This is a genomic window from Streptomyces sp. HUAS MG56, from assembly GCF_058673395.1.
Genome location: NZ_CM178722.1, coordinates 3,735,669 through 3,792,382, shown reverse-complemented (window position 1 = coordinate 3,792,382; position 56,714 = coordinate 3,735,669). Strand labels below are relative to the sequence as shown.

The following is a 56,714-nucleotide window of genomic DNA, read 5'->3' as shown; positions in this document are numbered from 1 at the left end:
GCTGAACAGCGCGGCGGCCGTTCCACCGACCGGTGCGCACCCCGCGTCCCCGCGAGGTCCACCCCCAACTCCGGTCCGGTGGAACGGCCGCCGCCTTCCCCCCCTCGGTATGGCTTGCGGAATCCACGCGCTCCAACTGTGAAGCTCTCGTGGAGGAAAGTTGAGCATATGCGCTCGACCGGCCGCAATACCGCGGATGTTCGAACTCCGTTTGTGGTAAAGGGGGCCGGTGCGGTCTCAGCCCCGTCCGACGTACGGCATCGCCGTCGCCAGCACCGTCGCGAACTGCACGTTCGCCTCCAGCGGCAGCTCGGCCATGTGCCGCACCGTGCGCGCCACGTCGGCCACGTCCATCACCGGCTCCGGCACCGTCTCGCCGTTCGCCTGCAGCGCGCCGACCCGCATCCGGGCCGTCATGTCGGTCGCCGCGTTGCCGATGTCGATCTGCCCGACCGCGATCCGGTACGGCCGCCCGTCCAGCGACAGCGACTTGGTCAGCCCGGTCAGCGCGTGCTTGGTCGCCGTGTAGGCCACCGAGTGCGGGCGGGGCGTGTGCGCGGAGATCGAGCCGTTGTTGATGATCCGGCCGCCCTGCGGGTCCTGCTCCTTCATCCGCCGGTACGCCGCCTGCGCGCACAGGAACGCCCCGGTGAGGTTGGTGTCCACGACGTGCCGCCAGGCGTCGTGGGGGAGTTCCTCGACCGGGACCCCGCCGGGCCCGAAGGTCCCCGCGTTGTTGAACAGCAGGTCCACCCGCCCGAACCGCGCCACGGTCGCCGCGAACAGCGCGTCCACGTCCTCGGGCCGGGAGACGTCGGTGCGCACGGCGAGCGCGCCGCCCTGCGGGACCAGCGCCGCCGTCTCCTCCAGCGTCCCGGTGCGCCGGCCGGCCAGCGCCACCGACCAGCCGGCCCGCAGCAGCTCCACCGCGACGGCCCGCCCGATACCGGAACCGGCGCCGGTCACCACCGCGATCTTCGATTGCCTGTCAGTCATGGCTCCGCAGCGTAGGCGGGAAGTCCGCCATGCGGAACGCCATGTCCGCCATACGGCTATCCGGCGCCGGTGCGGTGTCCGTATCGCCAGGACCCCCGGGCCCACCCTCCGTTCCGTCGGCCCGGCCGGCTCCGCCCTCGCTCATGTGTGCCCCGGCAGTGTGTGCGAGCTGAGAGCATGGGTGCCGGTTGTCTCGCAGAGGGAGGGAAACATGCGCGAGCGCACGGCACCGGCCGCATCGCGGACCGGGCACCCGGCACCGCTTTCGGCCGCCGCCCGCCGCACCGGCCTGCTCGTCACCTTCATCCTGGGCGGCCTCACCGCGACACCCCCGCTGGCGATGGACATGTACCTGCCCTCGCTGCCCGAGGTCACCACGTCCCTGCACGCCCCCGCCGCCACCGTCCAGCTCACGCTCACCGCGTGCCTGGCCGGCATGGCGCTCGGGCAGCTGGTCGTCGGCCCGATGAGCGACCGCTGGGGACGCCGCCGGCCGCTGCTCACCGGCCTCGCCGTCTACGTCCTCGCGACCGCCCTGTGCGGGTTCGCACCGAACGTCGAGACGCTGGTCGCCTTCCGCCTCGCCCAGGGCCTCGCGGGCGCCGCCGGGATCGTCATCGCCCGGGCCGTCGTACGCGACCTGTACGACGGCGTCGCCATGGCCCGGTTCTTCTCCACCCTGATGCTCATCTCCGGGGTCGCCCCGATCGTGGCCCCGCTGATCGGCGGGCAGATCCTCCGGGTGACCGACTGGCGGGGCGTGTTCGTCCTGCTCACCGTCGTGGGCACACTGCTCGCCGCGCTCGTCTGGCTGCGGCTGCCCGAGACGCTCCCGCCCGAGGAACGGCACGACGGGGGAGCGGCAGAAGCCCTGCGCGCCATGCGGGCACTCCTCACCGACCTGCCCTTCACCGGCTACATGCTGGCCGGCGGCTTCGCCTTCGCCGCGCTGTTCGCCTACATCTCCGCGTCCCCCTACGTCGTCCAGGAGATCTACGGCGCCTCCCCGCAGACCTTCAGCCTGCTGTTCGGCCTCAACTCGGTGGGTCTGGTGGCCGCCGGACAGCTCAACGGCAAGGTGCTGGTCGGCCGGGTCGCCCTGGAGAAGGTGCTGGGCGCGGGCCTCGCGGTGATCATTCTCGCCGCGACGGCGCTGCTGCTGATGGCGACGGGCGCCTTCAGCGACGTCGGCCTCGCCCCGATCGCCACGGCCCTCTTCGTCCTGATGTCGGCGATGGGCGTCACGCTCCCCAACGCCCAGTCCCTCGCCCTGCTGCGCACCCGGCACGCCGCCGGCTCCGCCTCCGCGCTGCTCGGCACCACCTCCTTCCTCGTCGGCGCGGTCGCCTCCCCGCTCGTCGGCGTCGCCGGAGAACGCACCGCCGTACCCATGGCGCTCGTCCAACTGGCCGGAGCACTGGTCGCGGCGGCCTGCTTCGTGGGAATGTGCCGTCCCTGGGACACACGGGGGAACACCCGTACGGGGTCGGAGGGAGACGAGCACTGAGCGCACCGAGACTGCGCGTCGACACGCCGGAACGGGCCGGGCTCGACCCGGCCGCCGTCGAGCACCTGATCGGCGAGCTGCACGCCCTCACCCACGGGGACCGCCCCTGGGCGCCCGGCGCCGTCGCCCTCGCCGGCCGCGGACCCGTGATCGCCGTCGCCGCGGCCGCGGGCTGGGCGGTGCGGTACGCCGGCCACGACGCCGAGACCGACACCGGCATCGAACTGCCGCCCGAGGCCCGGGTCCCGGCGACCGTCGACACGCCCTTCGATCTGGCCTCCCTCACCAAGCTGTTCACCTCGGTGGCGGCCGTGCAGCAGATCGAGCGCGGCACCCTCGGCATGGACGCCCGCGTCGGCGACTACCTGCCCGACTTCCACGCCGCGGCCGCCCACGGCATCACCGTCCGCCAACTCCTCACGCACACCTCGGGGCTGCGCCCCGAACTCCCGCTGTACGACTGCCCGGACGACACCGCCCGCCGCTCGCTGCTGCGGGCCGAGGCCCCGACGGGCGAGCCGGGCACCTACCTCTACTCGGACCTGAACATGCTCCTGCTCCAGTCCGTGCTGGAGCGCATCACCGGCCGCACCCTGAACGTCCTGATCGAGGACGGCATCACGCGCCCGCTCGGCATGACGGCGACCCGCTTCGGCCCCTGCCCGGGCGCGGCGGCCACCGAGGACCAGCGGCGGCCGTGGGCCAAGGCGGAGCGGGGGATGCTGCGGGGCCTGGTCCACGACGAGAACGCCTGGGCGCTCGGCGGCGTCGCCGGCCACGCGGGCCTCTTCTCGACCGCCCCCGACCTGGCGGTCTTCTGCCGCACCCTGCTCGCCGGGGGCTCCTACGGCCCCGCCCGCATCCTCGGCCCCGACTTCGTCGAACTGCTGCTGACCCCGCCCGGACTGGGCTTCGCCGTCGACCAGTCCTGGTTCATGGGCGAACTGGCGGGCGCCGGAGCGGCGGGCCACACGGGTTTCACCGGTACATCGCTGGTCCTGGACCCGGCGACGGACACGTTCCTGGTGCTCCTGGCGAACACGGTCCACCCGAGGCGCCGGCCACCGGACAGCGGGCCCCGGGCCGCGCTGGCGACACGGCTGGCGAGCGCGGTCATCTGAGCACCGCCGTAGGTTCCGCGGTCGGCCGGCGCCGTAGAATCGCCGGGTGAACGCCCCCGTACCACCGGCCGAAGCCCTGCGCCGAAGCCTCGCCGAACTGCTCGACGGACTCCCGCCCCGGCAGGCCGCCGCGGCCGTCGACCGGCTCATCGCCAACTACCGGGGCGACACCCCCACCTCCGCCCCGATCCTGCGCGACCGCGCCGACGTCGCCGCCTACGCCGCCTACCGGATGCCCGCCACCTTCGAGGCCGTCCGCTCCGCGCTGGCGGCGTTCGCCGACGCCGCCCCCGACTGGACGCCCGGCAGCCATGTCGACGTCGGCGGCGGCACCGGCGCCGCGACCTGGGCCGTCACCGCGACCTGGCCCGGCGAGCGCGCCGTCACCGTGCTGGACTGGGCCGAGCCCGCCCTCGCCCTCGGTCGCGAGCTCGCCGCCGCCAACCCGGCCCTGCGGGGCGCCCGTTGGCAGCGCGCCCGGATCGGCGCGGACCTCGCCCTGGACGACACCGACCTCGTCACGGTGTCGTACGTCCTCAACGAACTCGCCGAGCCCGACCGCGCCGCCCTCGTCGACGCCGCTGCCGCCGCCGCGCAGGCCGTGGTGATCGTGGAGGCCGGCACCCCGGCCGGCTACGCCCGCGTCATCGAGGCCCGCGACCGCCTGATCCGGGCCGGGCTGCGCGTCGTCGCCCCCTGCCCGCACAGCGCCGCCTGCCCCATCGAGCCCGGCCGGGACTGGTGCCACTTCTCCGCCCGGGTGAGCCGCTCCTCCCTGCACCGCCAGGTCAAGGGCGGCACCCTGCCGTACGAGGACGAGAAGTTCTCCTACGTCGCCGCGAGCCGCCTGCCCGCGCAGCCGGCCCCCGCCCGGATCGTCCGGCGCCCCCAGATCCGCAAGGGGCAGGTGCTGCTCGATCTCTGCGAGGCCGAGGGGAGGCTGGACCGTACGACGGTGACCAAGCGGCACGGTGACCTGTACAAGGCGGCGCGGGACGCGGAGTGGGGGGACCCCTGGCCGCCCGCGGATCCGGACGAGTGAGGGGCGCTTGTTAGCGTCGGTCCCATGGCCAAGAACCCCGCCCCCGACGCCAGCCGTCGCAGCGAGAAGTCCCGTCGGGCGATCTACGCCGCCGCCCTCGCCCTGGTCGGCGACGTCGGGTACCCGAAGACCACCGTCGAGGGGATCGCCGCCCGGGCCGGGGTCGGCAAGCAGACGATCTACCGCTGGTGGCCGTCCAAGGCCGCCGTGCTGCTGGAGGCGTTCCTCGACCTCTCGATGCAGGCGGCACAGGAAGCGGGGCAGGCGCCGTACGTCATCCCGGACACCGGCGACCTCGCCGCCGACCTCAAGACCGTGCTGCGGATCACGGTGGACCAGATGGCCGACCCGCGCTTCGAGGTGCCCGCCCGGGCGCTGGCCGCCGAGGGCCTGGTGAACGAGCCGCTGGGCCGCGAGTTCGTCGCCAAGCTGCTCGAACCCCAGCTCCAGCTGTACGTCGACCGGCTGCGGGCCGCGCAGGCCACCGGGGCGGTACGGGCCGACGTCGATCCCCGTATCGCCCTGGAGCTGTTCGTCTCGCCCCTGGCCCAGCGCTGGCTCCAGCACACCGGCCCGATCACCCACGCCTACACGGACACCCTCGTCGACTACGCCCTGTACGGCCTGAGTCCCCGCTGATCCGTGTGAGGCGCGTCTCGTCCGGTTCCTCCGGATCCGCCCCGCGGCCCCCCGAAGCGGAGGAGGATGGGACGATAAGGCATGCTGTCCGCACACCAGCGAGGCACACCAGCGAGGCGATCTGCGAGGCGAGGGGATAGATGAGCGCGACGTTCGGCGGCCGGTCCGGCCGGCAGGGCAGGCTCTCCCAGTGGTTGCGCGGACGCCGGCCGAAGGAGGCCGCCGACGGCGGCGGCCGTGAGGCCCTGCTGCTCGCCGCTGCCAGAGCGGGCCTGCCGCTCGCCCCCGCCGCGCACCCCGCCCCCGGCTACCGCTGTTCCTGCGACCGCGTCGGCTGTCCCACCCCGGCCCGGCACCCGGTGTCGTTCGCCTGGCAGACGCAGTCCACCACCGACCGCGCCCAGATCGAGCGCTGGGTCCGCCACCAGCCGCAGGCCAACTTCATCACCGCCACCGGCATGACCCACGACGTCCTGGACGTGCCCCTGCGGGCCGGCCGGGAGGCGCTGGAGCGGCTGCTCGGATCCGGCGTCGAGGTCGGCCCGGTCGCCGAGAGCGACGACGGCCGCATGCTGTTCTTCACGCTCACCCGCGGCACCCCCGAGGACGAGGACGAGTGGTGGCCGTGCGAGCTGGACTGCCACCCCGAGACCATGGACGAGCACCCCGGCCTGCGCTGGCACTGCCGGGGGTCGTACGTGCTCGTGCCGCCCGCCCGGCTGCCCGGCGACGACCAGCGGGTGCACTGGACACGCGGCCCGGAGCACCCGCTCCCGGACCCGCTCAGCCTGCTGGAGACCCTCACCGACGCCTGCGCCCGGTACGCGGGCGCCGAGCACCAGGCCACCGTCTGGCCGCTGCGGCACTGAGCCGCTCGGCCACCGGTCCTCCGGTCGCTATCCGCCCTGCGCCGACGTCAGCCCCGGCACCCGTCCCAGCAGGGACACCGCGCCGCTGCCCGCCGGGTCCAGGGCGACCTCGTTGGACATGAACTCCAGCGTCAGGGACTGGTTCACCTCGCCCTGGGTCAGCGCCTGCACGTCCTTGTTGTCGGGCGGCATCGTGGTGCCCGCGGCGGCCGTCCGCTTCTCGTAGTGGCGCGAGGAGAAGAACACCAGCGCCCCGCCGTCCGCCGTGCGCAGCGCCAGCGGCTGGTAGTCGCCGCTCGTGAGCGGCTTGTCGATGAACTGCGTGACCAGACCCGGCTTGCGGGCCCGCTGGGCGCGGTTCGCCCGCTCGACGCTCGTGTACGCGCCGTCGGCGAAGGTCTTCCCGCCCTTCTGGAGGTACGCCGCGAAGTCCGCGCTCAACGCTTCGGGCGCGACGGCGAGTTGGGCCGAGCCGGCCGGTACGGCCTCGGCCCAGCCGTCCTTGTCCGTCGTGAACCGCGGTACGGCGCCCGGCGCGACCAGTGTCAGGTACGCCACCTGCCAGCGCTCGTTCAGACCGCTGCGGGTGAACACCAGCAGCCAGCGCGCGTCGCCCGCCTTGTTGCCCCGGGCGTCGGCGAGGAACCAGCGCGGCCAGCCCGCCTTCTCGGGAATGGTGATCTTCACGTCCGACAGCTTCAGCGGCACGTGGTCCGCGTTGCCCGAGGGGCTGTTGACGTGCCCGGCCTTCAGCCGCGCGGCGTCGATGTCGCCGAACGGGCCGGTGACGTAGGGCGCGTCCAGGGAGCTGTCGTAGGCCTTGTCGGCCTTGTTGTACGCGGTCGTGAACGCGGCGACCGCCTTGGCGGCCTCGGCGCGGGTGGCGGCGGGCAGCACCTCGCGCTCCCCGTGCACCACCACGCACCCGCTCGCCGTCAGTGACAGTGCGGTCAGCGAGGCCGCCGTGAGTGCGCCCCGGCGCACCGCCGCGCGTGCGTCGCCGGCACGCCTGCGGAGCCTGCGCGGGCTGCGATCCCTGCTCATCGGGTCCCTTCACCTTCCCCTTCCCGGAGGCGAACCCTACCGGGGCGAGGAACACCGTGAGTGCCGGGACCGGGTACAGCGGCCACACCGTGACCTGGCCGAGCCGCGTCACGACCCCGTGGGCCGCGATGTTTCAATTCCCGGGTGACTGACTACGACATACTCCGCGTCTTCTGCGGACCGGACGGCGGCCACGGCAACGCACTCGGTGTCGTCCGCGACGGCTCGGTGCTGCCCGAGCGCGGCGACCGGCAGAAGCTGGCGGCCGAGCTCGGCTTCAGCGAGACCGTGTTCGTGGACGACCCCGAGCGCGGTGTCATCGACATCTACACCCCCACCCTGCGGCTGCCCTTCGCCGGTCACCCCTGCGTCGGCACCGCCTGGCTGCTCGACGTGCCCGAACTCGTCACCCCCGCCGGAGTCGTCGGGGCCCGGCTGGACGGCGAGTTCAGCTGGATCGAGGCCCGCGCCGAGTGGGCCCCGCCGCGCACCCTGCGCCAGTACGCGACCGCGGCCGAGGTGGACGCCCTGGACGTGCCGCCGCCGGGGGAGTGGCTCTACGCCTGGGCCTGGCAGGACGAGGCCGCCGGCCGGATCCGCGCCCGCGCCTTCCCCGGGCGCGGTGACGGCATCGACGAGGACGAGGCGACGGGCGCGGCGGCTCTTCTCCTCACCGACCGGCTGGGCCGCGCCCTCAACATCACCCAGGGCAAGGGCTCCCAGATCCTCACCGCCCCGCAGCCGCACGGCTGGGTGGAGATCGGCGGCCGGGTGTTCCTGGAGCGCTAGGGGGGTGTCGTTTGGATCATCCCGGCGTCGTGGGCCCTGGCACGCTAGGCGCTCAGCGGGAACTCGTCCCCGAGTGCCCTGAACACCGCGGTGTTCAGGGCGAAAGCCCGCCTGCACTCCGCCACGACCCGCTGCCGCTCCAGGTCGTCGACCTGTACGGCGTCCAGCAGCTCGCGGTAACTCCGCTTGAACGCGGCCGGGTTGGCGACCGCCTCGAAGACGTAGAAGCGCACCCCGTCACCCTTCTTCGCGAAGCCCCACGTCTTCTCGGCCCTGTCCCGGATGATCTGGCCCCCGGACAGGTCGCCCAGGTAGCGGGTGTAGTGGTGGGCGACATAGCCGCCGGGCCAGCGCTCGGCGCACTCGCGCACCCGGGCCGCGTACTCCTGCGTGGCGGGCAGGGCGCTCAGGCCTGCCCGCCACCCCGGCCCCCGCAGATGCGCCAGGTCCCGCTCCAGCGCGGCCAGCCGGAACAGCTCGGGCCGCACGAACGGCCCCGCCACCGGGTCCGCCGCCAGTCGCCCGGCGCCGCGCTCCAGGGCCTCGTACACGAACCACAGCTGCTCGGTGTAGCGCGCGAAGGCGGCCACGCCCAGCCTGCCGGCGAGCAGGTCGCTCATGAAGGTCGAGGTCTCCGCCTCCAGGTGCTGCGCGTGGGAGGCGGTCCGGATGAGTGCCGAGAAGGAGTCCATGAGCCCGTCCCTGGATGGTCCGCGGAGCTTTGCCGACACCTTGTCGGTAAAAGTCTACAAGACAAAGCCCACCCCGGCACGGAGTGGGCAAGTCGGTGATCAGGGAAGAGTCAGGATCTCCGCGCCCGAGTCCGTCACCACCAGCGTGTGCTCGAACTGGGCCGTCCGCTTGCGGTCCTTCGTCACGACCGTCCAGCCGTCGTCCCACAGGTCGTACTCGTACGTGCCCAGCGTCAGCATCGGCTCGATCGTGAACGTCATGCCGGGCTGCATGACCGTCGTCGCGTGCGGGCTGTCGTAGTGCGGGATGATCAGGCCGGAGTGGAACGACGAGTTGATCCCGTGTCCGGTGAAGTCACGGACGACGCCGTAGCCGAAGCGCTTGGCGTAGGACTCGATGACCCGGCCGATGACGTTGATCTGGCGGCCCGGCCGGACCGCCTTGATCGCGCGGTTCAGGGCCTCGCGGGTCCGCTCCACCAGCAGCCGCGACTCCTCGTCCACGTCCCCGACCAGGTACGTGGCGTTGTTGTCGCCGTGCACCCCGCCGATGTACGCCGTCACGTCCAGGTTGACGATGTCACCGTCGTTCAGGACCGTCGAGTCCGGGATGCCGTGGCAGATGACCTCGTTGACCGACGTGCACAGCGACTTGGGGAAACCGCGGTAGCCGAGCGTGGACGGGTAGGCGCCGTGGTCGCACATGTAGTCGTGGGCGACCTTGTCCAGCTGGTCCGTGGTGACCCCGGGCGCGATGATCTTCGCGGCCTCCTCCATCGCCTGCGCGGCGATGCGGCCGGCGATCCGCATCGCCTCGATGATCTCGGGGGTCTGCACCTCCGGCCCGGTGTACGGCGCCGGCGCGGGCTTGCCGACGTACGCGGGGCGGCGGATGTTTCCGGGGACCGAACGGGTGGGGGACAGCTCCCCTGGTACGAGCAGCGACTGGCCAGACATGCCAGCGAGTCTATCGAGCGGAGATGGGGGAACATGTCCGTGGCGAGAGGAGCTGTCCATGCCCCTGTTCAAGAAGCGCACCGTCGGCAAGCCGGGCGAGTGGTTCTACTGCCTGGAACACAAGAAGGTCGAGGAAGGGCCGGAGTGCCCGGGCAAGGACCGCTTCGGGCCCTACGCCTCGCCCGAGGAGGCCCGGCGGGCGATGGAGACCGCCGCCGAGCGCAACCTCCAGTGGGAGAACGACCCGCGCTGGCACGACGCGACCGCGCGGGGGAACACCGACGAGGAGTGATCAGCTCACGGCCTGTCCGGCGGCGGCGCGCCGCTCGCGCATGCGCACGGAGTGCTCGTTGGTCCGGGCGTCGTACGTCATGAGCCCCGGCAGGCACAGGGCGAGCAGCCCCATGGCCCCCGCGCAGGCCAGACCGCCGGAGACGACCGAGGTCCGCACGCCCGCCCAGGCGGCGAGAGAGCCCGCGCGGACCTGGCCGAGCTGCGGGCCGACCGAGTAGGACAGCAGCTCGATCCCGGCGAGCCGGCCGCGCAGCTCGTCGGGGATCGTCTGGTTCCACAGGGCGGCCCGGAAGATCCCGGAGACCATGTCGAAGCCGCCGCCGACGGTCAGGAACAGCAGCACCAGCCAGACGTTCCCGCACGCGCCCGCCGCCGCGACGGCGAGACCCCAGCCGGCGGCCGACACCACGACCAGCAGCCCGTGCCGGTGCACCCGGGAGGTCCAGCCGCCGGTCAGGCTCACCAGCAGGGAGCCGGCCGGGAGGGCGGCGTACATCAGCCCGAGCGACCAGTCGGCGTGCAGCTCGTCGGCGAGGAACGGCAGGACCGCGAGCGGCATGGCCAGGAACATCGCCGCGAGGTCGACGGCGTAGGTGCCGAGGAGCTCCTTGCGGCTCCACGCGTACCGGGCGCCCTCCAGGACGGCGTTCAGCGAGGGCTTCGAGGCCTCGTGGGCGGCGGGGGACGGGGCGATCCGCACGATGTACAGCAGTGACACGGCGAAGGTCAGCACGTCGGCGGCGTACGCCCAGCCGAGGCCCGCGTAGGCGACGACCACGCCCGCGACCGCCGGTCCGGCGACTCCGCCGACCGTCCAGCGCAGCGAGTTCAGCGAGGCGGCGGCGGGCAGGTCGGCGTGGGCCACGAGCCGGGGCCAGAGCGAGTCCAGCGCCGGGCGCTGGACCGACCCCAGGGCGGCGGAGAGCGCCGCGACGGCGTACAGCGGCCAGAGCGCGGGGTGCGGGAGCAGGGCGTCGACCAGCAGCGCCGCACTCAGCAGCCCCTGCCCGGCCTCCGTCCACACGATCAGCTTCCGCTTGTCCAGGGCGTCGGCGAGGGCGCCGCCGTAGAGCCCGCAGACGATGAGCGGCAGCAGCTCCACGGCACCGATCGCGCCCACCGCCGCCGCGGAACCGGTGAGGTCCTTCAGCTGGACGGGCAGCGCGACGAAGGTCAGAAAGCTGCCGAAGTTGCTGATCAGCCCTGATTTCCACAGCCGCCGGAAGTCCGCGGAGGCCTTCCAGGGGGACAGGTCGGGCAGGAGGTCACGGAGAAGGTCGCGGGGCACAAGGGGTCATGCTCGGTCGGCCGCGCACTGCGGGCAACCGGATTTCCGGGCGCGGGCCACGAAAGCGCAGGTCACCGGCGCGCGGTCACCAAGGGGCCGGCGGCGGTGCCGTCAGGATCTCCGCCAGCCTCGACAACCGGTCACGAAAACCCCGCTGAACCCGCGCGGAGCCCGCGCTGTTCTCGCCGGCCCCCGCGCTCACCAGGTGCTGCACCGAGTCCAGGTCCAGCTCCGCCCCCTGCGGTACCGCCAGCGACTCGTGGGCCATCGCGGCCAGCTCGCCCCCGCCCGCGCCGAGCGCCAGCACCGTCACCCCGGCCCGCCGGGCCGCGTGCACCCGCTCCAGCAGCGGCGCGGGCTCCTCGGGCGCCACGACCAGCAGGGTCTCGCCCCGCCCCGCCGCCTCGATGCGGCCCGGTCCGACGGCCAGATGCGGCGGGTCCGAGGGGCGCACCCGGTGCCGTACGAGCGTCGGCGCCAGCTCCGGCGTACCCGACCACGCGGCCTCGTCCACCAGATGCGCCGCCAGATGCCACGGCTCGTACTCCGGCGTGCCGACCAGCAGCAGCCCGCCCCCGTGCGCCACCACCGACCCGCGCAGCGCCCCCGCGAACCTCCGGGTGGCCCCCAGCCACTCCGTCCCGGCGAGCACTTCCCGCAGCAACGCGACCCGTACGGCGTCCATGCGACCGCATCCTGCCGCAACCGGCCACTCGTGACCCGGAGTTCACCCGGAATTCGCCCGCCTCGGGGACAAGCAGCGGTCACCGCGCGACCCGTACGACCCAGCCGAGCCCGAGGAGCGCCCATGAGCGACGTCACCGTCCCCTTCCGCGCCGGACACGACGGCTACGCCAGTTTCCGGATCCCGGCGATCGTGGCCACCGGCGCCGGCACGCTGCTCGCCCTCTGCGAGGGACGCCACGACTCCGCCGCCGACCACGGCCGCATCGACATCGTGCTCAAGCGCTCCACCGACGGCGGCCGCACCTGGGGCCCCCTCGTCGTCGCCGCGAGCAACGGCACCGGCCTCGCCGGCAACCCCGCCCCCGTCGTCCTCGACACCGGCCGCGTCCTGCTCGTGCACGTCCGCGCCGCCGCCCGGGCCACCGAGGACGCCGTCATGCGCGGCCGGGTCCCGGACGCCGACGGGCGCCGGGTGTGGGTGCAGCGCAGCGACGACGAGGGTCTGACCTGGTCCGCGCCCACCGACATCACCGCGCAGGTCAGGCGGCCCGGCTGGCGCTGGTACGCCACCACCCCCGGGCACGCCCTCCAGCTCGGCGGCGGGCGCGTGGTCGTCCCCGCCAACCACTCCGTGCCGCCCACCGGCACCGACACCGGGGCCGAGCCGCGGTACTACTGCGGCCACTGCCTGCTCAGCGACGACGGGGGCGAGAGCTGGTACCTCGGGTACGTCGACGAGAACACCGACGGGTACATCAACGCGAACGAGACCACGGCCGCCGAACTCCCCGACGGACGCGTCTACTTCAACACCCGCAACATCCCCGGCGCCGGGCCGGCCCCCGGCACCCGCGCCGACGCCCACTCCACCGACGGCGGCCGCACCCTCGCCCTGCCCTTCCGGCCCCAGGCCGGGCTCGCCGGACCGGTCTGCCAGGGCTCCGTCCTCCAGCTCCGCGACCCCGACCTGCTCCTCTACGCCGGCCCGGCCGACCCCGCCGCCCGCGCCCTGATGACCCTGCGCGCCTCCGCCGACGGCGGCACCACCTGGCGCCCGGCGTTCACCGCCGACGGGCTGCCCGCCGCCTACGGCGACCTGGTCCGCGTCGACGCCGGCACGGTCGGACTCCTCTACGAGACCGGCGACTTCGGCCCTTACGAGCGGGTCGCGTTCCGCCGGGTCCCGCTGCACCGCCTCACCTGACCAGGTGCCGTGTCCGCCACGGACGTAGAGTCGGGCGCATGACCTCTACCGACAGCGCACAGACCCCTGCCAAGGCCCCCGCCAAGGACCCCTGGGACCTGCCCGACGTCTCCGGGTACGTCGTCGGCGTCCTCGGCGGCACCGGCCCGCAGGGCAAGGGCCTCGCCTACCGGCTCGCCCGGGCCGGCCAGAAGGTGATCATCGGCTCGCGGTCCGCCGAGCGGGCACAGGCCGCCGCCGACGAACTCGGCCACGGGGTCGAGGGCGCCGACAACGCCGAGACCGCGCGCCGCAGCGACATCGTGATCGTCGCCGTACCGTGGGACGGCCACGGCGACACGCTGGCCGCCCTGCGCGCGGACCTGTCCGGCAAGCTCGTCGTGGACTGCGTCAACCCGCTCGGCTTCGACAAGAAGGGCGCCTACGCCCTCAAGCCCGAGGAGGGCAGCGCCGCCGAGCAGGCCGCCGCCCTGCTGCCGGACTCCCGGGTCACCGCCGCCTTCCACCACCTGTCGGCCGTCCTGCTCCAGGACCCGGAGATCGACGAGATCGACACCGACGTGATGGTGCTGGGCGAGCAGCGGGCCGACGTGGAGATCGTGCAGGCCCTCGCGGGGCGCATCCCCGGTATGCGCGGCGTCTTCGCCGGGCGGCTGCGCAATGCCCACCAGGTCGAGTCGCTCGTCGCGAACCTGATCTCCGTCAACCGCCGCTACAAGGCACACGCCGGGCTGCGCGTCACCGACGTGTGAGCCGCGCGGGGCGATGGGGGACACTGGTCGGCGAAGCAGTTCCGAGCAGTGTCCCCGACCGGATCCGACAGGAGCCACCCCGCCATGCCCCGCATCGCCCTCTACCCCCTCGTCGTCTGCGTCCTCGCCGTGGCCGCCGCCGTCGTCTCCTTCGTCCAGGGCAGCTGGCTGGGGATCGTCTGGGTGCTGCTGGCGGGCCTGTCGTCCAACATGAGCTGGTACTACGTCAAGCGCGCCCGGAACGCCGCCGGGCCCGGCGAGTCCGTCACCGGCTGATCGTGCAGATCTCCGGGGTGCCGCGCCAGAAGCGGTACAGCTCCTGGCCGCAGTAGCGGGAGTAGTCGTCGACGCCGAGGAAGCGCAGGACCGCGTCGATCGCGTCGAAGAACACGCTGTTGACCGACGGCACCCACAGCAGCGCGAACACGAACAGCAGGCCGAACTGCGCGTACGGCGCCAGCTGCCGCTTGATCCGGTACGACAGCCACGGCTCGATCACGCCGTAGCCGTCCAGGCCCGGCACCGGCAGGAGGTTCAGGATCGACGCGGTCACCTGGAGCAGCACCAGGAACGCCAGCGCGAACCGGAAGTCCGCGGGCACTCCGTCCAGCGCGTGCAGCCAGAACGGCGCGCTGCACACCGCGGCGAACAGCACGTTCGTCAGCGGGCCCGCCGCCGAGATCAGGCTGTGCTTCCAGCGGCCCCGGATCCGGCCGCGCTCGATGAACACCGCGCCGCCGGGCAGCCCGATCCCGCCCATGACCAGGAAGACCACCGGGAGCACGATGCTCAGCAGCGCGTGCGTGTACTTCAGCGGGTTCAGCGTGAGGTAGCCCTTCGCGCCCACCGTGATGTCCCCGCCGTGCAGCGCCGTGCGCGCGTGCGCGTACTCGTGCAGACACAGGGAGACGACCCAGGCCGCCGTCACGAACAGGAACACCGCGACGCCCGGCTGCGCCGCGTACCCGCTCCAGGTGGCCCAGCCGGTCACCGCCGTCACGGCCATGATCCCGACGAACACGGGACTGACCCGGCGGTCACTGGAGCGGGTGGTGGCGGTGGTCATCTGGGGGCTCCTGTGTGCGGGGACCGTCGGAAAGGCGACCGTACCGGCCGTGCGGTCGTGGGGGAAACGTCTCGCGCAGGCCGTCCGGTTCCTGGAAGGGTGGGGGGATGGTCCCCCCGACGACGCGTCCGACGGCCGTCCTGACCGAACCTGAGCCTCCAGGGACAATGGACCCCGTGCGCTATCGGCTTCTCGGCACCACCCAGGCACTCCGTCCCGACGGTACGACCGTCCCGGTCGGCGGGGCGCGGCTGCGCGCCCTGCTGAGTGCGCTCGCGCTCAGGGCGGGGCGGACCGTGCCCGTGGGCGTGCTCGTGGACGAGGTGTGGGGCGCCGACCCGCCCGCCGACGCCGCCGGCGCGCTCCAGGCGCTGGTCGGCCGGCTGCGCCGTACCCTCGGCGCGGCCGCCGTCGCCTCCGCCGAGGGCGGCTACCGGCTCACCGCCGCCTTTGACGATGTCGACCTCAACCGGTTCGAGCGGCTGACCGGCGACGGGCTCGCCGCGCTCGCCGACGGCGACCCGGCCAAGGCCGCCGCGGTCCTGGACGACGCGCTCGCCCTGTGGCACGGCCCCGCCCTCGCCGACCTGCCCGACCACTCCGCCGAGGCGGCCCGCTGGGAGACGCGCCGGCTGGACGCGCTGCGCGCCCGGCACACCGCCGCCCTCGCCCTCGGCCGGGCCGAGCAGTCGCTGCCCGAGCTGACCGCGCTGTGCGACGAGCACCCGCTGGACGAGCCGCTCCAGGCGCTGCGGCTGCGCGCCCTGCGCGACACCGGCCGCCCCGCCCGGGCGCTCGCCGCCTACGAGGACGTACGACGGCTGCTCGCGGACCGGCTCGGCGTCGGCCCCGGACCCGAACTGCGCGCCCTGCACGCCGAGTTGCTGACGGCCGAGGCGCAGGAACCCCCGAAGCCGCAGCAGGCGCGGCCCGCCGTGGGCAACCTGCCCGCCCGGCTCACCTCCTTCGTGGGCCGGGAAACCGACATCGACGCCATCGGCGCCGATCTCGCGCGGGCCCGGCTGGTCACCCTGCTCGGGCCCGGCGGCGCCGGCAAGACCCGGCTGTCCCAGGAGGCCGCCGAGGCGGTACGGCACACCGTCCGCGACGGCGTGTGGCTGGCCGAGCTGGCCCCCGTGGACGACCCCGGGGCCGTGCCGCAGGCCGTGGTCACCGCGATCGGCGCCCGCGAGACCGTGCTGCACGGCGCCGGCGTCGAGAACATGCGCGCGGTCGCCGACCGGCACGACGAACCCCTCGAACGGCTCCTGGAGCACTGCGCCCGGCGCCGGATGCTGATCGTCCTCGACAACTGCGAGCACGTCGTGGAGGCCGCGGCCGAGCTGGTCGCCCGGCTGCTGGAGCGCTGCCCGGGGCTGGTCGTCCTCGCCACCAGCCGTGAACCCCTCGGTGTACCGGGGGAGTTGGTGCGCCCGGTGGAGCCGCTGCCGGAACCGGTCGCGCTGCGGCTGCTCGCCGAGCGGGGCGCGGCGGCCCGGCCCGGCTTCCGCACCGGGGACGATCCGGAGGCCTGCGCGGAGATCTGCCGGCGGCTCGACGGGCTGCCCCTCGCGATCGAGCTGGCCGCGGCCCGGCTGCGCATGCTGACGCCCCGCCAGATAGCGGAGCGGCTGGACGACCGCTTCCGCCTGCTCACCTCCGGCAGCCGGACCGTGCTGCCCCGCCAGCAGACCCTGCGGGCCGTCGTGGACTGGTCCTGGGACCTGCTGGACGCGGACGAACGCGCCGTCCTCGCCCGGCTGTCGGTGTTCGCGGGCGGCTGCGACCTGGCCGCCGCCGAGGCCGTGTGCGGCCCCGTCGCACTCGACGCGCTCGGCTCCCTGGTGGACAAGTCCCTGGTGGTGGCCGCTCCGTCGGGCGACGGCGGGATGCGCTACCGCCTCCTGGAGACCGTCGCCGAGTACGCCGCCGAACGGCTGGACGAGACCGGTGGCCGCGGCGGCGCCGATCACGCGCATCTGACGTACTACCGCGAACTCGCCCGCACCACGGACCCGTTGCTGCGCGGCTCCGAACAGCGCACCGCCATCGAGCGGTTCCAGCTGGAGTACGAGAACCTGCGCACCGCCCTGCGGCACGCCGTCGCCCTCGGCGACGAGCAGGAGGCGCTGTGCCTGGTGCTGTCCCTGCTGTGGTTCTGGCAGATGCGCGACCAGCGCCTGGAGACCCGCACCTGGTGCGTGGAGGTGATGCGGCTCGGCCCCGACCCGTTCGCCGCACCGGTCCGCCCGGCCCGCCCGGTGTGGCAGAGCTGCACCGACGCCCCGCCCCCGTACACCGGAGAGGTGCTCGCCGAGGCCCGGCGCGGCGTCCATCTGGCCCATCTCGCGTGCATGGAGACCGAGTTGGAGGCCTGGCAGACGCCCGAGGCGCAGGAAAAGCTGAGAGCCGTCACCGAGGTCTACGAGCCCGGCCTGCCGCAGACCTGCCGGGCCCCGGGGATGCTGTGGTTCTTCGCCGAGATGCTGACCGGCGGCATGGACCGGCTGCGCACGATCATGGACGCCACGGTGGAGACGTGCCGGAGCACCCCCGGCTACGAGTGGGAGCTGGCCGGTGCCCTCCAGATGCGCGCCGGCCTGCTCGCCAACCGCACCTCCTGGGCGGGCGACGCCTCCCGCGACGCCGACGAGGCGCTGGAGATCTACCGCCGCATCGGTGACGCGTGGGGCACCGCCGAGGCGCTGTCCGCGCGGGGCGAGGCCCATGAGCGCAAGGGGGCCTACGAGGCCGCGGCCGACGACTACCAGGCCGCCATCGCGTACGCCGAGCGCCTCGGCGCCCGCGCCCAGATGGCCGTCCTGGGCGCCCGGTTCGGCAGCGTGCTCATGGAGCAGGGCGAACTGGAGCGCGGCGAGAAGATGCTCCGCGACGTCATCGCCAGCCAGGACGGCTCCTTCAACGAGGCGATGCCCGCCGCCCGGCTCTTCCTCGCCTGCTGGCTCGGCGTGTACGGCCGCACCGGCGAGGCGCGCGAGCAACTCCGGCTGCTCCGCGAGGAGTTCAAGATCGCGCACTTCGTGGTCTTCGACGTGATGATCCTCGTTCAGGAGGCCTGGCTGGACGCCCTCGACCGGCTGCCGGAGCAGGCCCTGGACCGGGTCCGGCAGGCGCTGCGGCTCGCCCAGGACCCGCTGTCCGAGGCCATCAGCCCGCACCTGCCGTCCGTCTGTCTGGCCGTCGCCGCGATGGCCCTGGCCGAGCGCGGTGAGGAGGGTGCCCTGGCCGGGGCCCGCTGTCTGGGCGCCGCCGACGCCATCCTGCCGCCCGGGCACGTCCGCTCCGGCATGGAGCGCCAGGCGCAGGACCTGACCGTGGCCCGCATCCGCGAACGGCTCGACGCCGCCGGATACGCGGCGGCGTACGCCGAGGGCGGTGGCCTCTCCCTCGCGGAGGCCACCGCCCTGTTCTGACCCACGGCGGACGTCAGGTCTTCGTGCGGAACTTGTGGATCGCGACCGGTGCCATCACCACGGTGATCGCCACCGACCAGCCCACCGTCATCCACACGGAGTGGGCGACCGGACCGCCGTTCATGAGGCCGCGGGCCGAGTCGGCGAGCGTCGACAGCGGGTTGTAGTCGGTGAAGTGCCGCAGCCAGCCCGGCATCGACCGGGGCGGGGCGAAGATGGACGACCCGAACTGCAGCGGGAACAGCACCAGGAAGCCCATCGCCTGCACGGACTGCGCGTTCTTCAGGACGACACCGAGGGTGAGGAACACCCACATGATCGAGGTGGCGAACAGCGCGGACAGCCCCACGGTCGCGAGCAGCCCGGGCCAGCTGCTGATGTGGAAACCGACCAGGACCGCGACGACCATCAGGATGGCCGTGGCGAACAGCATCCGCGCCAGCTCCACGGCGATCTTCGCGAACAGCACGGAGCCGCGCCCGATCGGCAGCGAGCGGAACCGGTCCATGACCCCGCTGTTGAAGTCCTGGCTGAACCCGGTGCCGACGCCCTGCGACAGGGTCATGCTCATCATCGCGATCATGCCGGGGATGACGTACTGCACGTAATGCCCCTGGCCGCCGCCGAGCGCCTGCCCGATCGAGCCGCCGAAGACGTACACGAACAGCAGCGTGAAGACGATCGGCATGAGCAGTGCGTCGAACATCGACTCCGGGTCCTGGCGGATCCAGAGCAGATTGCGCCGGACGAGCGCGCCGGTGTGCCGCAGATGCCCGCGCAGCGGGATCCGGCCGTCGGCCTCGGCGACGGTGGTGGTGATCGAGCTCATGCGGCGATCTCCTGACGGGTGTCGGCGGGCGTGGCGTCCTTCTCCGGCGCACCGGCACGGTGGCCGGTGAGGGACAGGAACACCTCGTCCAGGCTGGGCAGTTCGGTGGTGATGGAGGAGATGGTGATGCCGCGCGCGGTGACCGCGCCGACCACCGCGGTCAGCTGCTCGTCGCTGAGGATCGGCACCAGCAGCGTCCCGGACTCGGAGTCGACGGTGGTGGCGGCGAGCCCGGTGATGCCCAGCTCGTCCAGCATGTCGGCGAGCGGGCGCAGCTGCAGCGGATCGACGGGCCGCACGCGCAGGGTGCGGCCGCCGACCTTGGCCTTCAGCTGCTCGATCCCGCCGGTGGCGATGACCTTGCCGCGGTCCACCACGGTCAGCTCGGAGGCGAGCTGCTCGGCCTCCTCCATGTACTGGGTGGTGAGCAGCACGGTGACGCCGTCGCCGACCATGGCCTTCACCTCGTCCCACACCTCGTTGCGGGTGCGGGGGTCGAGCCCGGTGGTCGGCTCGTCGAGATACAGCACGGCGGGCCGCCCGATCATGGATGCGGCGAGGTCCAGCCGCCGCCGCATGCCGCCGGAGTACGTACTGGCGGGCCGCTTGGCCGCCTCGGTGAGGGAGAACCGCTCCAGCAGCGCGTCCGCGCGGGCGCGGGCGTCCTTGCGGGAGAGATCGAGCAGCCGCCCGATCATGTACAGGTTCTCCCAGCCGGGCAGCTTCTCGTCGACGGAGGCGTACTGCCCGGTCAGCCCTATGACCCGGCGCAGCTGCCGGGGCTGGCGCAGGACGTCGTACCCGGCCACGGTGGCCTGTCCGGCGTCGGGAGTGATCAGGGTGGACAGGATCCGTACGAGGGTCGTCTTGCCGGCGCCGTTCGGTCCGAGGACGCCCATCACGGTGCCCTCGCGCACGTCCAGGTCGACGCCGTCCAGCGCCTTGGTCTCGCCGTAGTGCTTGACCAGTCCCCGCACCGTCACCGCACGGCCCGCGCCGACGGGGTTGTCATCGATTCGCGTCATGCCACAGACGGTGCCAGGCCCCACCGACAAACGACCGACAAGCCGCCGACGGCCACCGACAGCGGGCCGGCGCGTCCCTCATACAGGGGCAGCCCGCCGACGGGGGAAGATCGGCGGGCTGCCCGGGGTGTTTCCGCAGTGGCTCAGTGGCAACGCCTAGTGGACGGAGTGCTCCTCCTGCGGGAACGTTCCGCCGACGACGTCCTCCGCGTAGGCCTTCGCCGCGCTCGTCATGACCTCACGCAGGTCGGCGTACTTCTTGACGAACTTGGGGACCCGGCCGGAGGTCAGGCCCAGCATGTCCGTCCAGACCAGGACCTGCGCGTCGCACTCCGGTCCCGCGCCGATGCCGACCGTCGGGATGTGCAGCACGCGCGTCACCTCGGCCGCCAGCTCCGCCGGGACCAGCTCCAGGACCACCGCGAAGGCGCCCGCGTCCTGTACGGCCTTGGCGTCGCGGAGCAGCTGCTGCGCCGCCTCCTCGCCGCGCCCCTGCACGCGGTAGCCCATCGCGTTCACGGACTGCGGGGTCAGCCCGATGTGCGCGCACACCGGGATGCCGGCCTCCACCAGCAGGCGGATCTGCTCGTGCGAGCGCTCGCCGCCCTCCAGCTTGACCGCGCCGGCCCCGGCCTCCTTGACCAGCCGGGTCGCCGAGCGCAGCGCCTGCACCGGACCCTCCTGGTACGAGCCGAACGGCAGGTCGGCCACGATCAGCGCGCGCTGCGTGCCGCGCACCACGGCGGCCGACAGCATGGTCATCTCGTCCAGCGTGACGGGCACGGTCGTCTCGTACCCGAGGTGGCAGTTGCCCGCCGAGTCGCCGACCAGGATCACCGGGATCCCGGCCTCGTCGAAGACGGAGGCGGTCATCGCGTCGTAGGCGGTGAGCATGGGCCACTTCTCGCCGCGTTCCTTGGCGAGGGCGATGTCGCGAACGGTGATACGGCGTGTGCCCTTGCCCCCGTACAGCGCCTTGCTGCCGTCGGAGGGCTTCGTCGGGGCAGCCGAAAGCTGCGTCATTGCAACGGCTCCTTCAGTCATCTCGAGGCGCCCGTACGGCGTCCCCGGATCGCCTCCATGGTGGCACTTCGTGCCGGGCAGGGCCAGAGGGGCCCGCCGTGATCCCGTCATGTAAGGGCTTGGTAAAGGAATTAGATACGAGACCGTTCCGTATCGAAATGAACGTAGTCTCGAACACATGACAAGTCCCGTCCCTGCCTCCCGAATACCGGAAGCGGTGCACCGGCGCCGATGGGCGATCCTCGGCGTCCTGATGCTGAGCCTGCTCATCGTGGTGCTCGACAACTCGATCCTGAACGTCGCCATCAAGACCATCTCCACCCCGGCGCCCGTCGGCCTCGGTGCCAGCCAGGGGCAGATCGAGTGGGCGATCAACGCCTACACCCTCGTCTTCGCCGGCCTGCTGTTCACGGCCGGTCTCGTCGGCGACCGCCTCGGTCGCAAGAAGGTGCTGATCGGCGGCATCGCCGTGTTCGGCATCGGCTCCGCGCTGGCCGCCGAGTCCGGCTCCCCGGCCCAGCTGATCGCGTTCCGCGCGCTGATGGCCCTCGGTGCCGCCTTCGTCATGCCCGCCACCCTCGCCGTCCTGATGAACGTCTTCGAGCGCGAGGAGCAGCCCAAGGCCATCGGCATCTGGGCCGGCGGCGTCGGCCTCGCCATCGCCATCGGCCCGATCACCGGCGGCGCCCTCCTCGACCACTTCTGGTGGGGCTCGGTCTTCTTCGTCAACGTGCCGATCGTGATCGTCGCGCTGGTCCTGATGGCCTGGCTGGTGCCCGACTCCCGCGACCCCAGCCCGGGCCGCCTCGACCCGATCGGCGTGGTCCTGTCCGTCGTCGGCCTCGTCCTGCTGGTCTACGGCATCATCAAGGGCGGCGAGCTGGCCGACTTCACCGACCCGAAGGTGCTGGCGACGGCCGGCGCGGGCGTCGTCGTGCTCATCGCCTTCGTGCTCTTCGAGAAGCGCAGCGACCATCCGTCGCTCGACGTCACCTACTTCAAGAACAAGGTCTTCTCGGCCGCCATGGCCGCCATCGCGCTGGTCTTCTTCGCGCTGATGGGCGTCACCTTCTTCTCGGTCTTCTACACCCAGAGCGTGCGCGGGTACTCGCCGCTGGAGTCCGGTGTGCTGATGCTGCCGCTGGCCGCCGCGCAGATGATCTTCGCGCCGCGCGCCCGGCTGGTGGTCGACCGGTTCGGCAACCGGGCCACCACCACCGCGGGCCTGGTGCTGATCGCCGCGACGCTCGCCGCGTTCGCCACCTTCGAGGCCGACACCCCGATCTGGCTGCTGGAGGTGATCTTCTTCCTCATGGGCACCGGCATGGCGCACATCATGACGCCGACCTCGGTCGTCATCATGCAGGCCCTGCCGCGCGAGAAGGCCGGCTCGGCCTCGGCGCTGAGCAACACCTTCCGCCAGGTCGGCGGCGCGCTCGGCATCGCCGTGCTCGGCTCGGTGCTCGCCACGTCGTACCGCACCGGCGTCGAGGGCAAGCTCGGCCCGCTGCCGCCCGCCCTGCGCGAGAAGGCCGGCGAGTCCATCGAGGCCACCCTCGGCATCGCGAGCAGGCTCGGACCGCAGGGCAAGGCCCTCGTCACGCCCGCCAACGACGCGTTCCTGCACGCGATGCACGTGACCGCCCTGTGCGGTACGGGCGTCGCGCTGATCGGCGCCGTGGTGACCGTCCTGTTCCTGCCGGGCAGGCCGACGGCCGGTCAAGAGGGCGACAAGGAGCCGGAGTTGGTCGTGGCGGCGGACTGAGCAGCGGCCGCGGACCGCGTACGGATCGATACATGCACGGGGGAAGGAGGCGGCTGCGGGACGATTCCCGCAGCGCAGTGAGAGGACGGGAACCACGTGAGCCTTGCCGACACCGGTACCGGCGCCGACCGCGACACCGAGGGCCCGCTGCGACCCTGCGGACCCGTACGGGGCAGGCCCCGCAGCGAGGCCGTCGAGCGCGCCATCCTCGACAGCGTGATGAAGCTCCTGGAGGACGGCGTCCCCCTCGCCGAGCTCTCCATCGAGCGCGTCGCCCGCACGGCCGGGGTCGGCAAGGCCACCATCTACCGCCGCTGGAACGGCAAGGACGAGCTGTTCATCGACGTCGTGCGGGCCGCCGAGCCCCCCGACCCCGAACTCCCCGGCACCAGCCTGCGCGACGACCTCGTCGCCCTGCTGGAGTCCCTGCGGCAGCGCGGCCTCGCCACCCGCTCCTCGGCGATCCTGCACAACGTGTACGCCCAGATGAAGTCCAGCCCCAAGATCTGGTCCGCGTACCACGCCGGCGTCGTCGCCCCCCGCCGCGAGCTCGTCCTCCAGGTGCTGCGCCGGGGGCGGGAGAGCGGCGAACTCCGGCCGGACATCGACCTGGAGCTGGCGGGCGACCTGTTCGTCGGCCCCATGCTCGTCCGCACCACCCTGCGCCCCGACGGCGAGCTGCCCGAGGGCCTCGCGGAGGAGATCGTCGACACGGTCCTCGAAGGCCTACGTCCCGTCAGGTCGACAGCCTCGTAGCATCCATGTGCGCGTTTCGTCACAGACCCCGCCCGTCCCGGGGGTGAACGGAACTCGCGGCCCCGACCCGTTCGTCCTCGACTTCCGTACGGCCGTCACGGGACGGCGGGAACAGGGCCGATCATCCCCTAGGGTCGACACAGCGCGGGGGAACGACGGCGTGCACGGCAGTGAGGCAGACGGTATGGCGCAGCAGGCGTATGTTTCGGAGACGGCGGGCGGCGGCTCGGGGCCGAAGCGACCCGGATCCCGGCTCCGACGCCTGTTCACCGGCTGGCGCGGCGACCCGCGCGTCTGGCGCCGGGGCATCGTCCTCGCACTCCTCGCGCTCCTGCTGGCCCTGGTGATGCTGCTGCACTCGCACATCCCCAACCAGGTGGGCAACCTCGGCAGCCTCACGGAGACCTTCCTGCCCTGGCTGGGCCTCGCCATCCCGCTGCTGCTGCTCTGCACCGTGCTCCGCAGGTCGGCGACGGCCCTGCTCGCGGTCCTCCTCCCGGTGATCGTGTGGCTGAACCTCTTCGGCGGGCTGATCGTCGACCGGACCGGGCCGGGCGGCAACCTGATGGTGGCCACGCACAACGTCAACGCCCAGAACCCCGACCCCACCGGGACCGCCACCGCCGTCGCCGCCTCCGGCGCCGACGTGCTCGCCCTGGAGGAGGTCCCGAACACCGCCGTACCCGTCTACGAGAAGGCGCTCGCGCCGACGTACAAGTACCACGCGGTCGTCGGCACGGTCGGGCTGTGGAGCAAGTACCCGATGTCCGACGTCCAGGCCGTCGACATCAAGCTCGGCTGGAAGCGGGCGATGCGCGCCACCGTGACGACGCCCGAGGGCCCGATCGCGGTGTACGTCGCCCACATGCCCTCGGTCCGGGTGAAGGTGGAGGCCGGCTTCACCGCGCGGCAGCGCGACACGAGCGCCGACGCGCTGGGCGAGGCCATCGCCGGTGAGCCGCTGAAGCGTGTGATCCTGCTCGGCGATCTGAACGGTACGATGAACGACCGTTCGCTCAACGCGGTCACCGCCCAGATGCGCTCCACGCAGGGCGCGGCGGGCAGCGGATTCGGGTTCAGCTGGCCGGCGGCGTTCCCGATGGCCCGGATCGACCAGATCATGGTCAAGGGCATCCAGCCCACGAGCTCCTGGACCCTGCCGCGCACGGGCAGCGACCACCTTCCGGTGGCCGCCCGTGTGAAGCTGGACACGTCGTCGTAACCCGCCGGAATACCGGGCCTGAGAGACTTTGTTCCGTAGCTGAACTTAGACTGTACGGAACCCCTCTCCCCTGAAAGGCAAAGGCCCTTCATGCCCCTGGCCCTGCTCGCTCTGGCCGTCGGCGCGTTCGGAATCGGTACGACCGAGTTCGTGATGATGGGCCTGCTGCCCGACGTCGCGGACGACCTGCACATCTCCATCCCCTCGGCCGGACACCTGGTCTCGGCGTACGCGCTCGGCGTCGTGATCGGTGCCCCGCTGCTCGCCGCCGTGACGGCCCGGATGTCCCGCCGCACGGTGCTGATCGCCCTGATGGGACTGTTCGTCGTGGGCAACGCCCTGTCGGCGTTCGCCCCGGGCGACGACTCACTCCTCGCGGCCCGCTTCCTCAGCGGCCTGCCGCACGGCGCCTTCTTCGGCGTCGGCGCGGTCGTCGCGACCTCGATGGTCGCCCCGGAGCGCAAGGCCCGCTCCGTGTCGCTGATGTTCCTCGGCCTGACCGTCGCCAACATCGCGGGCGTCCCGGCGGCCACGCTGATGGGCCAGCACCTCGGCTGGCGGGCGGCCTTCCTGGGCGTGAGCGTGATCGGCCTCGCGGCCATCGCCGCGCTCGCCCTGCTGATCCCGCGGGACGGCGGCCACGCCGCCCCGCAGACGGGCCTGCGCGGCGAACTGGCGGCGCTGAGGTCCCTGCCGGTCTGGCTCGCCCTCGGTACGACGGTGGCGGGCTTCGGCGCGCTCTTCGCGGCGTACAGCTACGTCACCCCGATGCTGACGCGGTCGGCCGGTTTCGCCGAGTCGAACGTGACCCTGCTCCTGGCCCTGTTCGGGGTGGGCGCGACGGCGGGCAACCTGCTGGGCGGCCGGCTGGCGGACCACTCCCTGCGCGGCACGCTCTTCGGCGGCCTGGCGTCGCTGGGCGCGGTGCTGGCGCTGTTCCCGCTGCTGATGCGGGCGGAGTGGAGCGCGGCCCTCGCGGTGACCCTGCTGGGCGTGGCGGCGTTCATCACCGGTTCCCCGCTCCAGCTGATGGTCATGGAGAAGGCCTCGGCGGCCCCGTCCCTGGCCTCCTCGGCCAACCAGGCGGCCTTCAACCTGGCCAACGCCGGCGGTGCCTGGATCGGCGGCCTGGCCATCGCGGCCGGCTTCGGCGTCACGTCCCCGGCACCGGCCGGCGCGGCCCTGGCCGTCCTGGGGCTGGGCGTGGCGAGCGTGGCGTACGCGGTGGACCGGCGCCGGGCGACTCCGTCGGCGGGGCGGATCGTCACCTCCCACGTGCCCGACGAGCCGGCGGCGCTGCACCACTGACTGAGGCCCCGGCCCGCCTGCCCGTCCCGGGACGGGCAGGCGGGCCGACGGTCAGCGCCGGCGCGTGCTGTGCAGCACGCGTGAGCTGCCGCCACAGGTCGCCGCCACCGGACGGAATTTGCAGCTGAAGTCCAGAGGGATGTCCAGGGCCAGGAAGTTCTTCCCGCTCCCCGTCCGTGCGCGCAGCCGGATCCGGTGCCGGGCCACCGGCACCGTCTCGGGAATCCGAAGCGTCCACGTCTGCTGCCACGGCCCGGCCGGCAGCCTCGGGTCACCGGGCAGTCTCGCCCCTATGCGCGCCAGCAGATCGGGCAGCCGGTAGCTGCGGTCCAGCATCTTCACCGGACCGAACTTCATGATCACATTGCAGGTGACCCGGGTCAGGTCGACGGTTTCCTTGAGGCGACCGCTCATCTCCCAACGGACCTGCCGCCCGAGCCATGGCAATGCCGGGGTCAACGTGATGTCGAGGATGTCCAGGACGTAGGTGTCGTCGCTCGTGTCCTCCACCAGGCGCATGCTCATCTCGCCCACCCTGCGGTGTCGTGGATACGAAGGGTGCCTCCCCGCCCGCCGGACAGCGGGCGGGGAGGCCGGGACGACCACTGCGCCGTGCCGCTTGCGCCGAGTTGCCGTGCGCGCCCTTTCGCACCCGTTCGGGGTGGGGTTACGCCGGGGAAGGAAGCCGGCGGCCACGCCACGGGGGTAGCGCCCGCAGGGGGCGTTCGGGTGACTGGCACCAGGAAGGGTCGGCTGGCGAGGGCAGGGACGGCCGCCCGTACGACAGGCTGAGGTACCTGGCGTCCGGCTCGGCGGGGTGTGGACGGCGCGGGGTTGTCGGACAATGCCGGGGACGGAGTCCCCGGCCCGATTGCGGCGGGCCGGGGTTCCGCATCACGGGGTCGGCGCCGGACTAGTCCCAGTCCCCGCCGTGGCCGTGGTGCCGGACCACCCGGAAGCTGGCCAGCACGCCGTCCTTGACCCTGACCCCCTCGGGCGGGCACGCGCGCACGCCGAAGCTGTCGCTGTGGGGGCCGACGGTGGCGATCGGAGCGCCGTTGTCGCAGACCGCTCCACGGAACACCTCAACGGTCTTGTGGCTGTCGTTGCGGATGTTCAGGGTCTTGGCGCCCAGGCCGCTGACGACGGTGATGCAGTCGCCCGGGTGCGCGGAGTAGGACCGTTCGTTGATCATGATGCGGCCCTCCCTGTGCTCCCTGCGCTCACCGCCCCGGCGGCCCTCGTTGCCCTTGCCCTCGTTGCCCTTGCCCCAGTTGTCGTTGTTGTTGTTCTGGTTGTTGTTGCTGCTGCCGCTCCCGCCGAAGGGGGCGGCGACAGCGGCAGCCGGGGCCTCCTGCGGGGCGGAGGCGGCGGAGGCATAGGTGATGCCGGTGACGGCAAGACCCGCGGCGCCTGCGACGGCGCCGGCCATCATGGTGGAACGGGCGAGCTTCATCGTGGTGCTCCTGTCTCGTCTCTCGGAGATGCCGACCGTCGGCCGGTTCGAGATCAAAAGTACTGAGATCTGACATCTCGGCAATTTCAGGAGAGTGACACCAAGGCGCCAATCGGGGTATTTGTGGGGTCAAATGCCGCGTTTTCGAGCGAGCGGCGGGAGGTCAAATCGCCATAGAAAAGGTGGGATTGAAATACTATTAGCCCTTCAGGGTGATCTCCTGGCTCCCTCTCACCCGTCGTCAGAACGTGTCGGTGCGTACGTGATACGGCGAGTCGTGCTAAACGGCCCCGCTCGGAAGGCTCGTGCACCGGAAAACAGAGAAGGGGGCGTGAGGTCCGTCAGGACCCCACGCCCCCGCCGCTCAGCGGAGCGTCAGTGCTTCTTCGCGGCCTTCGCGTACGACTGCACGTAGCCGTCGGCCGGAGAGCCGACGCCCGTCACGTCGTCGTAGCCCTTCGTCGCGGACAGCGAGCTGTCCTTGCCGAGGCTGCGGACCGAGTACAGCAGGCCGCCCTTGGCGTCCAGGCCGTTGGCGAAGTCCACGCGGGCGACCGCCAGGCCGGAGCCCGTCGGGTTGTCCGTGACGTCGTGGAAGACGCCCTTCTTGCCGTAGCCGGCGTAGATCGTCGGGTTGGCGAAGCCGATCGCCCTGCCGCCCTGCGCCTCCTGGGCCAGGGCCTGGATGGCCGCGATGGTCGGCGCGGCCAGCGACGTGCCGCCGATGCGGTACTCGCTGTACTGCTGCGACCCGTCCGGGAAGGTCTGGGTCTGGCCGACCAGGAAGCCGGTGTTCGGGTCGGCGATGGCCGCGATGTCCGGGACGACGCGGTTGGCCGTGGTGCCGTTCGCCTTCGCGAGCGCGTCCGGGACGACGCCCTTCTGGTAGTACGGCTGGGCCACCGTCTTGCTGGTGCCGCCGCCCGCGCCCGAGGTGAAGGCGCCGGGGAAGTTCGTCCAGCTCTTGCCGTCGGCCGACAGGGTCGCCTTCTCGGTGCCCCAGCCGGTCTCCCACTGGTACGTGTCGCCCTTGCCGACGGCCAGGGACGTACCGCCGACCGCGGTCACCCAGGCGGAGTTGGCCGGGGTGTCGACCTGCTTCGTGCCGGTGTTGGCGACCTCGTCGCCGTTGTCACCGGAGGAGAAGTAGAAGCCGATGCCCTGCACCGCGCCCAGCTGGAAGACCTGGTCGTAGGCGGCCGCGAGGTCCGGGGTCTGGCTGGCCTCGACGTCGCCCCAGGAGTTGGAGACGATGTCGGCGAGGTGGTTGTCGACCACCTTGCTGAGCGCGCCGAGCAGGTCGTCGTCGTAGCAGGAGGCCGCACCGACGTACGTGACGTCGGCGTTCGGGGCCACGGCGTGCACGGCCTCGACGTCGAGGGTCTCCTCGCCGTACCAGCCGGCCGCCTTGCACTCGGTGGTCCTGGTCCAGCTGCCCGGCAGAGACTGGTGCAGCTGGCTGGTCTTCCAGGCCTGGTCGCCGTTCTTCGCCGCGTACGTGCCGGCGTCGTAGGCGATGGTCGGCGAGGCGTAGGCGTCGGTGATGGCGACGCGGACACCCTTGCCGGTGTACGTGCCGGCGCCGTAGGCGGCGCGCAGCTGCTTGCCCGTGTAGCCCTTGATGGCGTACGGGATCTTCTGGCCGTACGCGTCCGGCAGCGTGCTCGCGATCTTCGAGCCGTAGTACGACGAGAACGGCCCGGCGTTCTTGAACACGGCGTCCGGCGCCGGCAGCGTGTCGTCGTGGTTCGCCATGTGCGGGGCGTTGTCCAGGCCGGTGACGGTCAGGACGGCGCCCTGGAGGCCGGCCGGGACCGAGGCGGCCTGCGCGGGGGCACGGTAGGTCTTCGTGCCCTTGGTGTAGTTGTGCAGCTGGGTGCCGAACGCCTTCTCGGCGGCGGCCACGTCACCGGAGACGGCGACGTAGTGCTGGGTGACCTCGGTGACCTTCAGGCCGGCCGACGTCAGCCAGGACTTGACCGCGGCCACCTGGGCCTTGGTGGCCCCGAAGCGGGCCTGCGTCGTCTTGGCGCTCAGGTACTTGCCGTGCAGCGGCGAGCTCGGGTCGGACACGGCCTTGGCGTAGGCGGCGAGGCCCGCCGCGTCCTTGCCGGCCAGGTAGACCTTGGCGTTCACCTGGGCGCTGTTCGCGGTCGCACCCTTGTCCGCCTTGGCCGTCGCCCAGAGGGGCTTGGTGCCCTTCAGGGACTGACGAGCGGGGCTGTCCGCGGCGTGGGCCGCGGGTATGCCCAGCGCCAGCGCACCGGCGATCATGGGCAGCGTCGCTGCCATGCTCACGGTGCGCAGCTTGGCGCGGTTGGATCTCATAGAACCCCCTGCGATGCGGTTCGCATGCATGTCGTGGTCGGTACGTCATGCGGTCCGCGTGCCGGCCCGGCGGCGGTTCGACCGGCCGTATGGATCACACGATGGGGGTCACTCTCTCCGATGAACCGTTCATGTCAGGGGAACGGAAAGGTCAAGAGACACTCAAGTAACCGTCAGGTGGGGGGATTTGGATCCATTTATCCTTACGGCTGTGTTACGAAACCGCTTGTCCGCTGTTCACAACCGCTCGCCCGCTCTTCACATGCGCGGTCACGAACGCGGCTTCGCGCCCCGCTCCTTGAGCATCCCGGCCATCACCTGAAGCTCCGACTGCTGGGCGTCGACCATGCCCTGCGCGAGCCGCTTCTCCACGCCGACGGTGCACCTGGCCACGCACCCCTCGGCCATGTGGATGCCGCCCTTGTGGTGGTCCGTCATCAGCTGGAGGTAGAAGACCTCGGCCTGCTTGCCGCTCAGCGACTGGAGCTTCCTCAGCTCCGTGTTCGTCGCCATGCCCGGCATCAGCGAGCCGTCCCCCCGCTCGGGCATGTCACCCATGCCCATCCAGGCCATCGGCGCCTTGGCCGACACCTTCGGCAGCCCCCACAGATCCAGCCAGCCCAGCAGCATGCCGCGCTGGTTGGCCTGCGTCTGCGCGATGTCGTAGGCGAGCCGCCGGACGTCCGCGTTCGTCGTGCGGTCGCGGACGATGTACGACATCTCGACGGCCTGCTGGTGGTGCACGGCCATGTCCCGGGCGAAGCCGGCGTCGGCCGACTCCGCTCCCGGCACCGTCGACCGCGCCCCGCCACCGCCCGAGTCCTCGGCGACCGCGTACGTGACCCCGCCGGCCGCGACGAGCACCGCCGCCGCGGCCCCGGCGATCCAGCCGATGCGCCGGCGGGTCACTTCATGGCTCCGCCGGTGCACGAGGCACCCGGCTCGGGCGTCTGCGGGCCCTGCACGTACGCGGCGAAGAACTTGGCGACCTCGGGGTCCTTCGCGCTCTTCACGGCCACCTGGCGACCCCACGCCGACAGGATCAGCGGCGCGGCCTGGTTCTCGTACGGGCTCATCAGCGAGTACGGCGTCCGCTTCACCTTCGCCGCGAGCGCGACGACGTCCGCCGTGCTCGCCTTGGCGGTGTACGTCACCCAGACGGCGCCGTGCTCCAGCGCGTGCACGGCGTTCTCGTCCTGCACCGGCGCGGTGTAGACGTCACCGTTGCAGTTCAGCCAGACCGGGTTGTGGTTGCCGCCGACCGGCGGGTGCATCGGGTACGACACCTTCGTCATCACGTGCGTGCGCGACAGCGTGCCGCTCCAGGTCATCACCCCGTCCTTGCCCTTGACGAAGTGTCCGGAGTCACCGGAGGTCCCGGCGTTCTTGCCGTCGCTCGCCGTGTCCGACGTCTTGGCCGAGGAGGACTGGGAGTTCACGAGGACCACTCCGCCGGCCACGAGGGCGGCGACGACCACCACGCTCGCGCTGACGGCCAGGATCCGGTTGCGGCGCTCGCGGGCGCGCTCCGCGCGTCGCATCTCCTCTATGCGCGCCGTGCGCGCCGCGCTGCCGTTGCTCTTGGCGGAACCCATGAGGCGTGTGTCCTTCTGGGGGGAAAGGGACGGACGGGTGGGGTGGGGCGTGCTGATCGTAATGGGGAACCCGTGCCGCACCGTAGAGCACGACAGCAAACAGATAATTTGAACCCCGGATGCGTATTATCTAGGCTCGCGGTATGCGGCTCCTGCGCTCCACCGACCTGGCCCTGCGGGTCCTGATGCGACTCGCCGTCGCCGCCGACGCCACGCCCACCACCCGCCAGGTGGCGGCGGACATGGACGTGCCCTACACGCATGCCGCGAAGGTCGTCGCCGAACTCCAGCACCTGGGCCTGGTGGACGCCCGGCGCGGCCGGGGCGGCGGCCTCACGCTCACCGGGAAGGGCCGTACGGCGTCGGTGGGCGCCGTCGTGCGGGTCTTCGAGGGCGACGGCGACGTGGTCGAGTGCGAGGGCGCGACGCCGTGCCCGCTGCGCTTCGGCTGCCGGCTGCGGGGCGCGCTGCGACAGGCCCAGGAGGCGTTCTACGCCAGCCTGGACCCGATCACGATCACGGAGATCGTCGCGGAGCCGACGGGACCCCTGCTGCTGGGGATCTCCCGGGCCCCGGCCGGCTGACGGCCGCGGCCGCCCGGCGTCCACCTGGTCACCTCCCTGAGCTCGCACCCCACGGACCACGAGGTGGGCGTGCTGGCGCCGCCCACCGGATCCGGTCTGCGGACGCTGCCGGCGGACAGCGCTCTGGTGCAGTCCTTCGCCGGACACTCCAGGCTGCTCGTGGTCGGCCTGGCCCAGTGGCCGGACGGCCGCGGCGCCGACTACCAGAGCCTTGTCGCGAGGCTCCAGCCGCTCCTGGACAAGGTGACCGAGGTGGCCGCCGGACACGACCGGGGCCGACCCCGTCAGGCGGCCTGCTGCGCCAGCCACAGGTCCGGACCGAACACCTCGTAGTGGACGTCGGCCGGGGCCACGCCCTTGTCGATCAGCTGGGTGCGGACCGCGCGCATGAAGGGCAGCGGGCCGCACAGGTACGCGCGCGTGCCGGGGGCCACGGCGACGTCGGCGAGGTCGACCAGGCCGGTGCGGGTGCCGGGCTCGGCGTCGCGCTCGTAGAAGAGGTGGACCGAGGCGTCCGGGAGCTTCGCGGCCCAGGCCTCGTGGTCGCCGCGCAGGGCGTGGTCGGCGGGGGAGCGGTCGCCGTGCACGACGGTGACCGGGGCGCGGTGGCCGTCGGCGGCCAGCGCGGCGAGCATCGCGACCATCGGGGTCACCCCGATGCCCGCGGAGGCGAGCAGCAGGGGACGGTCCCCGGTGTCGCCGAGGACGAGGTCGCCGTACGGCTCGGACAGGAGCACGACGTCACCGGCCCGCACGCGCGCGTGGAGGTGGTTCGAGACCTCGCCGCCGGGCGTTGCGTCGTCGCCCGGTACGCGCTTGACGCTGAACTGGCGCACGTCCTCGCCCGGCGCGCCGGACAGGCTGTACTGGCGTATCTGGCGGGCGCCGTCGGGCAGTTCGACCTGGACGGAGACGTACTGGCCGGCCCGGAAGCCGCGCACCGGGCCGCCGTCGGCCGGGCGCAGCCGGAAGGTGACGACGTCCGCCGTCTCCTCGACGCGCTCCACGACCTCCCACGGCCGCCGCCCGGTGCTGCCGCTCTCCTCGTACAGCCGCTTCTCGACGGCGATGAGCGCGTTGGCCATCAGCCAGTAGACCTCGTCCCAGGCGGCGGCCACCTCGGGCGTGACGGCCTCGCCGAGGACCTCGGTGATCGCGGCGAGGAGGTGCTCGTGGACGATCGGGTAGTGCTCGGGGGCCACGCCCAGGGCGGCGTGCTTGTGCGCGATCCGGCCGAGCATGGCGTCGGGCCGCTGGTCCGGGTGCTGGACGAGATGCGTGGCGAACGCGGCGATGGAGCCGGCGAGGGCCTGCTTCTGGGCGCCGGAGGCCTGGTTGCCCCGGTTGAACAGGTCGCGCAGCAGCTCGGGGCGGGCGGCGAAGAGCCGGTCGTAGAAGCGCTCGGTGATCTCGCCGATGGCCGCACCGACGGCGGGAAGGGTGGCGCGGACGGTGCTCGCGGACTGCTCGGACAGCATCGGATCTCCTCGGATCTCGTCGGATCTCTTCACATCGCGACTGATCGGCACGCTATGAAAACTTGCATCTGAGATGCAAATTAAACGGGCGTGGTCTCCCTCACGTCCCGCGAGGATCCGGCCATGACGAATGCCGGTCCGAGCGGGCAAGATGGGCGGGAGACGGCAGTACACCTGTCGTACGAGAGCCGTTCAGGCCGAGGACGCTCGGGCGATCAAGGTCCGCAACGCGCTCGAAACGCTGTTGTGGTGTGATGCTCAGGTGCCCGACCGTCTCCCGCGCTCGCGTGTGAAGGCGGCCTGACCAGCAAGGATGGGGAAGCGGAAGATGGACAAGCAGCAGGAGTTCGTGCTCCGGACATTGGAGGAGCGCGACATCCGGTTCGTACGCCTGTGGTTCACGGACGTGCTGGGCTTCCTCAAGTCCGTCGCCGTGGCCCCCGCCGAGCTGGAGCAGGCCTTCGACGAGGGCATCGGTTTCGACGGCTCGGCCATCGAGGGCTTCGCCCGCGTCTACGAGTCCGACATGATCGCCAAGCCGGACCCCTCCACCTTCCAGGTCCTGCCCTGGCGCGCCGAGACCCCCGGCACCGCCCGCATGTTCTGCGACATCCTCATGCCGGACGGCTCCCCGTCCTTCGCCGACCCGCGCTACGTCCTCAAGCGCGCCCTGGCCCGCACCTCCGACCTGGGCTTCACCTTCTACACCCACCCGGAGATCGAGTTCTTCCTGCTGAAGGACCGCCCGCTGGACGGCACGCGCCCCACCCCGGCCGACAACTCCGGCTACTTCGACCACACCCCGACCAACGTCGGCATGGACTTCCGCCGCCAGGCGATCACCATGCTGGAGTCGATGGGCATCTCGGTCGAGTTCTCCCACCACGAGGGCGCCCCCGGCCAGCAGGAGATCGACCTGCGCTACGCCGACGCGCTCTCCACGGCCGACAACATCATGACGTTCCGCCTGGTCATGAAGCAGGTGGCCCTGGAGCAGGGCGTGCAGGCGACCTTCATGCCGAAGCCTTTCTCCGAGCACCCGGGCAGCGGCATGCACACCCACCTGTCCCTCTTCGAGGGCGACCGCAACGCGTTCTACGAGTCGGGCGCCGAGTACCAGCTCTCCAAGGTCGGCCGTTCCTTCATCGCGGGTCTGCTCAGGCACGCGGCGGAGATCTCGGCGGTCACCAACCAGTGGGTGAACTCCTACAAGCGCATCTGGGGCGGCTCCGAGCGCACGGCCGGCGCCGGCGGCGAGGCCCCGTCGTACATCTGCTGGGGCCACAACAACCGCAGCGCCCTGGTCCGCGTCCCCATGTACAAGCCCGGCAAGACCGGCTCCGCGCGCGTGGAGGTCCGCTCCCTGGACTCGGGCGCCAACCCCTACCTGGCCTACGCCCTGCTCCTGGCCTCCGGCCTGAAGGGCATCGAGGAGGGCTACGAACTGCCGCCCGGCGCCGAGGACGACGTCTGGGCCCTGTCCGACGCCGAGCGCCGCGCGATGGGCATCGAGCCCCTGCCCCAGAACCTGGGCGAGGCCCTCGCCCTGATGGAACGCAGCGACCTGGTCGCCGAGACCCTCGGCGAGCACGTCTTCGACTTCTTCCTGCGCAACAAGCAGGCCGAGTGGCACGAGTACCGCTCCGAGGTCACGGCGTTCGAGCTGAGGAAGAACCTGCCGGTGCTGTAGGGCCGCCGTCGCAACCCGGCCCCTCGTGGGCCGGGTTGGCGGTACGGCGCAGGGGTGACTCTCCGGCGCGGGTCGGATACGGTCGGTTCTTCTCGTCCCTCGGGCCGCCGTGGGTGCGCTGCGTTAGGCTGGGAAAAAGGTGTCCGGCCCCGCCGGTCTCCCCTCGGGGGCGGGGCGGTTGTCCACCGCAGGCCGGTTCTCCGTAGGTCGGTTCTCATGGACCTCAACACCATCACCGAAGTAGTCCGGCGACCGTCCGAACGGCCGGGCGCGGACTGGCGCGAGGGGGACGCCTGGCTCGCCGGGGGGACGTGGCTCTATTCCGTGGAGCAACCGGACCTGAGCCGGCTGATCGACCTGACGGCGCTGCGCTGGGAGCCCCTCGTCCGCAGCGACGAGGGCCTGGAGATCGGTGCCACCTGCACCGTCCGCGACCTGTACGCCCAGACCTGGCCCCTGGACTGGACGGCGGGCATCCTCTTCCACGCGGCCTGCGACGCCTTCCTGTCCTCGTTCAAGGTCTGGAACGCGGCGACCGTCGGCGGCAACATCTGCATGTCCCTGCCCGCCGGCCCGATGATCACGCTGGCCGTGGCGCTGGAGGCGCGGTACGAACTGTGGGCTCCCGACGGCTCCGGGCGCTTCGTCGACGCCCTCGATTTCGTCACGGGCGAGCACCACAACATCCTCACGCCCGGCGAGATCCTGCGGCGCGTCACCATTCCCGCGCACGCCCTGCGCAGACGCACCGCGCACCGCCGCTTCAGCCTGACCCGGCTCGGCCGTTCGACGGTGTTCCTCGTCGGCACCCAGCGACGGGGCGGGAGCGACCTGGCGCTCACCCTCACCGCCGGCACCACCCGGCCCGTCCGCATCGCCTTCCCCTCCGTGCCCGATGCCCGGACCCTGCGGCAGCGCATCGACGCCCTGCCGGCCGACGTCTGGTTCGCCGATCCCAACGGGACCCCCGAGCACCGCCGCCATCTGACGTACCACTTCGCCGAGGAGATCCGCCGCGAGCTCACGGCTGGGGACCTGCCATGACCTACCTCGTGAACGGCCGGACGTTCGACCGGGAACCGGCCCCCGGCCAGTGCCTGCGTACCTTCCTGCGCGAACTCGGCCACTACGGCGTCAAGAAGGGGTGCGACGCGGGCGACTGCGGAGCCTGCACGGTATGGCTGGACGGCGACCCCGTACACAGCTGCATCACCCCCGCGTTCCGGGCGGACGGACGTGCGGTGACCACGATCGAGGGCCTCGGGCGGCCCGGCGCACCGCATCCCGTGCAGCGGCGGTTCGAGGAAGCCCCGGGATTCCAGTGCGGCTTCTGCACCGCCGGGATGATCATGACGTCGGCCACCTTCACCGAGGAACAGAAGGCCGATCTGCCCCGGGCGCTGAAGGGCAACCTCTGCCGCTGCACCGGCTACCGGGCGATCGAGGACGCCGTGAAGGGCGTCGGCGCGGTCGAGACGGCCGCGCCCGGCAAGGCCGTCGGGACGAGCGTCGGCGCGCCCGCGGGCCACGACGTGGTCACCGGCCACGCCGAGTTCACGATGGACACGCACATCGACGGCATGCTGCACCTCAAGGTGCTGCACTCGCCCCACGCACACGCCCGGATCCTCTCGATCGACAGGAGCGCCGCGCTCGCGGTGCCCGGCGTGCACCGGGTCTACACCTGGCAGGACGTGCCCCGTAAGCGCTTCACCACGGCGATCCACACCGACCACCTGGTCGACCCGGACGACACCTTCGTCCTCGACGACACGGTCCGCTTCGCCGGCCAGCGCGTCGCCGCGGTCCTGGCCGACACGGTCGGCGCGGCGGAGGAGGGCTGCCGCCGCCTGGACGTGGAGTACGAGATGCTGCCGGCGGTGTTCGACCCCGAGGAGGCGATGGCCGACGGCGCACCCCGGCTGCACGGCTCGGACGACCCGTTCGTGCGCGACCCCGACCACAACATCCTGGTCGAACTGCACTCCCGCATCGGCGACGTCGACACCGGCTTCGCCCAGGCCGACGTGATCCACGAGGGCACGTACTTCTCGCCGCGGGTGCAGCACGTCCATCTGGAGACCCATGGCGCGATGGCCTGGCTTCAGGACGGCCGGCTGAACGTCCGCACCAGTTCGCAGTCACCGTCGATCGCCAAGGTCAAACTGGAGTACCTGTTCGCGCTGCGGCCCGAACAGGTGCGGGTGTTCTGCAAGCGCGTCGGCGGCGGATTCGGCGGCAAACAGGAGGTGATAGCGGAGGACCTGGTCGCGCTCGCCACCCTGGACACCGGGCGGCCCACCTGCCTGGAGTACACCCGCGAGGAGGAGTTCACCACCGCCTCGCCGCGGCACCCCATGACCCTGACGGTCAAGCTCGGCGCGAAGGCGGACGGCACGCTCACCGCCTTCCAGGTGCGCAACGTGTCCAACACCGGCGCCTACGGCAACCACGGCGGCGAGACGCTGTACGCGGGCGGCGCCGCCGTCATGGTCTACCGCTGCCCCAACAAGAGGTACGACGCCTACTCCGTCTACACGAACACCGTGCCGAGCGGCGCCCTGCGCGGCTACGGGATGACCCAGCCGGCGTTCGCGGTCGAGTCCGCGATGGACGAACTCGCCCGCGCCCTGCACCTCGACCCGCTCGAACTGCGCCGGCGCAACATCGTGCGGCCCGGCGAGCCCCTGGTCGCCCTGCACGACGGCCCCGACGACGTGGTCTTCACCGAGGACGCCCTCGCGCGGTGCATCGATCTGGTGGGCGACGCCCTGGCCCGTACCGCCGGCCGGCCGCCCCCCGGCCCCGAGTGGCTCGTCGGGACCGGCGTGGCGAGCTCCCTGCACGAGACCGCGCCCCCGACCGAGCACCTCTCCGAGGCCTGGGTCACGCTCGGCGACGACCTCGTCTACGAACTGGCCGTGGGAACGGTCGAGTTCGGGGAGGGCACCTCCACCGCCCATGTCCAGATCGCGGCCGGCCAACTGCGCACGACGCCGGCGCGGATCCGTCTGGTGCAGTCCGACACCGACCGCAACGGATTCGACACCGGCGCCTTCGCGAGCGCGGGCCTCTCCGTGGCCGGCAACGCCGTGCTGCGCGCGGCCGGTGCCGTACGCGACCGCATCCTGGAGTTCGCCGCGGCGCACACGGGCGTGCACGTCGTGCTGTGCTCCATGGACGACGACGGAGTCGTCTGCGGGGACCGGCGGGTGTCGCTGGCCGAGCTCGTCGCCGCCGCCCGGGCGCGCGGCATCCGGTTCACCGCCGCCCGCAAGGCCTACGGCTCGCCCCGAAGCGTCACCTCCAACACCCAGGGGTTCCGGGTTGCCGTGCACCGGGTGACGGGGGAGATACGGATCCTGTACAGCGTGCAGGCGGCGGACGTCGGCGTGGTGATCAACCCCGCCCAGGTCCGCGGGCAGGTGGAGGGCGGTGTCGCCCAGGGGATCGGCTTCGCGCTGACCGAGAACCACCACGTCGACGACCACGGCGTCATGACCAACCCCAGCCTGCGGAACTACCGCATCCCCACCTACGCGGACGTCCCCCGCACCGAGGTCCTCCTGGTCGGCTCGGCGGACTCGGTGGGGCCCCTGCACGCGAAGGGCATGGCGGAGTGCTGCATCAACCCGGTGGCCCCCGCGCTGGCGAACGCGGTCCATGACGCGACCGGCATCCGCTACCGTGCGCTGCCGCTGACCCCGGAACGGATCTACGGCCGGCTCCAGGCACAGCAGTCGGTGGCGGCAGGCCGAGCACCATGAACACCGCGAGGAACGTGAACACCGCGAAGAACGTGGCCGCCGCCGCCACGGCGATCATCGGTCAGAAGGTCCTGCCCGGGGCCGAGGAGGACTTCGCGTCCTGGCAGGCGGACCTCAACACCGCGGCCTCCTCCTACCCCGGTTTCCTCGGCGCCGAGACCTCGCGGCCGACACCGCTGCAACCCGACTGGGTCGTCGTGTACCGCTTCGACTCGGTGCCGCATCTGCAGACGTGGATCAACAGCGCGACCCGGCAGGCGTATCTCGACGCCGGTGCCGGGTACTTCGACGGCCCGGCGACCCAGCAGGTGGTCAGCAGCGGCACCCAGACCCTCGACCCCCTCGTGACCGTGGTGGTCACTCACCGGGTCGCCCCGCGGCACGTCGACGAGTTCCTCGACTGGCAGCACCGCATGACACAGGAGGAGAGCAAGTTCGCGGGATTCCGCGGGACCGAGCTCTTCCGCCCCGTCGAGGGCCTCCAGGAGGAGTGGACGACTCTGTACCGCTACGACAGCGCGGAGCACCTCGACGCCTGGCTGACGTCACCGCAGCGGCAGCGGATCCTGGCCGAGGGCGAGAAGTTCGACGACTTCCGACTGCGCACGATCGACAACTCGTTCGGCAGCTGGTTCGCCTTCGGGGGCGACGGCGAGGAGACACCGCCGCCGCCCTCCGTGACGAAGACCTCGCTCGCCGTCTGGGTCGGCCTCTACCCGACCGTCGTACTCCTGACGCTCGCCCTGTTCCCGCTGCACCTGCCGCTCTGGATCGGCCTGCTCGTCGGCAACCTGCTGTCGAGCTTCCTCATGAGCTTCCTCACGATGCCCTACTACGTGAACCCGCTGCTCGGCCGCTGGCTGCGTCCCCCCGCCGCCGAGCCGTCGCTCGGAGCCAACATCCGCGGCCTGGGCATCGTGGCGGCGGCGATGGTCTTCTGGGCCGCCGTCTTCTATCTGGTCACCGTCAGGTTCTGGACGCTGCCCTGACCGGGGGCCTCAGTCCGGGAACGCGGGGGACAGCGCGGCGGAGGCGATCCGGCGCGGCACGCCGGAGCCGTCCGCGGGAACGGTGTACAGGTCGGCGCCGTAGTCGGCCGGCAGCGCGTACACGAGCGTGCGCGCGTCGCGCCACACCACCTGATCGTCCACGCTCCTCGACTCGGCCAGGGCGGTCTCCTTCATCGTCCGCAGGTCGAGGACGTACAGATGCCAAGGGGCGTCCTTGGGCAGGCCCTTGACCCGCTTCTTGTAGGCGACGCGCGTGCCGTCCGGCGACAGCGACGGGCACTCCACGTTCGCGTGCAGGGTCGTCACCGTACGCGTGCGCAGGTCGCCCCGGACCAGGTAGGTGCTCCCGCCCGTGGCGAGCGTGGCGTAGAAGGTGCGGTCGTCCGCCGCGAACGTGACTCCCCAGAAGTTGGCGTCGGCCGCCCGGTACGGATGCCCGTCCTTGACGATCCGGAAGTCCTCCAGCGACGGGATCAGCTCACCGCTCCTCGTGTCCACGATGGCCGCGCGGGTGGAGAAGTTCGTACCGGCATAGCTGTCACCGCCCACGAACGCGGTCCAGGCGGCGAAATGGCCCGTCGGCGACACCCGCGCCCGCGACGGGATGCCCGGCACGTCGTAGCGGTGCACCGTCCGCAGCCGCGCGTCCAGGATCACCGCCCGGTACGTGTCCGACACCGGGCCGTGCACGGCCTGGAGGCACACCCCCACGCCCGAAGCGGCGTAGAAACGCAGGCACTTGACGCCGGAGGCCGCGCGCGTCCCACCCGGGTCGTCCGCCGGAACCGACGTCAGCTCGTCCCGGTGCGGCCCCCAGGCCATGTTCCGGAAGACCATCCGCCCCTTCCCGCTCCCGGTCCCGGTCAGCGTGACCGTCCCCGGGGCGACCCGCGGCCCGCCCGCCTGAACCTGGTCACGACGTTCGGCGCGGGCCGAGGCGTGCAGGACGGAGGCCACCCCGATCGCGGCCAGCACGGCGACGGCCGAGACCAGGACCAGGATGCGGTTGCGTACGCTCATGCGGTGGTCACCGTCCCCTTCGGACGCACGGTCAGGGCGAACGCGGCACAGCCGACCAGCGCCACCGCGGCCCCGGACAGCGCCGCCCGGTCGCCCCACACCGTCCAGGCCGCCCCGAACAGCAGCGAGCAGGCGAACCGGGCCATCGCCTGCCCGGTCTGCACGAGCGCCAGCCCGGACGAACGCAGCGCCTCCGGCACCCCCTCCGAGGCCGCCGCCATCAGCACCCCGTCCGTGGCCGCGTAGAAGGTGCCGTGCAGGGCGAGGACGACGTACGGCAGCCCGGCGCCGTGCCACGACGTGAGGAGAAGCGCGTACGCGACGAGCAGCGCCCCGTGCCCGCCCAGGAACACGGCCCACCTCCCCACCCGGTCCGCGAGCCGGCCGAGCGGGACCGCCAGCAGCAGGAACGCGCCGGCCGTGCCGAGCGGCAGCAACGCGAACCACCGGTCGGGCACGCCCAGCCGCCGCTGGAGCAGCAGATACACGAACGAGTCACTGACCGTCGCCAGACCCAGCAGCAGCGCGCACACGGTGATCCGGCGCAGATCACGGCGCCCCAGCAGCCGCAGGGCGGCCGACAGGGTGGGCCGCTCGCCAGGAACCGCGCCCGCGCCCGCGCCACGGTCCCCCCGCCCGCCCGGCACGAACAGCACCAGCACCAGCACGCCGAGCACCGCGACGCAGAAGCTGACGGTGAACACGGCGTCGTACCCGTCCACCGTCGCCCGCAGGATCAGGAACGCCACCAGCGGTCCGAGCAGCGCGCCCGCCGTGTCCATGGCCCGGTGCACCCCGAAGGCCCGCCCTCGCGCCTGCGGCGTACTGGACAACGAGATCAGGGCGTCCCTCGGCGCCGTCCGCAGCCCCTTCCCGGTCCGGTCGGCGGCGAGCACGAGCCCGATCGGCGTCAGCGAGTGGGCGACCAGCAACAGCGGCTTGCACAGGGCCGAGAGACCGTACCCGAACCCGGCGACCCACTTGTGCCGCCCGCCGCCCCGGTCCGCCAAGTGCCCGCCCACGAGCCGTACGAGCGCCGAGAAACCGTTGTAGACGCCGTCGAGCAGCCCGAAGCCCAGCGGCGACAGACCGAGCCCCGTCACCAGGTACAACGGCAGCACGGCCGTGACCATCTCCGACGACACGTCCGTGACGAGACTGACGGCACCCAGGGCGAGGACGGCAGGAGCGACCACGCTCCGGCGCCGCCCGGCCGAAGGCCGGGCGGCGCCGTCGGCGGACGTCTGCCGTGTCGCGCGGCTGTCCGCTACGTACACCTCAGGACGCCCAGATCCCGGTGATGTCCTGAGCGGAGGAGGCGTTGCCGGCGTGCGTGCTCAGCCCCTGCGTGTCCTCCAGGGTGCGCAGCAGGTCGTAGTGGTTGTACGTCGTGGAGCTGGACGCCCCGGCCGTGACCGGCTGCCCGTACAGAACCGTCGGAATGCGGTTGCCGCTCAGCCGGTTGTCCTCGTCGAACGTGACGACGAGCAGGCTGTTGTGGGTCTTGGCCCACGTGGCGTACGCGCCGAGGTTGTTCTTCAGCCAGGTGTCACCGGTGGACACCGAGCAGTCGTGCATGTCGCTGCACAGGTTGGGGATGACGTACGACATCTGCGGGAGCTGGGTGTAGTCCGTCGGGAACTGGTCGAACGTCATGGCGCTGTCCGTCGGGATGTTGCTGAACCCGAACCAGGGGTTGTGCTTCTGGGCGTAGTCGCCGCTGCTGCACGAGGTGTCGCCCTGGCTGGGCAGATCCTCGTTGTAGCTGGCCCAGGTCCGGCCCGCGGCGATCACCTCGGACGCCAGGTTCGCGGCCGACGAGAACCCGGGGGTGACACAGCTGTCGTCCGTCACCCCCTGCGTGTCGCCGGAGAACATGGCGTAGTAGTTCGGCTGGCTGGGGTGGGTCTCGGCGTACGACTGCGTCAGCTTGGCACCTCCCGACACCAGCGAGTTGATGTAGGGGGCGCTGGAGGAACCGATGACCTGGCTGTACGCATGGTTCTCAAGGACCACGACGACCACGTGATCCGGGCTCGGAACGGCGCTCGCGGCGTGCGCGGACGCGCCTCCGAGGCCGGTCCACAGCCCGACCGCGACCGCGGCGAAGGCGGTTGTCGACGCCACGGCCGTACGGGCACGGCGGTAGACGGAACTGCCGGACACATCAACCTCCGGGTGGGGGGGAGGAACGGGGTTGGCGGTGCGGACAGAGCATGCACACGCCAACATTCCCCCACCCCAAGCCCCTCAACCCAGACGGTGAAGACCGGATGAACGCCTGGCGCGACCGACGCTCCCCGAACCCGACCGGACGGACGGCCGCCCACGGACGACGACCGGCGCTTCCCGTGGCCGCCCGGACGACCGCCCACGGACGGCGCCCGGTCCTCCCCGGAACCAGACGGACGGCCGCGGACGGCGACGGGCGCTCCCCGCGGCCGCGACCGGGCCCGACCGGACGGATGGCCGCACACGGCGCCTTCCCCGGACCGAACGGCCGCCCACGGACGACGACCGGCGCTTCCCGTGGCCGCCCGGACGGCCGGCCACGGACGGCGCCCGGTCCTCCCCGGAACCAGACGGACGGCCGCGGACGGCGACGGGCGCTTCCCGCGGCCGCGACCGGGGGATGGCCGCACACGGCGGGAAGGGGACGTGCCGGGTGGTGTCCGCCCGCAGCGGCCGGCGCACACACCGCCCCACCCCTCTCCCAAGAGTCCGCCGGACCGAGGACGGACACCACCCGGCGCGGCACCGACCCACCGCCCCCCTGGGCGCGACCCGCACCCCCACGGGCCCGCACGGGCCGCCGCAGGCATCCACCCACCACCTCCGCGCGGGCGCGGCACCGACTCCCCACCCGCCTGGGCGCGACCTGCACCCCCACGGCCCCGCACGGGCCGCCGCAGGCATGTCAGCCCCGCACCCCGCACCCGCACCCCGCACCCGCACCCCCGCCCCGGCCCCACCACCCGCTCCCCACCCCCCGCATCCGGCTAGGCTCGGCCCAGGACGACCGAGATCCCCAGGGGAGGCCGAGCATGACGCCGGGCCGCAGGAGCAGCACCTTCACCCGCCTGCTACGACACGGCTTCACCGACCCCTCCGCCGCCGAGCGCCTCCTCGACGGCCCCGAACTGGCCCCCGTCCGCAACGACCCCGTCCTCCTGGCAGCCCTGGGCGCGACCGCCGACCCCGACCTGGCCCTGCACGGCCTCGTCCGCCTCCTGGAGGCCCAGCCCACCTCCACGGACCACCGCGAACTCCTCGACACCCTCATCGCGGCCAAACCCCTCCGCGACCGCCTCCTGGGCGTTCTCGGCGCCTCCACCGCCCTCACCGACCACCTCGCCCGCCACCCCGCCGACTGGCAGGCCCTGGTCACCTACGAGCCGCACGACCTCCACCCCGGCCTCGCGGAGTTCGAACGCGGCCTGGCCGAGGTTTCCGACCCGGTCTCCCTCCGCGTGGCCTACCGCCGCTGCCTGCTCTCCATCGCCGCCCGCGACGTCTGCGGCACCACGGACGTGGCCCAGACGGCGGCGGAACTCGCGGACCTCGCGGCCGCCACCCTCCGCACCGCCCTGGCTCTGGCGCAGGCGGCCGCCCCCGAGGACGCCGCGGCCTGCCGCCTGGCGGTGATCGCGATGGGCAAGTGCGGCGGCCACGAACTGAACTACGTCTCCGACGTGGACGTGATCTTCGTGGCGGAGGCGACGGAGTCCGTCACCGAGGCCAAGGCCCTCACCGCCGCCACCCGCCTCGCCTCGCACCTGATGCGCATCTGCTCGGAGACCACGGTCGAGGGCTCGATCTGGCCGGTGGACGCCAACCTCCGCCCCGAGGGCCGCAACGGCCCCCTCGTCCGCACCCTCTCCTCCCACCTCGCCTACTACCAACGCTGGGCGAAGACCTGGGAGTTCCAGGCCCTGCTCAAGGCCCGCCCGGTCGCGGGCGACGCCGCCCTCGGCCGGGCCTACGTCGACGCGCTCGACCCCCTGGTCTGGCAGGCCGCCGAACGCGAGAACTTCGTACCGGACGTCCAGAAGATGCGCCGCCGCGTCATCGACAACATCCCCGCCTCCGAGATCGACCGGGAACTCAAACTCGGCCCCGGCGGCCTGCGCGACGTCGAGTTCGCCGTTCAGCTCCTCCAGCTCGTCCACGGCCGCGCCGACCAGTCCCTGCGCAGCGGCACCACCCTGGACGCCCTCCAGGCCCTCGCCGCCGGGGGCTACGTGGGCCGAGAGGACGCCGCCCGCCTGGCCGAGGCGTACCGCTTCCTGCGGGCCATGGAGCACCGCATCCAGCTGTACCGCCTGCGCCGCACCCACCTCGTCCCCGTGGCCGAGGAGGACCAGCGCCGCCTCGGCCGCTCCCTCGGCCTGCGCACGGACCCCGTCGCGGAACTGAACCGCGAATGGAAGAGACACACCGGCGTCGTACGGCGCCTGCACGAGAAGCTCTTCTACCGCCCCCTCCTGGACGCCGTCGCCCAACTCGCCCCGGGCGAGGCCCGCCTGAGCGCCGTCGCGGCCCGCGAACGCCTCGTCGCCCTCGGCTACGCCGACCCGGCCGCGGCCCTGCGCCACCTGGAGGCCCTGGCCTCCGGCGTGACCCGCAAGGCGGCCATCCAGCGCACCCTCCTGCCCGTCCTCCTCGGCTGGTTCGCCGACTCGGCGGACCCGGACGCGGGCCTGCTCAACTTCCGCAAGGTCTCCGACGCGCTCGGCAAGACCCCCTGGTACCTGCGCCTCCTGCGCGACGAGGGCGCGGCGGCGGAGAACCTCGCCCGGGTCCTCTCGGCGGGCCGCCTCGCCCCCGACCTCCTCATGCGCGCCCCCGAGGCGGTGGCCCTGCTGGGCGACGGCGACGGCACCGGCATGCCCGGAGCCGGCCTCACCCCCCGCGAGCGCACCCCCCTGGAGCAGGAGATCCTCGCCGCGGTGGGCCGCGCCGAGAACGCCGAGCAGGGCGTCACCGCGGCCCGCGGCGTACGCCGGCGCGAGCTGTTCCGTACGGCCGCCGCCGACATCGTCGGCTCCTACGGCACCGAGACCCGCCCGGCCGAGGCCCACCAGGGCGCCCTGGTGGACCAGGTCGGCGCGGCGGTCTCGGACCTCACCGCGGCCACCCTCGCCGGCACCCTGCGCGCCGTGGTGCGGGACGGCTGGGGCGACACGCTCCCGACCCGTTTCGCGATGATAGGGATGGGCCGGTTCGGCGGTCACGAGCTGGGCTACGGCTCGGACGCCGACGTCCTCTTCGTCCACGAACCGCAGGACGGCGTGCCCGAGCACGAGGCGGCCGCCGCCGCGAACAAGGTGGTCGCCGAGATGCGCCGCCTGCTCCAGATCCCGAGCGCCGACCCGCCGCTGCTCATCGACGCCGACCTGCGCCCGGAGGGCAAGTCGGGCCCGCTGGTGCGCACCCTGAAGGCGTACGAGGCGTACTACCGCCGCTGGTCGCTCGTCTGGGAGTCGCAGGCCCTGCTGCGCGCCGAGCCGGTCGCCGGGGACGAGGACCTCGGCCGGCGCTTCACCGAACTGATCGACCCGCTCCGCTACCCCCGCCACGGCCTGGCCGAGGACGCCGTCCGCGAGATCCGCCGGCTGAAGGCCCGCATGGAGTCCGAGCGCCTCCCGCGCGGCGCCGACCCCAAGCTGCACACGAAGCTCGGCCCGGGCGGACTGTCGGACGTCGAGTGGACCGTCCAACTGCTCCAGCTCCGGCACGGCTGGGAACTGCCCGGCCTGCGCACCACCCGCACCCGCCAGGCCCTCGTCGCCGCCCGCGAGGCCGGGCTGCTGTCCGCCGAGGACACGGAGATCCTGGACGAGGCGTGGGTCCTGGCCACCCGGGTGCGCAACGCGGTGATGCTGGTGCGCGGCCGGGCGGGCGACACCTTCCCCACGGAGCCGCGCGAGCTGGCGGCGGTGGGCCGCTACCTGGGCTACGGCGCCGGTCACGCGGGGGACATGCTGGACGCCTACCGCCGTACGACGCGCCGGGCGCGCACCACCGTCGAGGAGCTGTTCTACGGCGACGGAACGTGACGGCCGGCCGGTGCCGCAACGGGATCCGCCCCGACCGGCTCCGCCACGCGCCGCGGCAGCCGGTGCGGCACCGCCCCGTACACGACCCCGGCCACCCCGAACCCGAAGCTCAGGCAGAGCACACCGCCGACCGCGTCGAGCCAGAAGTGGTTGGCGGTGGACACGATGACGAGGAGCGTGGTCATCGGATACAGCAGCCCCAGCACCCGCACCCACGGCACGGACGCCAGCGCGAAGACCGTCACCCCGCACCACAGCGACCACCCGATGTGCATGGACGGCATCGCGGCGTACTGGTTGGACATGTGCTTGAGGTCGCCGGAGGCCATCGAGCCCCAGGTGTGGTGCACCAGCACGGTGTCCACGAAGTGCCCGCCGCGCATCAGCCGGGGCGGCGCGAGCGGGAACAGGTAGTAACCGACGAGCGCCACACCCGTGGTCGCGAACAGCACCAGCCGGGCCGCCGCGTACCGCCCGGGATGCCGGCGGTACAGCCACACCAGCACACCCAGCGTGATGATGAAGTGCAGTGTGGCGTAGTAGTAGTTCATCCCGATGATCAGCCAAGTCACCGAATTCACGGTGTGGTTGACCGACCGTTCCACGGCGATGCCCAGAAGATGCTCGACGCGCCAGATCCAGTCCGCGTTGCGCAGCGCCTCGGCCTTCTGCTCCGGGACGGCGTTGCGGATCAGTGAGTACGTCCAGTAACTCACCGCGATCAGAAGGACTTCGAACCAGAGCCGGGGCCGCCGGGGCCGGCGCAGCCCGCGGCGCGGACCCGGTGTGCCCTCGCCCGTGACCGCCCTCGGAGCGGCCGCCTCCTGGCGACCTTCCGACTGCGTCACGGCCGAGTCACTCATGGGCATCAAGTCTGCCAGAAAAGGCTTCTCCGACAGATCATCCCAAGGTCGGGTCCGAACCGCACCTTCTACGACGCACGGAGGACATTCGGCGCCGAAGCGGTCGAACCGCGCACCACCAGCTCCGGCATGAAGACGAACTCGCTGTGCGGCGCGGGCGTTCCGCCGACCTCCTCCAGCAGCGTGCGCACCGCGGCCTGTCCCATCGCCGGCACCGGCTTGCGCACGGTGGTCAGCGGCGGGTCGGTGAACGCGATCAGCGGGGAGTCGTCGAAACCGACCACCGAGACGTCGCGCGGCACCTCCAGCCCCCGCTGCCGGGCGGCCCGTATGGCACCGAGTGCCATCATGTCGCTCGCGCACACCACGGCCGTGCACCCGCGGTCGATGAGCGCGCTCGCCGCCGCCTGGCCGCCCTCCAGGGTGTACAGCGAGTGCTGGATCAGCTCCGCCTCGACCGCGGCGGCGTCCAGCCCCAGCTGGTCCTGCACGGCCCGCACGAAGCCCTCGATCTTGCGCTGCACGGGCACGAACCGCTTCGGCCCGAGCGCCAGCCCGATCCGGGTGTGGCCCAGCGACACCAGGTGGGTCACCGCGAGCGTCATCGCGGCCCGGTCGTCGGGGGAGATGAAGGGCGCCTGCACCTTCGGCGAGAAGCCGTCCACCAGCACGAACGGCACGCCCTGCGCCCGCAGCCGCTCGTAGCGCTGCATGTCGGCGGTGGTGTCCGCGTGCAGCCCGGAGACGTAGATGATCCCGGCGACCCCGCGGTCCACGAGCATCTCGGTCAGCTCGTCCTCGGTCGACCCGCCCGGCGTCTGCGTGGCGAGCACCGGCGTATAGCCCTGGCGGGTCAGCGCCTGGCCGATGACCTGGGCCAGGGCAGGGAATATCGGGTTCTCCAGCTCCGGCGTGATCAGGCCGACCAGGCCCTCGCTGCGCTGCCGCAGCCGCACCGGGCGCTCGTAGCCGAGGACGTCCAGCGCGGCCAGCACGGACTGACGGGTGGTGGCGGCGACGCCCGGCTTCCCGTTGAGGACCCGGCTGACGGTCGCTTCGCTCACCCCCGCCTGCGCAGCGATGTCGGCAAGCCGTGTGGTCACGGCACTGGACTGTACCGGTCGTATGACGCCTTGCCCACCAGCCGGACGCCGGGCCCGGGCGGCCTGCCGGCCCCGTGCGGATTGCTGTGCCATGGGCACTCCTCGTCCTTGTGTCGGCCTGGTGGTGGCAAGAGCTTGCAGAGTCTTGCACAAGCAACATGCCTTTGCTGAGCGGTCACAACAGAGTAACCATCGTGTTCCCTTGCACTTTTTTTCTGCAAGGTCTTTCGCAACGCTTACAACGCTGTTACGTTCCCAGTCGCCCGGCGGCCGCAACGGCGCAGTCGGCACCACACGGGCTCAACCCTCAAGGAGAACTCATGCGGCGTGGCATAGCGGCCTCCGCGCTGGTGGCGTCCTTCGCCCTCGCGGCGACGGCCTGCGGCGGCGGGAGCAGCGACAGCGGCAAGGCCGGCGGGCCGGTCACCATCACCTGGTGGGACACCTCCAACGCCACGAACGAGGCGCCGACGTACCAGACCCTGGTCCAGCAGTTCGAGGCCCAGAACAAGAACATCAAGGTCAAGTACGTCAACGTGCCCTTCGACCAGGCGCAGAACAAGTTCGACACCGCGGCCGGCTCCAAGGGCGCCCCGGACATCCTGCGCTCCGAGGTCGGCTGGACCCCCGCCTTCGCGAAGAAGGGCTACTTCCTGCCGCTGGACGGCACCGAGGCCCTCTCCGAGCAGAGCAGCTTCGAGCCGAACCTGATCAAGCAGGCGCAGTACGAGGGCAAGACCTACGGCGTCCCGCTGGTCACCGACACCCTCGCGCTCGTCTACAACAAGGCGCTGTTCAAGAAGGCCGGCATCACCGAGGCCCCCAAGACCTGGGACGAGCTGAAGTCGGACGCCGCCAAGGTCAAGGACAAGACCGGCGCCGACGGCTACTGGGGCTCCACCCAGGCCTACTACGGCGAGCCGTTCCTCTACGGCGAGGGCACCGACACCGTCGACGCCGCCGCGAAGAAGATCACCGTCGACTCGGCCGCCGCGAAGAAGGCCTACGGCACCTGGCTGGGCCTGTTCTCCGGCAAGGGCCTGCACAAGGCCGACACCACCGCCGACGCCTACGCCCACATCTCGGACGCGTTCGTCAACGGCAAGGTCGCCGCGATCCTCCAGGGTCCGTGGGAGATCACGAACTTCTACAAGGGCAGCGCCTTCAAGGACAAGTCCAACCTCGGCATCGCCGTCGTCCCGGCCGGCTCCACCGGCAAGGCGGGCGCCCCGACCGGCGGCCACAACCTCTCAGTCTACGCCGGCTCCGACAAGGCCCACCAGGACGCCGCCCTGAAGTTCGTGAAGTTCATGACCTCGGCGAAGTCCCAGGAGACCATCGCCCTGAAGAACTCCACCCTGCCCACCCGCACCGACGCCTACACCGCCCAGGTCAAGTCCGACCCCGGCATCGCCGGTTACCAGGGCGTCCTCTCCGCCGCCCAGCCGCGCCCGGCGCTGCCCGAGTACAGCTCCCTGTGGGGTCCGCTCGACACCGAGCTGCCCAAGATCGCCGGTGGCAAGGAGTCGCTGGACCAGGGCCTGAGCAACGCGCAGGTCGCCATCGCCAAGCTGGTGCCCGACTTCAGCAAGTAAGCCCGCGTGGCCGCCGGGTCCTCCGTCGAGGGGGGAAGGACCCGGCGGCCACCGCCCTGTGCCCGGCCCACTCTCCTTGATCTCTGAAGGTGTCGAACCATGACAGTCGCCATCGACCGCGCGACCGGCAAGCGCCGCGGTGACCGCGCGCCTCGGCCCGGGCTGGGGCAGCGCATCAGACACGGCTACCAGAAGTACTGGTACGCGTACGCGATGATCGCCCCGGTGGTCGTCGTGCTCGCCGGCATCGTCGCCTACCCGCTGATCCGCGGCGTCTACCTCACCCTCACCGACGCCAACAGCCTCAACTCGGCGCGCACGATCGGCGTCAACCACATCGCGGCCACCTACAAGTTCATCGGCCTCGGCAACTACAAGGACATCCTGTTCGGCCCGCTGTCGTACGACCGCTTCTGGTCGCACTTCCTGTGGACCGTCGTGTGGACCGCCGCCTGCGTGGCCCTGCACTACACCCTCGGCCTGGGCCTCGCGCTCATGCTCAACGAGAAGCTGCGCGGACGCACCCTCTACCGGGTGCTGCTCGTCGTGCCCTGGGCCGTGCCGACCTTCGTCACCGTCTTCTCCTGGCGGATCATGCTCTCCGACTCCGGAGTGATCAACCAGGTCCTGCACTCCCTGCACCTGCCCCAGCCGCAGTGGCTGGAGGACACCTTCTGGCAGCGGTTCGCCGCCATCATGGTCAACACCTGGTGCGGTGTGCCGTTCATGATGCTCTCGCTGCTCGGCGGCCTGCAGTCCATCGACTCCTCCCTCTACGAGGCGGCCGAGATGGACGGCGCGAACGCCTGGCAGCGCTTCCGGCACGTCACCCTGCCGGGCCTGCGGTCCGTCAGCTCCACCGTCGTACTCCTCGGCATCATCTGGACCTTCAACCAGTTCGCGATCATCTTCCTGCTGTTCGGCCCGACCAGCGCCCCGGACGCACAGATCCTCGTCACCTGGGCCTACTTCCTGGGCTTCGGCCAACAGCCGCGCGACTTCGCCCAGTCCGCCGCGTACGGCGTACTGCTGCTGTCGATCATCACCGTCTTCACCTCCTTCTACTTCCGCTGGCTGAAGCGCAATGACCAGCTCGCCGTCTGACGCCGCAGGAGCCGCCGCCATGAGCACCACGACCCTCGAAGAGACAGTGGCCGCACCGGCCCCCGCCGCCCGGCCCGCGCGCCGGGCGCGCCGGCGCGGCGAGCGCGGCCCGCTCGGCGCCGCCCTGCTGCACGGCGGCCTCGCCGTCGCCAGCCTGATCGCGCTCGCCCCGGTGGCCTGGCTGATCTTCCTGTCCCTCGGGCCCGAGAAGGACGACTATCTGCACCCGGGCAAGATCCTGGGCAAGCTCACGTTCTCCAACTACAGCTTCGTGCTCCAGCACACCGGCTTCTTCGACTGGTTCAAGTCGACGATGATCGTGGCCGGCGGCACCACCCTGATCGGCGTCTTCGTCGCCGCCACCACCGGCTACGCGGTCTCCCGGATGCGCTTTCCCGGCTACAAGCAGCTGATGTGGGTCCTGCTGCTGACCCAGGCCTTCCCGATCGCCATCCTGATCGTGCCGATGTACGAGATCTTCAGCGAGCTGGATCTCATCGACACCTACTGGGCGCTGATCGTCATCAACTGCACCACGGCCGTGCCGTACAGCGCCTGGCTGCTCAAGGGGTACTTCGACACCATCCCCTTCGAGATAGACGAGGCCGGACGCGTCGACGGGCTCAGCCCGTTCGGCACCTTCTTCCGGCTGATCCTGCCGCTGGCCCGCCCGGGCCTGGCCGTGGCCGCCTTCTACAACTTCATCACCGCCGTCGGCGAGGTCGCCTTCGCGACGACCTTCATGCTGGACGACTCGAAGTACACCTTCGCCGTGGGCCTGCAGACCTTCGTCAGCGAACACGACGCCCAGTGGAACTACATGGCCGCCACCGCGGTGCTGATCGCGATACCCGTGTCCGCGTTCTTCTACCTCGTGCAGAAGAACCTCGTCACCGGCCTGACCGCGGGCGGCACGAAGGGCTGACGGCCCTCAGGAAGAGAGGCTCCCGCGCACGGCGTGCGCGGGTAGGCGGCCGCGGTCCCCATCCGACCCCGCTGTGATCGCGGCCGCCTCGCACACCACCCCCGGTCCCCGGCAACCGTCGCCGTACCTACGCGCCCATGACCAGAACTCCCTTACCCATCAAGGACGCCATGAGCCAGCAGCACCCTGCCGCACCGGCCCCCCACTCCGCCGCAGCCGCCGTCGCCGACCGCCGCGACTGGTGGCGGGACGCGGTCATCTACCAGGTCTACCCCCGCAGCTTCGCCGACAGCGACGGCGACGGCATGGGCGACCTGGCAGGCATCCGCGCCCGCCTGCCGTACCTGCGCGACCTCGGCGTCGACGCCGTGTGGCTCAGCCCCTTCTACGCCTCCCCGCAGGCCGACGCCGGCTACGACGTCGCCGACTACCGCGCCGTCGACCCGATGTTCGGCAACCTGCTCGACGCCGACGCGCTGATCCGCGACGCGCACGAGCTGGGCCTGCGCATCATCGTCGACCTCGTTCCGAACCATTCCTCCGACCAGCACGAGTGGTTCAAGCGCGCCCTCGCCGAGGGACCGGGCTCGCCGCTGCGCGACCGCTACCACTTCCGCCCCGGCAAGGGGAAGGACGGCGAACTCCCGCCCAACGACTGGGAGTCCATCTTCGGCGGCCCGGCCTGGACGCGGGTCACCGAACCCGACGGCTCGGCCGGAGAGTGGTACCTCCACCTCTTCGCGCCCGAGCAGCCCGACTTCAACTGGGAACACCCGGCGGTCGGCGACGAGTTCCGCTCGATCCTGCGCTTCTGGCTGGACATGGGCGTCGACGGCTTCCGCATCGACGTCGCCCACGGCCTGGTGAAGGCCGCCGGTCTGCCCGACCTGGGCGCGCACGACCAACTCAAGCTGCTGGGCAACGATGTCATGCCGTTCTTCGACCAGGACGGCGTGCACACGATCTACCGCCAGTGGCGCACGATCCTGGACGAGTACTCCAAAAACGGGGGGCCCGAAGGGCCTTCGTCAGAAGGGCGGTGGCGGGAGACGGGCGGGCGAATCTTCGTGGCCGAGGCCTGGACGCCGACCGTCGAGCGCACCGCGAACTACGTCCGCCCGGACGAGCTGCACCAGGCCTTCAACTTCCAGTATCTGTCGACGGAGTGGGACGCGAAGGAACTCCGCACGGTCATCGACCGCACCCTGGAGGCGATGCGCCCCGTCGGCGCCCCCGCCACCTGGGTCCTGTCCAACCACGACGTCACCCGGCACGCCACCCGCTTCGCCAACCCGCCCGGCCTCGGCACCCAGATCCGCACGGCGGGCGACCGCGAACTGGGCCTCACCCGGGCCCGCGCCGCCACCCTCCTCATGCTCGCGCTGCCCGGCTCGGCGTACGTCTACCAGGGCGAGGAACTGGGCCTGCCCGACGTGGTCGACCTCCCTGACGAGGTCCGCCAGGACCCGGCGTACTTCCGCGGCGCCGGCCAGGACGGCTTCCGTGACGGCTGCCGGGTGCCGATCCCGTGGACCCGCTCGGGTCCGTCGTACGGTTTCGGCGACGGGGGCAGCTGGCTGCCGCAGCCGGCCGAGTGGGCCGAGCTGAGTGTCGAGGCGCAGACCGGAGTGGCCGGCTCCACCCTGGAGCTGTACCGGGCCGCGCTCGCCGCGCGCCGGGAACACCCCGCGCTCGGCGCGGGCGACGCGGTGGAGTGGCTGCCGGCGCCGGACGGCGTCCTGGCCTTCCGCCGGGGCGCGTTCGTGTGCGTCGCCAACACTACGGGGGAGGCGGTGACCGTTCCGGCCTACGGGCGGGTCCTGCTGGCCAGCGGTGAGCCGGTCGCGACCGACGGCGAGGCGACCGTGCCGGCCGACACGACGGTGTGGTTCACCACCCGTCACTGAAATCTCTTGCACCAACTTCACACGGCCCGCTGCCTTTTCAGGCGGCGGGCCTTTAACATCTCCGTCACCGCAAGTTGGCTGAAATTTTTCAGCAAGAGCCTTCAACGGTGAAGGAACCCCCACATGGCACGCAGAACACTCCCCACGGCACTCGCGCTCACCATGGCCGCCTTCGGCCTCACGGTTGGCATGAACCCGACCACCGCCGAGGCCTCCCCGCCCGGCACCAAGGACGTCACCGCCGTCCTCTTCGAGTGGAACTACGCCTCGGTCGCCCGCGAGTGCACCACCACCCTCGGCCCCGCCGGCTACGGCTACGTCCAGGTCTCCCCGCCCGCCGAGCACATACAGGGCCCGCAGTGGTGGACGTCGTACCAGCCGGTGTCGTACAGGATCGCGGGCCGGCTCGGTGACCGGACCACCTTCAAGAACATGATCGACACCTGTCACGCGGCCGGGGTGAAGGTCGTGGTCGACACCGTCATCAACCACATGTCGGCGGGCAGCGGCACCGGCACCGGCGGCTCGTCGTACACGAAGTACGACTACCCGGGCCTGTACTCGTACCCCGACTTCGACGACTGCACCTCCCCGGTCACCAACTACCAGGACCGCTGGAACGTCCAGCACTGCGAACTCGTGGGCCTGGCCGATCTGGACACCGGCGAGGAGTACGTCCGCAAGACGATCGCCGGCTACATGAACGACCTGCTCTCACTCGGCGCCGACGGCTTCCGCATCGACGCCGCCAAACACATCCCGGCTGAGGACCTGGCCAACATCAAGTCCCGCCTGACGAACCCTTCCGTCTACTGGAAGCAGGAGGTCATCTACGGCGCGAACGAGGCCGTCCAGCCCTCCGAGTACACCGGCAACGGCGACGTCCAGGAGTTCCGCTACGCCTACGACCTCAAGCGCGTCTTCAACACCGAGAAGCTGGCCTACCTCACCAACTTCGGCGAGGGCTGGGGATACCTGAGCAGCTCCGTGGCGGGTGTCTTCGTGGACAACCACGACACGGAACGGGGCGGCTCCACCCTCAACTACAAGGACGGCGCCACCTACACCCTGGCCAACGTCTTCATGCTCGCCTGGCCCTACGGCGCCCCCGACATCAACTCCGGCTACGAATGGTCAAACGCGGACGCCGGACCGCCCAACGGCGGCCAGGTCAACGCCTGCTGGCAGGACGGCTGGAAGTGCCAGCACGCCTGGCCCGAGATCAAGTCCATGGTCGCCTTCCGCAACACGACCCGCGGCGAGGCCGTCTCCAACTGGTGGGACGACGGCAACAACGCCATCGCGTTCGGCCGGGGCGCCAAGGGCTACGTGGCCATCAACCACGAGTCCTCCGCCCTGACCCGTATGTACCAGACCTCACTCGCGGCGGGTACCTACTGCGATGTGCAGAGCAGCAGGACAGTGGCGGTGAACTCCAGTGGGCAGTTCACCGCCACCTTGGGCGCCAATACGGCGCTGGCGATCTATGCGGGGAAGTCGGGCTGTTAGTTAGTCGTTCTGCACGTCGCATTGACGATTTCGCTGCCGTTCACCGGCCGCGATTCCCGTTGTCCGCCCCGGAGGGCGGGTTGGGCTTCACGCAACCGCCTCCGGGGTTGCCCGGGACTCGGCACCGTTGGGCGCCTGCGCGTGCTGTTGGTGACCGAGCCACCCGTCCGGCGGGCTCGGGCGTGAATCTCGACGGCGGCATTGTGGTCGGCGTCGTCCTCGTGCCCACAGTGCACGCAGACGAACAGCCGGCCACATCCCGGACGTGACTCCGGGTCGACCTTTCCGCAGTTGGGATTTCCGCAGGTGTTGGAGCTGTGAAAGGCAGGAACCACGCGAAGTTCCGAGCCGTGGAGCTTGCACTTGTACTCAAGCTGTCGACGCCGCTCTCCAGGACAGTTGTCCAGGATCG

Annotated in this window: 49 protein-coding genes and 1 pseudogene (1 of these 50 only partly in view); 27 read left to right on the top strand and 23 right to left on the bottom strand. The window is 71.8% G+C overall.

What is annotated here, in order from left to right:
• Positions 1-237: 237 nt before the first annotated feature.
• The gene (locus AC4OXY_RS17990; protein WP_376285042.1) at positions 238-996 is read right to left on the bottom strand and encodes an SDR family oxidoreductase; all 759 of its coding nucleotides are present in this window, start codon (positions 994-996) and stop codon (positions 238-240) included.
• Positions 997-1,207: 211 nt separating this feature from the next.
• Between AC4OXY_RS17990 and AC4OXY_RS17985 the strand changes: the two genes are divergently transcribed.
• The 5 genes from AC4OXY_RS17985 to AC4OXY_RS17965 all read left to right on the top strand — a co-directional run bounded on the left by AC4OXY_RS17985 (position 1,208) and on the right by AC4OXY_RS17965 (position 6,174).
• Positions 1,208-2,503: a multidrug effflux MFS transporter gene (locus tag AC4OXY_RS17985; protein WP_376285039.1), complete on the top strand. Its 1,296-nt coding sequence runs from the start codon at positions 1,208-1,210 to the stop codon at positions 2,501-2,503.
• Positions 2,443-3,624, top strand: a complete 1,182-nt coding sequence (locus AC4OXY_RS17980) for a serine hydrolase domain-containing protein (RefSeq protein WP_376285036.1) — start codon at positions 2,443-2,445, stop codon at positions 3,622-3,624. The genes AC4OXY_RS17985 and AC4OXY_RS17980 overlap by 61 nt, the downstream gene beginning before the upstream one ends.
• 46 nt (positions 3,625-3,670) lie before the next feature.
• On the top strand, positions 3,671-4,666 hold the full coding sequence (locus AC4OXY_RS17975; RefSeq protein WP_402062953.1) for a small ribosomal subunit Rsm22 family protein: 996 nt from the start codon (positions 3,671-3,673) through the stop codon (positions 4,664-4,666).
• Positions 4,667-4,690: 24 nt separating this feature from the next.
• The gene (locus AC4OXY_RS17970; RefSeq protein ID WP_362822227.1) at positions 4,691-5,305 is read left to right on the top strand and encodes a TetR/AcrR family transcriptional regulator; all 615 of its coding nucleotides are present in this window, start codon (positions 4,691-4,693) and stop codon (positions 5,303-5,305) included.
• A gap of 140 nt (positions 5,306-5,445) precedes the next feature.
• Positions 5,446-6,174: a bifunctional DNA primase/polymerase gene (locus AC4OXY_RS17965; protein ID WP_491994204.1), complete on the top strand. Its 729-nt coding sequence runs from the start codon at positions 5,446-5,448 to the stop codon at positions 6,172-6,174.
• Between the two features lie 27 nt (positions 6,175-6,201).
• Here the strand turns inward: AC4OXY_RS17965 and AC4OXY_RS17960 are convergent, their stop codons facing one another.
• Positions 6,202-7,218, bottom strand: coding sequence for an SCO2278 family lipoprotein (locus AC4OXY_RS17960; RefSeq protein WP_491994203.1), 1,017 nt, complete (start codon positions 7,216-7,218; stop codon positions 6,202-6,204).
• A pseudogene (locus tag AC4OXY_RS17955) lies at positions 7,181-7,315 on the bottom strand (iron transporter); the annotation flags it as partial. The gene AC4OXY_RS17960 and the pseudogene AC4OXY_RS17955, both read right to left, overlap by 38 nt.
• Positions 7,316-7,362: 47 nt before the next feature.
• On the opposite strand from AC4OXY_RS17955, the gene AC4OXY_RS17950 reads away from it, so the two are divergent.
• Positions 7,363-8,007 (top strand): PhzF family phenazine biosynthesis protein, encoded by a 645-nt coding sequence (locus tag AC4OXY_RS17950; RefSeq protein WP_356030652.1) that lies wholly within the window; start codon positions 7,363-7,365, stop codon positions 8,005-8,007.
• A gap of 44 nt (positions 8,008-8,051) precedes the next feature.
• Here AC4OXY_RS17950 and AC4OXY_RS17945 read toward each other — a convergent pair whose 3' ends face one another.
• Together AC4OXY_RS17945 and map are read right to left on the bottom strand one after the other, a co-directional pair.
• Entirely contained in the window at positions 8,052-8,699 is a 648-nt protein-coding gene (locus tag AC4OXY_RS17945; RefSeq protein WP_356030653.1) for a biliverdin-producing heme oxygenase, read from the bottom strand.
• Between the two features lie 99 nt (positions 8,700-8,798).
• A complete protein-coding gene (gene map / locus AC4OXY_RS17940) occupies positions 8,799-9,656 on the bottom strand; it encodes a type I methionyl aminopeptidase (protein ID WP_356030655.1) in 858 nt (285 codons plus the stop codon).
• A gap of 58 nt (positions 9,657-9,714) precedes the next feature.
• Between map and AC4OXY_RS17935 the strand changes: the two genes are divergently transcribed.
• The gene (locus AC4OXY_RS17935) at positions 9,715-9,948 is read left to right on the top strand and encodes a hypothetical protein (protein ID WP_376285022.1); all 234 of its coding nucleotides are present in this window, start codon (positions 9,715-9,717) and stop codon (positions 9,946-9,948) included.
• On the opposite strand, the gene AC4OXY_RS17930 is transcribed toward AC4OXY_RS17935, so the two are convergent.
• The gene (locus AC4OXY_RS17930; protein ID WP_362822230.1) at positions 9,949-11,238 is read right to left on the bottom strand and encodes an MFS transporter; all 1,290 of its coding nucleotides are present in this window, start codon (positions 11,236-11,238) and stop codon (positions 9,949-9,951) included.
• Positions 11,239-11,323: 85 nt separating this feature from the next.
• Positions 11,324-11,923 carry a hypothetical protein gene (locus tag AC4OXY_RS17925; RefSeq protein WP_356030659.1) on the bottom strand — a complete coding sequence of 200 codons (600 nt, stop codon included), beginning with the start codon at positions 11,921-11,923 and terminating at the stop codon, positions 11,324-11,326.
• Between the two features lie 123 nt (positions 11,924-12,046).
• Between AC4OXY_RS17925 and AC4OXY_RS17920 the strand changes: the two genes are divergently transcribed.
• The 3 genes from AC4OXY_RS17920 to AC4OXY_RS17910 all read left to right on the top strand — a co-directional run bounded on the left by AC4OXY_RS17920 (position 12,047) and on the right by AC4OXY_RS17910 (position 14,157).
• Positions 12,047-13,129, top strand: coding sequence for a sialidase family protein (locus AC4OXY_RS17920; RefSeq protein ID WP_491994202.1), 1,083 nt, complete (start codon positions 12,047-12,049; stop codon positions 13,127-13,129).
• A gap of 38 nt (positions 13,130-13,167) precedes the next feature.
• Positions 13,168-13,881 (top strand): NADPH-dependent F420 reductase, encoded by a 714-nt coding sequence (gene npdG / locus AC4OXY_RS17915; RefSeq protein ID WP_356030662.1) that lies wholly within the window; start codon positions 13,168-13,170, stop codon positions 13,879-13,881.
• A gap of 84 nt (positions 13,882-13,965) precedes the next feature.
• Positions 13,966-14,157, top strand: coding sequence for a hypothetical protein (locus tag AC4OXY_RS17910; RefSeq protein ID WP_356030664.1), 192 nt, complete (start codon positions 13,966-13,968; stop codon positions 14,155-14,157).
• Here the strand turns inward: AC4OXY_RS17910 and AC4OXY_RS17905 are convergent.
• Positions 14,147-14,947, bottom strand: coding sequence for a site-2 protease family protein (locus tag AC4OXY_RS17905; protein ID WP_356030666.1), 801 nt, complete (start codon positions 14,945-14,947; stop codon positions 14,147-14,149). The genes AC4OXY_RS17910 and AC4OXY_RS17905 overlap by 11 nt on opposite strands.
• 167 nt (positions 14,948-15,114) lie before the next feature.
• Here AC4OXY_RS17905 and AC4OXY_RS17900 point away from each other — a divergent pair, with 167 nt between their 5' ends.
• Positions 15,115-18,381, top strand: coding sequence for an ATP-binding protein (locus tag AC4OXY_RS17900; protein WP_491994201.1), 3,267 nt, complete (start codon positions 15,115-15,117; stop codon positions 18,379-18,381).
• Between the two features lie 13 nt (positions 18,382-18,394).
• On the opposite strand, the gene AC4OXY_RS17895 is transcribed toward AC4OXY_RS17900, so the two are convergent.
• The 3 genes from AC4OXY_RS17895 to panB form a co-directional block, all read right to left on the bottom strand.
• Positions 18,395-19,210, bottom strand: a complete 816-nt coding sequence (locus AC4OXY_RS17895; protein ID WP_491994200.1) for an ABC transporter permease — start codon at positions 19,208-19,210, stop codon at positions 18,395-18,397.
• A complete protein-coding gene (locus AC4OXY_RS17890; RefSeq protein WP_356030670.1) occupies positions 19,207-20,235 on the bottom strand; it encodes an ATP-binding cassette domain-containing protein in 1,029 nt (342 codons plus the stop codon). Before AC4OXY_RS17890 ends, AC4OXY_RS17895 begins: the two co-directional genes overlap by 4 nt.
• Before the next feature lie 156 nt (positions 20,236-20,391).
• Positions 20,392-21,258, bottom strand: coding sequence for a 3-methyl-2-oxobutanoate hydroxymethyltransferase (panB, locus tag AC4OXY_RS17885; RefSeq protein WP_356030672.1), 867 nt, complete (start codon positions 21,256-21,258; stop codon positions 20,392-20,394).
• Positions 21,259-21,436: 178 nt separating this feature from the next.
• On the opposite strand from panB, the gene AC4OXY_RS17880 reads away from it, so the two are divergent.
• From AC4OXY_RS17880 to AC4OXY_RS17865, 4 genes are all read left to right on the top strand, one after another.
• Positions 21,437-23,023, top strand: a complete 1,587-nt coding sequence (locus AC4OXY_RS17880) for an MFS transporter (RefSeq protein ID WP_356030674.1) — start codon at positions 21,437-21,439, stop codon at positions 23,021-23,023.
• A 96-nt stretch (positions 23,024-23,119) separates the two neighbouring features.
• Complete coding sequence (locus AC4OXY_RS17875) at positions 23,120-23,779, top strand: TetR/AcrR family transcriptional regulator (protein ID WP_376285006.1); 660 nt, start codon at positions 23,120-23,122, stop codon at positions 23,777-23,779.
• A 184-nt stretch (positions 23,780-23,963) separates the two neighbouring features.
• The gene (locus tag AC4OXY_RS17870; RefSeq protein ID WP_491994199.1) at positions 23,964-25,001 is read left to right on the top strand and encodes an endonuclease/exonuclease/phosphatase family protein; all 1,038 of its coding nucleotides are present in this window, start codon (positions 23,964-23,966) and stop codon (positions 24,999-25,001) included.
• 90 nt (positions 25,002-25,091) lie between these two features.
• On the top strand, positions 25,092-26,309 hold the full coding sequence (locus tag AC4OXY_RS17865) for an MFS transporter (RefSeq protein WP_491994198.1): 1,218 nt from the start codon (positions 25,092-25,094) through the stop codon (positions 26,307-26,309).
• A 51-nt stretch (positions 26,310-26,360) separates the two neighbouring features.
• Here the strand turns inward: AC4OXY_RS17865 and AC4OXY_RS17860 are convergent, their stop codons facing one another.
• From AC4OXY_RS17860 to AC4OXY_RS17840, 5 genes are all read right to left on the bottom strand, one after another.
• Positions 26,361-26,834: a hypothetical protein gene (locus AC4OXY_RS17860; protein WP_362820516.1), complete on the bottom strand. Its 474-nt coding sequence runs from the start codon at positions 26,832-26,834 to the stop codon at positions 26,361-26,363.
• Positions 26,835-27,222: 388 nt separating this feature from the next.
• A complete protein-coding gene (locus tag AC4OXY_RS17855; RefSeq protein ID WP_356020639.1) occupies positions 27,223-27,765 on the bottom strand; it encodes a hypothetical protein in 543 nt (180 codons plus the stop codon).
• Between the two features lie 375 nt (positions 27,766-28,140).
• Positions 28,141-30,093, bottom strand: a complete 1,953-nt coding sequence (locus AC4OXY_RS17850) for a S53 family peptidase (protein ID WP_356020641.1) — start codon at positions 30,091-30,093, stop codon at positions 28,141-28,143.
• Between the two features lie 270 nt (positions 30,094-30,363).
• Positions 30,364-31,002 (bottom strand): DUF305 domain-containing protein, encoded by a 639-nt coding sequence (locus tag AC4OXY_RS17845; protein WP_376284995.1) that lies wholly within the window; start codon positions 31,000-31,002, stop codon positions 30,364-30,366.
• Positions 30,999-31,688 (bottom strand): thioredoxin-like domain-containing protein, encoded by a 690-nt coding sequence (locus AC4OXY_RS17840; RefSeq protein WP_376284992.1) that lies wholly within the window; start codon positions 31,686-31,688, stop codon positions 30,999-31,001. The genes AC4OXY_RS17845 and AC4OXY_RS17840 overlap by 4 nt, the downstream gene beginning before the upstream one ends.
• Before the next feature lie 143 nt (positions 31,689-31,831).
• Here AC4OXY_RS17840 and AC4OXY_RS17835 point away from each other — a divergent pair, with 143 nt between their 5' ends.
• Both AC4OXY_RS17835 and AC4OXY_RS17830 read left to right on the top strand, forming a co-directional pair.
• A complete protein-coding gene (locus AC4OXY_RS17835; protein ID WP_356020647.1) occupies positions 31,832-32,272 on the top strand; it encodes an RrF2 family transcriptional regulator in 441 nt (146 codons plus the stop codon).
• A gap of 69 nt (positions 32,273-32,341) precedes the next feature.
• Entirely contained in the window at positions 32,342-32,605 is a 264-nt protein-coding gene (locus AC4OXY_RS17830) for a hypothetical protein (RefSeq protein WP_362820518.1), read from the top strand.
• Here the strand turns inward: AC4OXY_RS17830 and AC4OXY_RS17825 are convergent.
• Positions 32,557-33,750: a globin domain-containing protein gene (locus AC4OXY_RS17825; protein ID WP_491994197.1), complete on the bottom strand. Its 1,194-nt coding sequence runs from the start codon at positions 33,748-33,750 to the stop codon at positions 32,557-32,559. The genes AC4OXY_RS17830 and AC4OXY_RS17825 overlap by 49 nt on opposite strands.
• Positions 33,751-34,078: 328 nt before the next feature.
• Here AC4OXY_RS17825 and AC4OXY_RS17820 point away from each other — a divergent pair, with 328 nt between their 5' ends.
• The 4 genes from AC4OXY_RS17820 (at position 34,079) to AC4OXY_RS17805 (ending at position 40,196) form a co-directional block, all read left to right on the top strand.
• On the top strand, positions 34,079-35,440 hold the full coding sequence (locus tag AC4OXY_RS17820) for a glutamine synthetase family protein (protein WP_071382540.1): 1,362 nt from the start codon (positions 34,079-34,081) through the stop codon (positions 35,438-35,440).
• 216 nt (positions 35,441-35,656) lie between these two features.
• Positions 35,657-36,484: an FAD binding domain-containing protein gene (locus AC4OXY_RS17815; RefSeq protein ID WP_376284983.1), complete on the top strand. Its 828-nt coding sequence runs from the start codon at positions 35,657-35,659 to the stop codon at positions 36,482-36,484.
• Positions 36,481-39,207: a molybdopterin-dependent oxidoreductase gene (locus tag AC4OXY_RS17810; RefSeq protein ID WP_362820521.1), complete on the top strand. Its 2,727-nt coding sequence runs from the start codon at positions 36,481-36,483 to the stop codon at positions 39,205-39,207. The genes AC4OXY_RS17815 and AC4OXY_RS17810 overlap by 4 nt, the downstream gene beginning before the upstream one ends.
• Positions 39,204-40,196 carry an antibiotic biosynthesis monooxygenase gene (locus AC4OXY_RS17805; RefSeq protein ID WP_491994196.1) on the top strand — a complete coding sequence of 331 codons (993 nt, stop codon included), beginning with the start codon at positions 39,204-39,206 and terminating at the stop codon, positions 40,194-40,196. Before AC4OXY_RS17810 ends, AC4OXY_RS17805 begins: the two co-directional genes overlap by 4 nt.
• A gap of 9 nt (positions 40,197-40,205) precedes the next feature.
• Here the strand turns inward: AC4OXY_RS17805 and AC4OXY_RS17800 are convergent, their stop codons facing one another.
• The 3 genes from AC4OXY_RS17800 to AC4OXY_RS17790 are packed head-to-tail and all read right to left on the bottom strand — an operon-like array spanning position 40,206 to position 43,403.
• Entirely contained in the window at positions 40,206-41,237 is a 1,032-nt protein-coding gene (locus AC4OXY_RS17800; protein ID WP_491994195.1) for a TolB family protein, read from the bottom strand.
• Positions 41,234-42,514 carry an MFS transporter gene (locus AC4OXY_RS17795; protein ID WP_376284973.1) on the bottom strand — a complete coding sequence of 427 codons (1,281 nt, stop codon included), beginning with the start codon at positions 42,512-42,514 and terminating at the stop codon, positions 41,234-41,236. Before AC4OXY_RS17795 ends, AC4OXY_RS17800 begins: the two co-directional genes overlap by 4 nt.
• 1 nt (position 42,515) lies before the next feature.
• The gene (locus tag AC4OXY_RS17790; protein WP_356020713.1) at positions 42,516-43,403 is read right to left on the bottom strand and encodes an alkaline phosphatase family protein; all 888 of its coding nucleotides are present in this window, start codon (positions 43,401-43,403) and stop codon (positions 42,516-42,518) included.
• A gap of 878 nt (positions 43,404-44,281) precedes the next feature.
• Here AC4OXY_RS17790 and AC4OXY_RS17785 point away from each other — a divergent pair.
• Positions 44,282-47,296: a bifunctional [glutamine synthetase] adenylyltransferase/[glutamine synthetase]-adenylyl-L-tyrosine phosphorylase gene (locus AC4OXY_RS17785; protein ID WP_356020716.1), complete on the top strand. Its 3,015-nt coding sequence runs from the start codon at positions 44,282-44,284 to the stop codon at positions 47,294-47,296.
• Here AC4OXY_RS17785 and AC4OXY_RS17780 read toward each other — a convergent pair.
• On the bottom strand, positions 47,278-48,159 hold the full coding sequence (locus AC4OXY_RS17780) for a phosphatase PAP2 family protein (RefSeq protein WP_376284970.1): 882 nt from the start codon (positions 48,157-48,159) through the stop codon (positions 47,278-47,280). The two genes, AC4OXY_RS17785 and AC4OXY_RS17780, sit on opposite strands and share 19 nt — an antisense overlap.
• A 68-nt stretch (positions 48,160-48,227) precedes the next feature.
• The gene (locus AC4OXY_RS17775) at positions 48,228-49,262 is read right to left on the bottom strand and encodes a LacI family DNA-binding transcriptional regulator (RefSeq protein ID WP_362820526.1); all 1,035 of its coding nucleotides are present in this window, start codon (positions 49,260-49,262) and stop codon (positions 48,228-48,230) included.
• 320 nt (positions 49,263-49,582) lie between these two features.
• Here AC4OXY_RS17775 and AC4OXY_RS17770 point away from each other — a divergent pair, with 320 nt between their 5' ends.
• From AC4OXY_RS17770 to AC4OXY_RS17750, 5 genes are all read left to right on the top strand, one after another.
• On the top strand, positions 49,583-50,857 hold the full coding sequence (locus AC4OXY_RS17770; RefSeq protein WP_356020724.1) for an extracellular solute-binding protein: 1,275 nt from the start codon (positions 49,583-49,585) through the stop codon (positions 50,855-50,857).
• A gap of 99 nt (positions 50,858-50,956) precedes the next feature.
• Positions 50,957-51,961: a carbohydrate ABC transporter permease gene (locus AC4OXY_RS17765; protein WP_356020726.1), complete on the top strand. Its 1,005-nt coding sequence runs from the start codon at positions 50,957-50,959 to the stop codon at positions 51,959-51,961.
• Between the two features lie 19 nt (positions 51,962-51,980).
• Positions 51,981-52,886 (top strand): sugar ABC transporter permease, encoded by a 906-nt coding sequence (locus AC4OXY_RS17760; protein WP_491994194.1) that lies wholly within the window; start codon positions 51,981-51,983, stop codon positions 52,884-52,886.
• Positions 52,887-53,056: 170 nt separating this feature from the next.
• Positions 53,057-54,793 carry a glycoside hydrolase family 13 protein gene (locus AC4OXY_RS17755; protein WP_356020729.1) on the top strand — a complete coding sequence of 579 codons (1,737 nt, stop codon included), beginning with the start codon at positions 53,057-53,059 and terminating at the stop codon, positions 54,791-54,793.
• Positions 54,794-54,916: 123 nt separating this feature from the next.
• Positions 54,917-56,302, top strand: a complete 1,386-nt coding sequence (locus AC4OXY_RS17750) for an alpha-amylase (protein ID WP_491994193.1) — start codon at positions 54,917-54,919, stop codon at positions 56,300-56,302.
• Here the strand turns inward: AC4OXY_RS17750 and AC4OXY_RS17745 are convergent.
• On the bottom strand, positions 56,299-56,714 hold the end of the coding sequence (locus AC4OXY_RS17745; RefSeq protein WP_376284960.1) for an RNA-guided endonuclease InsQ/TnpB family protein. It continues 937 nt past the right edge of the window; 416 of the gene's 1,353 nt are visible here — the last part of the coding sequence; its start codon lies off the right edge, out of view; its stop codon occupies positions 56,299-56,301. The genes AC4OXY_RS17750 and AC4OXY_RS17745 overlap by 4 nt on opposite strands.

Bases quoted from the DNA above. Each gene is read 5' to 3' on its own strand.
- AC4OXY_RS17780 (WP_376284970.1), bottom strand. From the start codon at position 48,159: ATGAGTGACTCGGCCGTGACGCAGTCGGAAGGTCGCCAGGAGGCGGCC.
- AC4OXY_RS17805 (WP_491994196.1), top strand. From the start codon at position 39,204: ATGAACACCGCGAGGAACGTGAACACCGCGAAGAACGTGGCCGCCGCC.
- npdG (WP_356030662.1), top strand. From the start codon at position 13,168: ATGACCTCTACCGACAGCGCACAGACCCCTGCCAAGGCCCCCGCCAAG.
- AC4OXY_RS17925 (WP_356030659.1), bottom strand. From the start codon at position 11,923: ATGGACGCCGTACGGGTCGCGTTGCTGCGGGAAGTGCTCGCCGGGACG.
- AC4OXY_RS17810 (WP_362820521.1), top strand. From the start codon at position 36,481: ATGACCTACCTCGTGAACGGCCGGACGTTCGACCGGGAACCGGCCCCC.
- AC4OXY_RS17765 (WP_356020726.1), top strand. From the start codon at position 50,957: ATGACAGTCGCCATCGACCGCGCGACCGGCAAGCGCCGCGGTGACCGC.
- AC4OXY_RS17760 (WP_491994194.1), top strand. From the start codon at position 51,981: ATGAGCACCACGACCCTCGAAGAGACAGTGGCCGCACCGGCCCCCGCC.
- AC4OXY_RS17865 (WP_491994198.1), top strand. From the start codon at position 25,092: ATGCCCCTGGCCCTGCTCGCTCTGGCCGTCGGCGCGTTCGGAATCGGT.
- AC4OXY_RS17935 (WP_376285022.1), top strand. From the start codon at position 9,715: ATGCCCCTGTTCAAGAAGCGCACCGTCGGCAAGCCGGGCGAGTGGTTC.
- AC4OXY_RS17960 (WP_491994203.1), bottom strand. From the start codon at position 7,218: ATGAGCAGGGATCGCAGCCCGCGCAGGCTCCGCAGGCGTGCCGGCGAC.
- AC4OXY_RS17870 (WP_491994199.1), top strand. From the start codon at position 23,964: ATGGCGCAGCAGGCGTATGTTTCGGAGACGGCGGGCGGCGGCTCGGGG.
- AC4OXY_RS17895 (WP_491994200.1), bottom strand. From the start codon at position 19,210: ATGAGCTCGATCACCACCACCGTCGCCGAGGCCGACGGCCGGATCCCG.
- AC4OXY_RS17800 (WP_491994195.1), bottom strand. From the start codon at position 41,237: ATGAGCGTACGCAACCGCATCCTGGTCCTGGTCTCGGCCGTCGCCGTG.
- map (WP_356030655.1), bottom strand. From the start codon at position 9,656: ATGTCTGGCCAGTCGCTGCTCGTACCAGGGGAGCTGTCCCCCACCCGT.
- AC4OXY_RS17835 (WP_356020647.1), top strand. From the start codon at position 31,832: ATGCGGCTCCTGCGCTCCACCGACCTGGCCCTGCGGGTCCTGATGCGA.
- AC4OXY_RS17850 (WP_356020641.1), bottom strand. From the start codon at position 30,093: ATGAGATCCAACCGCGCCAAGCTGCGCACCGTGAGCATGGCAGCGACG.
- AC4OXY_RS17855 (WP_356020639.1), bottom strand. From the start codon at position 27,765: ATGAAGCTCGCCCGTTCCACCATGATGGCCGGCGCCGTCGCAGGCGCC.
- AC4OXY_RS17965 (WP_491994204.1), top strand. From the start codon at position 5,446: ATGAGCGCGACGTTCGGCGGCCGGTCCGGCCGGCAGGGCAGGCTCTCC.
- AC4OXY_RS17905 (WP_356030666.1), bottom strand. From the start codon at position 14,947: ATGACCACCGCCACCACCCGCTCCAGTGACCGCCGGGTCAGTCCCGTG.
- AC4OXY_RS17825 (WP_491994197.1), bottom strand. From the start codon at position 33,750: ATGCTGTCCGAGCAGTCCGCGAGCACCGTCCGCGCCACCCTTCCCGCC.
- AC4OXY_RS17840 (WP_376284992.1), bottom strand. From the start codon at position 31,688: ATGGGTTCCGCCAAGAGCAACGGCAGCGCGGCGCGCACGGCGCGCATA.
- AC4OXY_RS17785 (WP_356020716.1), top strand. From the start codon at position 44,282: ATGACGCCGGGCCGCAGGAGCAGCACCTTCACCCGCCTGCTACGACAC.
- AC4OXY_RS17945 (WP_356030653.1), bottom strand. From the start codon at position 8,699: ATGGACTCCTTCTCGGCACTCATCCGGACCGCCTCCCACGCGCAGCAC.
- AC4OXY_RS17985 (WP_376285039.1), top strand. From the start codon at position 1,208: ATGCGCGAGCGCACGGCACCGGCCGCATCGCGGACCGGGCACCCGGCA.
- AC4OXY_RS17815 (WP_376284983.1), top strand. From the start codon at position 35,657: ATGGACCTCAACACCATCACCGAAGTAGTCCGGCGACCGTCCGAACGG.
- AC4OXY_RS17920 (WP_491994202.1), top strand. From the start codon at position 12,047: ATGAGCGACGTCACCGTCCCCTTCCGCGCCGGACACGACGGCTACGCC.
- AC4OXY_RS17900 (WP_491994201.1), top strand. From the start codon at position 15,115: ATGGACCCCGTGCGCTATCGGCTTCTCGGCACCACCCAGGCACTCCGT.
- AC4OXY_RS17990 (WP_376285042.1), bottom strand. From the start codon at position 996: ATGACTGACAGGCAATCGAAGATCGCGGTGGTGACCGGCGCCGGTTCC.
- AC4OXY_RS17770 (WP_356020724.1), top strand. From the start codon at position 49,583: ATGCGGCGTGGCATAGCGGCCTCCGCGCTGGTGGCGTCCTTCGCCCTC.
- AC4OXY_RS17970 (WP_362822227.1), top strand. From the start codon at position 4,691: ATGGCCAAGAACCCCGCCCCCGACGCCAGCCGTCGCAGCGAGAAGTCC.
- AC4OXY_RS17880 (WP_356030674.1), top strand. From the start codon at position 21,437: ATGACAAGTCCCGTCCCTGCCTCCCGAATACCGGAAGCGGTGCACCGG.
- AC4OXY_RS17910 (WP_356030664.1), top strand. From the start codon at position 13,966: ATGCCCCGCATCGCCCTCTACCCCCTCGTCGTCTGCGTCCTCGCCGTG.
- panB (WP_356030672.1), bottom strand. From the start codon at position 21,258: ATGACGCAGCTTTCGGCTGCCCCGACGAAGCCCTCCGACGGCAGCAAG.
- AC4OXY_RS17820 (WP_071382540.1), top strand. From the start codon at position 34,079: ATGGACAAGCAGCAGGAGTTCGTGCTCCGGACATTGGAGGAGCGCGAC.
- AC4OXY_RS17755 (WP_356020729.1), top strand. From the start codon at position 53,057: ATGAGCCAGCAGCACCCTGCCGCACCGGCCCCCCACTCCGCCGCAGCC.
- AC4OXY_RS17890 (WP_356030670.1), bottom strand. From the start codon at position 20,235: ATGACGCGAATCGATGACAACCCCGTCGGCGCGGGCCGTGCGGTGACG.
- AC4OXY_RS17860 (WP_362820516.1), bottom strand. From the start codon at position 26,834: ATGAGCATGCGCCTGGTGGAGGACACGAGCGACGACACCTACGTCCTG.
- AC4OXY_RS17750 (WP_491994193.1), top strand. From the start codon at position 54,917: ATGGCACGCAGAACACTCCCCACGGCACTCGCGCTCACCATGGCCGCC.